At 45.9% G+C, this 57,671-nt stretch carries 46 protein-coding genes, 1 tRNA gene and 1 pseudogene; 25 read left to right on the forward strand and 23 right to left on the reverse strand.

Going from position 1 to position 57,671, the window contains the following annotated elements; translation table 11 throughout:
- Window positions 1-119 precede the first annotated feature (119 nt).
- A complete protein-coding gene (locus JGK14_RS18245; RefSeq protein WP_325315342.1) occupies window positions 120-1,454 on the reverse strand; it encodes a site-specific integrase in 1,335 nt (444 codons plus the stop codon).
- A 163-nt stretch (window positions 1,455-1,617) separates the two neighbouring features.
- On the opposite strand from JGK14_RS18245, the pseudogene JGK14_RS18250 reads away from it, so the two are divergent.
- Window positions 1,618-1,761 (forward strand): annotated as a pseudogene (locus JGK14_RS18250) (heavy metal-binding domain-containing protein); the annotation flags it as partial.
- Between the two features lie 253 nt (window positions 1,762-2,014).
- Window positions 2,015-2,638, forward strand: a complete 624-nt coding sequence (locus JGK14_RS18255; RefSeq protein WP_293185976.1) for a hypothetical protein — start codon at window positions 2,015-2,017, stop codon at window positions 2,636-2,638.
- 330 nt (window positions 2,639-2,968) lie between these two features.
- Here the strand turns inward: JGK14_RS18255 and metH are convergent, their stop codons facing one another.
- Window positions 2,969-6,583: a methionine synthase gene (gene metH / locus JGK14_RS18260; RefSeq protein WP_293213962.1), complete on the reverse strand. Its 3,615-nt coding sequence runs from the start codon at window positions 6,581-6,583 to the stop codon at window positions 2,969-2,971.
- Window positions 6,584-6,673: 90 nt separating this feature from the next.
- Here metH and JGK14_RS18265 point away from each other — a divergent pair, with 90 nt between their 5' ends.
- Complete coding sequence (locus JGK14_RS18265; RefSeq protein ID WP_293193291.1) at window positions 6,674-7,240, forward strand: type II toxin-antitoxin system Phd/YefM family antitoxin; 567 nt, start codon at window positions 6,674-6,676, stop codon at window positions 7,238-7,240.
- Between the two features lie 238 nt (window positions 7,241-7,478).
- The gene (locus JGK14_RS18270) at window positions 7,479-8,150 is read left to right on the forward strand and encodes a Uma2 family endonuclease (RefSeq protein ID WP_293185980.1); all 672 of its coding nucleotides are present in this window, start codon (window positions 7,479-7,481) and stop codon (window positions 8,148-8,150) included.
- 290 nt (window positions 8,151-8,440) lie between these two features.
- On the opposite strand, the gene JGK14_RS18275 is transcribed toward JGK14_RS18270, so the two are convergent.
- From JGK14_RS18275 to ispE, 6 genes are all read right to left on the reverse strand, one after another.
- On the reverse strand, window positions 8,441-9,151 hold the full coding sequence (locus JGK14_RS18275) for a hypothetical protein (protein ID WP_293185981.1): 711 nt from the start codon (window positions 9,149-9,151) through the stop codon (window positions 8,441-8,443).
- Window positions 9,152-9,501: 350 nt separating this feature from the next.
- Window positions 9,502-10,176 (reverse strand): dual OB domain-containing protein, encoded by a 675-nt coding sequence (locus JGK14_RS18280; protein ID WP_293185982.1) that lies wholly within the window; start codon window positions 10,174-10,176, stop codon window positions 9,502-9,504.
- Between the two features lie 70 nt (window positions 10,177-10,246).
- Complete coding sequence (locus JGK14_RS18285) at window positions 10,247-10,699, reverse strand: DUF488 domain-containing protein (RefSeq protein WP_293185983.1); 453 nt, start codon at window positions 10,697-10,699, stop codon at window positions 10,247-10,249.
- Complete coding sequence (locus JGK14_RS18290; protein ID WP_293185985.1) at window positions 10,677-11,303, reverse strand: DUF488 domain-containing protein; 627 nt, start codon at window positions 11,301-11,303, stop codon at window positions 10,677-10,679. The genes JGK14_RS18285 and JGK14_RS18290 overlap by 23 nt, the downstream gene beginning before the upstream one ends.
- A gap of 61 nt (window positions 11,304-11,364) precedes the next feature.
- The gene (locus tag JGK14_RS18295) at window positions 11,365-11,718 is read right to left on the reverse strand and encodes a DUF3082 domain-containing protein (RefSeq protein ID WP_293185987.1); all 354 of its coding nucleotides are present in this window, start codon (window positions 11,716-11,718) and stop codon (window positions 11,365-11,367) included.
- A 205-nt stretch (window positions 11,719-11,923) separates the two neighbouring features.
- Entirely contained in the window at window positions 11,924-12,901 is a 978-nt protein-coding gene (gene ispE, locus JGK14_RS18300) for a 4-(cytidine 5'-diphospho)-2-C-methyl-D-erythritol kinase (protein WP_293147908.1), read from the reverse strand.
- A gap of 93 nt (window positions 12,902-12,994) precedes the next feature.
- Between ispE and JGK14_RS18305 the strand changes: the two genes are divergently transcribed.
- Window positions 12,995-13,174: a hypothetical protein gene (locus tag JGK14_RS18305; protein WP_293185988.1), complete on the forward strand. Its 180-nt coding sequence runs from the start codon at window positions 12,995-12,997 to the stop codon at window positions 13,172-13,174.
- Between the two features lie 172 nt (window positions 13,175-13,346).
- On the opposite strand, the gene rsmA is transcribed toward JGK14_RS18305, so the two are convergent.
- Complete coding sequence (gene rsmA / locus JGK14_RS18310) at window positions 13,347-14,168, reverse strand: 16S rRNA (adenine(1518)-N(6)/adenine(1519)-N(6))-dimethyltransferase RsmA (RefSeq protein WP_293185990.1); 822 nt, start codon at window positions 14,166-14,168, stop codon at window positions 13,347-13,349.
- Window positions 14,169-14,446: 278 nt separating this feature from the next.
- On the opposite strand from rsmA, the gene galK reads away from it, so the two are divergent.
- Entirely contained in the window at window positions 14,447-15,460 is a 1,014-nt protein-coding gene (gene galK, locus JGK14_RS18315; protein WP_325315343.1) for a galactokinase, read from the forward strand.
- On the opposite strand, the gene JGK14_RS18320 is transcribed toward galK, so the two are convergent.
- The 3 genes from JGK14_RS18320 to JGK14_RS18330 form a co-directional block, all read right to left on the reverse strand.
- Window positions 15,450-15,824 carry a signal peptidase I gene (locus tag JGK14_RS18320; protein WP_293277386.1) on the reverse strand — a complete coding sequence of 125 codons (375 nt, stop codon included), beginning with the start codon at window positions 15,822-15,824 and terminating at the stop codon, window positions 15,450-15,452. The genes galK and JGK14_RS18320 overlap by 11 nt on opposite strands.
- 214 nt (window positions 15,825-16,038) lie before the next feature.
- Complete coding sequence (locus JGK14_RS18325) at window positions 16,039-16,209, reverse strand: hypothetical protein (RefSeq protein WP_325315344.1); 171 nt, start codon at window positions 16,207-16,209, stop codon at window positions 16,039-16,041.
- A gap of 558 nt (window positions 16,210-16,767) precedes the next feature.
- Window positions 16,768-17,214 carry a transposase gene (locus JGK14_RS18330; protein WP_293193289.1) on the reverse strand — a complete coding sequence of 149 codons (447 nt, stop codon included), beginning with the start codon at window positions 17,212-17,214 and terminating at the stop codon, window positions 16,768-16,770.
- Between the two features lie 717 nt (window positions 17,215-17,931).
- Here JGK14_RS18330 and JGK14_RS18335 point away from each other — a divergent pair.
- From JGK14_RS18335 to crtO, 3 genes are all read left to right on the forward strand, one after another.
- Window positions 17,932-20,667: a COR domain-containing protein gene (locus JGK14_RS18335; RefSeq protein ID WP_325315345.1), complete on the forward strand. Its 2,736-nt coding sequence runs from the start codon at window positions 17,932-17,934 to the stop codon at window positions 20,665-20,667.
- Window positions 20,668-20,859: 192 nt separating this feature from the next.
- Window positions 20,860-21,639 carry a class I SAM-dependent methyltransferase gene (locus JGK14_RS18340; protein ID WP_293185998.1) on the forward strand — a complete coding sequence of 260 codons (780 nt, stop codon included), beginning with the start codon at window positions 20,860-20,862 and terminating at the stop codon, window positions 21,637-21,639.
- A 370-nt stretch (window positions 21,640-22,009) separates the two neighbouring features.
- Complete coding sequence (gene crtO, locus JGK14_RS18345; protein ID WP_293197345.1) at window positions 22,010-23,701, forward strand: beta-carotene ketolase CrtO; 1,692 nt, start codon at window positions 22,010-22,012, stop codon at window positions 23,699-23,701.
- Between the two features lie 75 nt (window positions 23,702-23,776).
- Here crtO and JGK14_RS18350 read toward each other — a convergent pair whose 3' ends face one another.
- On the reverse strand, window positions 23,777-24,577 hold the full coding sequence (locus JGK14_RS18350; protein ID WP_325315346.1) for a HEAT repeat domain-containing protein: 801 nt from the start codon (window positions 24,575-24,577) through the stop codon (window positions 23,777-23,779).
- A 192-nt stretch (window positions 24,578-24,769) separates the two neighbouring features.
- Entirely contained in the window at window positions 24,770-24,994 is a 225-nt protein-coding gene (locus JGK14_RS18355; protein WP_293197349.1) for a polymorphic toxin type 34 domain-containing protein, read from the reverse strand.
- Window positions 24,995-25,283: 289 nt separating this feature from the next.
- Here JGK14_RS18355 and JGK14_RS18360 point away from each other — a divergent pair, with 289 nt between their 5' ends.
- Both JGK14_RS18360 and JGK14_RS18365 read left to right on the forward strand, forming a co-directional pair.
- A complete protein-coding gene (locus JGK14_RS18360; protein WP_293197351.1) occupies window positions 25,284-26,384 on the forward strand; it encodes a saccharopine dehydrogenase family protein in 1,101 nt (366 codons plus the stop codon).
- A 15-nt stretch (window positions 26,385-26,399) separates the two neighbouring features.
- A complete protein-coding gene (locus JGK14_RS18365) occupies window positions 26,400-27,764 on the forward strand; it encodes an ISL3 family transposase (RefSeq protein ID WP_325315347.1) in 1,365 nt (454 codons plus the stop codon).
- A gap of 153 nt (window positions 27,765-27,917) precedes the next feature.
- Here JGK14_RS18365 and JGK14_RS18370 read toward each other — a convergent pair whose 3' ends face one another.
- A complete protein-coding gene (locus JGK14_RS18370) occupies window positions 27,918-28,190 on the reverse strand; it encodes a hypothetical protein (RefSeq protein ID WP_293186007.1) in 273 nt (90 codons plus the stop codon).
- A gap of 136 nt (window positions 28,191-28,326) precedes the next feature.
- Entirely contained in the window at window positions 28,327-28,527 is a 201-nt protein-coding gene (locus JGK14_RS18375) for a hypothetical protein (protein WP_293236398.1), read from the reverse strand.
- A 502-nt stretch (window positions 28,528-29,029) separates the two neighbouring features.
- Between JGK14_RS18375 and JGK14_RS18380 the strand changes: the two genes are divergently transcribed.
- Window positions 29,030-30,355, forward strand: coding sequence for a hypothetical protein (locus JGK14_RS18380; RefSeq protein ID WP_325315381.1), 1,326 nt, complete (start codon window positions 29,030-29,032; stop codon window positions 30,353-30,355).
- A gap of 347 nt (window positions 30,356-30,702) precedes the next feature.
- On the opposite strand, the gene iscB is transcribed toward JGK14_RS18380, so the two are convergent.
- Both iscB and JGK14_RS18390 read right to left on the reverse strand, forming a co-directional pair.
- Window positions 30,703-31,977 (reverse strand): RNA-guided endonuclease IscB, encoded by a 1,275-nt coding sequence (gene iscB, locus JGK14_RS18385; RefSeq protein WP_325315348.1) that lies wholly within the window; start codon window positions 31,975-31,977, stop codon window positions 30,703-30,705.
- 251 nt (window positions 31,978-32,228) lie between these two features.
- Complete coding sequence (locus tag JGK14_RS18390) at window positions 32,229-32,618, reverse strand: hypothetical protein (protein WP_293214470.1); 390 nt, start codon at window positions 32,616-32,618, stop codon at window positions 32,229-32,231.
- A 71-nt stretch (window positions 32,619-32,689) separates the two neighbouring features.
- Here JGK14_RS18390 and JGK14_RS18395 point away from each other — a divergent pair, with 71 nt between their 5' ends.
- The 7 genes from JGK14_RS18395 to JGK14_RS18425 all read left to right on the forward strand — a co-directional run bounded on the left by JGK14_RS18395 (window position 32,690) and on the right by JGK14_RS18425 (window position 42,397).
- Entirely contained in the window at window positions 32,690-33,583 is an 894-nt protein-coding gene (locus tag JGK14_RS18395) for an ion channel (protein ID WP_293186013.1), read from the forward strand.
- A gap of 151 nt (window positions 33,584-33,734) precedes the next feature.
- Window positions 33,735-34,061 carry a DUF433 domain-containing protein gene (locus tag JGK14_RS18400; protein WP_293186036.1) on the forward strand — a complete coding sequence of 109 codons (327 nt, stop codon included), beginning with the start codon at window positions 33,735-33,737 and terminating at the stop codon, window positions 34,059-34,061.
- Between the two features lie 183 nt (window positions 34,062-34,244).
- On the forward strand, window positions 34,245-34,580 hold the full coding sequence (locus JGK14_RS18405; protein WP_293186015.1) for a DUF433 domain-containing protein: 336 nt from the start codon (window positions 34,245-34,247) through the stop codon (window positions 34,578-34,580).
- 52 nt (window positions 34,581-34,632) lie between these two features.
- Complete coding sequence (locus JGK14_RS18410; RefSeq protein WP_325315349.1) at window positions 34,633-35,808, forward strand: metallophosphoesterase family protein; 1,176 nt, start codon at window positions 34,633-34,635, stop codon at window positions 35,806-35,808.
- A gap of 297 nt (window positions 35,809-36,105) precedes the next feature.
- Window positions 36,106-39,147, forward strand: coding sequence for an SMC family ATPase (locus tag JGK14_RS18415; RefSeq protein WP_325315350.1), 3,042 nt, complete (start codon window positions 36,106-36,108; stop codon window positions 39,145-39,147).
- Window positions 39,148-39,339: 192 nt separating this feature from the next.
- Window positions 39,340-40,509: a pyridoxal phosphate-dependent aminotransferase gene (locus JGK14_RS18420; protein ID WP_293232973.1), complete on the forward strand. Its 1,170-nt coding sequence runs from the start codon at window positions 39,340-39,342 to the stop codon at window positions 40,507-40,509.
- A 16-nt stretch (window positions 40,510-40,525) separates the two neighbouring features.
- Window positions 40,526-42,397, forward strand: a complete 1,872-nt coding sequence (locus JGK14_RS18425) for an aminopeptidase P family protein (protein ID WP_293225050.1) — start codon at window positions 40,526-40,528, stop codon at window positions 42,395-42,397.
- 85 nt (window positions 42,398-42,482) lie between these two features.
- Here the strand turns inward: JGK14_RS18425 and JGK14_RS18430 are convergent, their stop codons facing one another.
- From JGK14_RS18430 to JGK14_RS18445, 4 genes are all read right to left on the reverse strand, one after another.
- Entirely contained in the window at window positions 42,483-43,637 is a 1,155-nt protein-coding gene (locus tag JGK14_RS18430; protein WP_325315351.1) for a hypothetical protein, read from the reverse strand.
- Window positions 43,638-43,643: 6 nt separating this feature from the next.
- Window positions 43,644-44,060 carry a hypothetical protein gene (locus JGK14_RS18435; protein ID WP_293186025.1) on the reverse strand — a complete coding sequence of 139 codons (417 nt, stop codon included), beginning with the start codon at window positions 44,058-44,060 and terminating at the stop codon, window positions 43,644-43,646.
- A gap of 273 nt (window positions 44,061-44,333) precedes the next feature.
- Window positions 44,334-44,406, reverse strand: a tRNA-Thr gene (locus JGK14_RS18440).
- Window positions 44,407-44,772: 366 nt separating this feature from the next.
- Window positions 44,773-46,932 carry a serine/threonine protein kinase gene (locus JGK14_RS18445; protein WP_325315352.1) on the reverse strand — a complete coding sequence of 720 codons (2,160 nt, stop codon included), beginning with the start codon at window positions 46,930-46,932 and terminating at the stop codon, window positions 44,773-44,775.
- Window positions 46,933-47,462: 530 nt separating this feature from the next.
- On the opposite strand from JGK14_RS18445, the gene JGK14_RS18450 reads away from it, so the two are divergent.
- The 5 genes from JGK14_RS18450 (at window position 47,463) to JGK14_RS18470 (ending at window position 56,617) form a co-directional block, all read left to right on the forward strand.
- A complete protein-coding gene (locus JGK14_RS18450) occupies window positions 47,463-48,581 on the forward strand; it encodes a sulfate ABC transporter substrate-binding protein (protein WP_293186031.1) in 1,119 nt (372 codons plus the stop codon).
- A 138-nt stretch (window positions 48,582-48,719) separates the two neighbouring features.
- A complete protein-coding gene (gene cysT, locus JGK14_RS18455; RefSeq protein ID WP_293186033.1) occupies window positions 48,720-49,580 on the forward strand; it encodes a sulfate ABC transporter permease subunit CysT in 861 nt (286 codons plus the stop codon).
- A complete protein-coding gene (gene cysW, locus JGK14_RS18460) occupies window positions 49,570-50,448 on the forward strand; it encodes a sulfate ABC transporter permease subunit CysW (protein ID WP_293186035.1) in 879 nt (292 codons plus the stop codon). The genes cysT and cysW overlap by 11 nt, the downstream gene beginning before the upstream one ends.
- Before the next feature lie 227 nt (window positions 50,449-50,675).
- A complete protein-coding gene (locus JGK14_RS18465; RefSeq protein ID WP_293201058.1) occupies window positions 50,676-50,918 on the forward strand; it encodes an NIL domain-containing protein in 243 nt (80 codons plus the stop codon).
- A 650-nt stretch (window positions 50,919-51,568) separates the two neighbouring features.
- Window positions 51,569-56,617, forward strand: a complete 5,049-nt coding sequence (locus JGK14_RS18470) for an SdrD B-like domain-containing protein (protein ID WP_325315353.1) — start codon at window positions 51,569-51,571, stop codon at window positions 56,615-56,617.
- A 291-nt stretch (window positions 56,618-56,908) separates the two neighbouring features.
- On the opposite strand, the gene JGK14_RS18475 is transcribed toward JGK14_RS18470, so the two are convergent.
- Entirely contained in the window at window positions 56,909-57,289 is a 381-nt protein-coding gene (locus JGK14_RS18475) for a c-type cytochrome (protein ID WP_293213588.1), read from the reverse strand.
- Between the two features lie 182 nt (window positions 57,290-57,471).
- Between JGK14_RS18475 and petG the strand changes: the two genes are divergently transcribed.
- Window positions 57,472-57,591, forward strand: coding sequence for a cytochrome b6-f complex subunit V (gene petG, locus JGK14_RS18480; RefSeq protein ID WP_006632329.1), 120 nt, complete (start codon window positions 57,472-57,474; stop codon window positions 57,589-57,591).
- Window positions 57,592-57,671: the final 80 nt, after the last annotated feature.

The raw sequence follows: 57,671 nt of genomic DNA on the forward strand, positions 1-57,671 counted from the left end.
GTTGTATTAAAGTAGGCTCCTAAAGTAGGGCCTTACTTTGTAAAATGACAGTAGGTACAGGAAAATAGTCAAAAAAATACCCCCTGATTAAAGGGGGTAAGTGACTTACCAGGTAAGGGTTAAACTTCGACAAGATGTATATCTTTATCAAATCCTAGGTAATGCTTAACAATGATTTCAACACTGTTCCCGCAAGCGTGAGCCAATAGCAGAAGAGCCGATGTGTCACTTTTGTTAGCGTGAGCGGTAAGGGTAATGTAAGTGTGTCTAGTGTGATAAGGTGCGAGATATTGGCTGATTTTGCCTTCAGAAACAAGTCGAGTAACTACGCCAGGATAGTGGTATTCGTAGCTTTTGCCATTTACTTCTTTCTTATCTACCTTGCCTAGCCATATTAAAGAGTGACTGCTGTTGCTATGAGTTTGGCCGCCTACCTGTGGGAATACAAGGTCAACTGATGATTGACTTTTTCTAATATTAGATAGAAGGCTAGCTATTTTCGGGGTGATTCTGAACATTCTTATCTCTTTAGTTTTTGTCCGCTTTGTAGATTTAATGCTGGTTGCGTAGCTCTTACTAAAACGGATATAGCCACGGTCAAAGAAAATATCACCCCAACGCAATGCGAAAGCTTCACCGGGTCGGCAACCTGTCAGAAACAAAAATTCAATCAAGGGCGCGGCTTTACGTTCATTTTGCTTGTCTGATTCATAGAATGCCCTGACAATAATGTCACGTTCATTCTTGGTAAAAAAACGTACATCAGTTTCGCATTCTTCCTCTTGCCTACTATCTTGCAACTGCCACCATTCTAGTATTTCACCATCGACACCGATTGCTGATGTGTACTTTTCCTTAGGATTCTCGACAACTTCAAGATGTAAGTTTCGATAAGGGTTTTGAGCATTCTTTATCATGCCCGTTGATTGCCCTCGATCAAAAGCTTCATTTAACGCTCGGATGGTATCGACAATAGCAGCCTTATTGTAAGGTGACAATAATAGTTTTTCAGCAGACAATCTGTTAGCAGGTAGACTGCTGATGTCGTTCCCGGTAGCGGAAAAACTACGGCTTTTTTTGTCCCATTTCAGCCCTTTGATGATATTTGAATAACGTCGCAGATAGCGGTCAGCAAAAGTAGATGGCTCTACTTTTGTTTCTTTCCACTGAAGGTACGCTTCCCACATCTCGCCTACGGTAATCTCGGGTGTTGTAGCCTGTGCACCTGGCATCTGAAGTACATCAGCTAGCTCAGAAGCACGCTTCCAGTCCTCAGGATTGTCCTTGTAGCCGTGTCGCCCTAGTGGTAGATACTTGGGTTTACCTTTTAGCAACTTGCCGTCTAGGGCTTCCCATAGTGGGCTGTGCCGAGAGGGAAACTGTAATCGGAGGCTACCATGATCAACGCCGATTGTGATGTCGCAAGCAGTCTGAACTTTGCTCTGAGCTTTCATTGGTGTTTCTCCTGAAACTATTGGTTTGTCAAGGTTCTATGGTTTCTAGATTGTTTCTAGATTTAGTCTAGGTAGACTCTAACTCTATTCTCCAAGTAGCTCCCTACTTTAGGAGCCTACTTGTGACAAGCATAGCAGATTTCCGCAAGGACAGGGACATACCCTCGCGGAACTGGAAAAACGGGCCCAGCGCCTGGGTGCTAATGCCGTGATCGGGGTGGAAGTTGACACCGGCACGATTAATGTAGACTCTTCGGGGGCTTTGCTGTTGATTACTGCTGTTGGGACTGCTGTCAGATTGCGTTAATAAGCCGCTTTTCCTCTATACATCAGCGAACTTTTTTAACTGGATAAAATAGTTATTGGTTATCAGCCATCAGTCATCAGTCATTAGCTAATAGCTGCTGGCTGAAAGCTGATGACTTTTTAGTTTATTTCTTCAGACATAGATACTGGTTATTTCCCCAGGCAGATATGGTTTCTATCAATCTCAGCCACAATCAATGCTTAGGTGAAAGATTGTTAAAAATAAAACCAACTCTCAAAGGAAAGGAAAAGCTATGGCATACGTAAATAGACCAGTAGACAACGTTGTTACCGAGCAGACTCTAGTTAAGCCGGTCATGGAATATCACGATTTAGTGCGGTGGGGCCCAATTTTTTCAGGTTTGGTAATTGCGATCGGCACACAACTGGTGTTAAGTGCGTTGGGTGCTGCGATCGGGTTGAGCAACATTGCTAATTCAGGAGCTCCGCGCAGTATTGCAGGCAACGTCGGTACTGGAGTAGGAATTTGGTCAATTATCAGTTTATTAATAAGCTTGGGCGTTGGCGGTTGGGTAACTGCTCGCGCTTGCGGCCCGATGAACCGCAGCACCGCGCTTTTGAACGGAGCAATTTTGTGGGCAACTACCTTAACAATTGGCTCTTGGCTGTTAGCAAATGGCGTAGCTGGGACTTTTGGCGTAGTAGCAGCGAATGCCGGAGCAGCGATTAATCAAGCCCAACAAGGCGGCGTAAATCTACCCAACCAAGCGCCTAGCGTTTCTGCTCAGGATGCTCGGAATATTGCTGAAAATGCCGCTAAAGCTGGTTGGTCATTTTTGTTCGGCTCATTATTGGGTTTGGTTGCTTCAATGGCCGGAGCATCTGCCGGCGCCCGCACTCCCCGGAATCACTTGTAAAAGTTTGGTGGGACAATCAAACTTCCGGTTCATGAAAGCACTTTTTCAAGGTGCTTTTTTATTGGGTGAATTTGTGTATTCTTCAGTCCGCGAAGGCGGACTTTGTTTGTGTACTAGCGGTTTCAACCGCCGAGTTTTATTTGTATAATGCGCTTTTTGCTGAGTCTAGATCCCCCTAAATCCCCCTTAAAAAGGGGGACTTTGATATCTTCCGGTTCCCCCCTTTTTAAGGGGGGTGCCAGGGAGATCTGGGCCTAGTCGTCAAACAGTAAATCGATAGTACATTTGACGTTAAGTTGACACTAATGGTACTCCGCGCGCACTAATAAATTAAGCTGTGAAGTATTTAGCGGCTGGGTGATAGGTGATAATTGCAGTGGTTGACTGTTCCGGATAAAGTTGTTCGCTTTCATCCATATACAGGTTTATACGATCGCACTTTAGCAAATCCAATTGCTTGTACTGATCCGCCATATTCGGACAAGCCGGATAGCCGAAACTATAGCGCGAACCGCGATATCGCTGCGCCAGCATATCCCGAATATTATCCGGTTCCTCGCTAGCAAAACCCAATTCCCGGCGAATCCGCGCGTGAGTCCATTCGGCTACTGCTTCCGCCGTCTGTACCGCCAATCCGTGGAAGTAGAGATAATCGGTGTATTGATTGTTAGCAAATAGCTTTTGTGCGTACTCCGTAGCAACTTCTCCCACCGTCGCTACTTGCATCGGAAATACATCGATTTTGCCCGATTCTTTCGGTGCGAAGAAGTCGGCAATGCACAGCCGGCGCGCCGATTTTTGCCGGGGAAATGTCAATGTTGTCACAGGCAAGATGCCTGTGCCACTATTGGCATTCACAGGCAAGATGCCTGTGCCACTATTTTCTGCTGTGGGGTGGGCATCTTGCCCGCCCTTCATAATTTCTGGGTCATACAGATACAAGGAATTTCCTTCAGCTTGACAGGGGAAATACCCGTAAATTGCTTGCGGGTGCAGTAACTTTTCGGTGATGATTTTGTGTTTCCATTCTTCCAAGATTGGATAGACTTTTTCAGCTAAGAAAGCATCGTATTCTTCCCGCGATTGGTCTTTTGGCTTGCGGAATTGCCACTGTCCCGCAACTAATGCTTGCAAATCCAAGTGCCAGAAAAGCTCTTCAAACGGGATTTCTTCGGGCGATAACAGTTTTGTACCCCAGAAAGGAGGATTCGGGCGATCGATATTTGCATCAACTGCTTCGGATCGCCTGGTATCAATAATCACCGGAGTGTCTGCCTTCTTAGCATCCTCAACCGCAGTTTCTGCCGAAGTTTTAGCTGCTTTCACCGCCCCGTTACTATTTTCAGCTTCATCCAAGAATCCTTGCAAATCTTCCCAGTTACCAGCAGATTTTGCTGGCATCAGTTTGTCCATGAAATGCAAGTCAGAAAACGCATCTTTGCCGTAAACAACTTTACCTTTATAAGTATTTTGGCAATCTTCATGTACAAACTTGGGAGTCAAAGCCGCGCCGCCCAAAATTACGGGAACAGTGATTCCTTTCTGGTTGAATACTTCCAGATTTTCCTTCATAAATGCGGTGGATTTTACCAGCAAGCCACTCATGGCAATACAATCGGCTTTGTGCTTTTCGTAGGCTTCGATGATATTATCAACTGGCTGTTTAATTCCCAAGTTAATCACTCGATAGCCGTTGTTTGATAGGATAATATCAACCAAGTTTTTGCCGATGTCGTGAACGTCGCCTTTGACAGTTGCAATGATAAATGTGCCTTTAGCATTGTCCCCGGATTCGGACTTTTCCATGTACGGTTCTAAATAAGCAACTGCCGCTTTCATGGTTTCTGCTGACTGCAATACAAATGGCAATTGCATTTGTCCCGAACCGAACAATTCTCCGACTACTTTCATCCCATCTAACAAGAAGGTATTGATAATTTGCAGGGGCGGATAGGTTTCTAATGCTTTGGCGAGTTGGATGTCGAGGCCGATGCGTTCGCCATCGATGATGTGGCGCTTCAATCGTTCTTCGACGGGGAGGTTTTCGTCTTGGGTACGATCGCGCTTGGTAGTTTTGCCCGCAAACACCGTTGTTAGGTCGCCCAAGGGGTCGTAAATGCAAATATCGCCGTCGAACTCCCGTTCGTCGTAGATCAGTTTGCGGCAGATTTCCTGGTGTTTGGGGTCGATTTTGGCGATCGGCAAAATCTTGTTAGCGCTGATAATCGCCGAATCCATCCCCGCCTGCATCGCTTCGTGCAAAAACATGGAATTGAGAACTTGGCGCGCCGCCGGATTCAAGCCGAAGGAAATGTTAGAAACTCCCAAAATCACGTGACATCCCGGCAATTCTTGGCGGATGCGGCGGATAGATTCGATGGTAGCTTTGCCGTTTTTTCGGTCTTCTTCAATCCCGGTAGAAATCGGCAAAGCCAGGGTGTCAAAAAAGAGTTCTGAGGCGGGAATTCCATAGGCGACGGCGGCGTTATAGGCGCGTTGGGCGATCGCAAATTTTTGGTCAGCAGTGCGCGCCATCCCATCTTCATCAATCGTTCCGATCACAATCCCCGCGCCGTACTTTTTCGCCAACTCCAAAACTTGATAAAAACGCGGTTCTCCGTCTTCATAGTTAGTAGAATTCAGCAAACATTTGCCGCCCGCCACTTTCAAGCCAGCTTCCATCTTTTCCCACTCGGTGGAATCCAGCATTAAAGGCAGAGTTGCATTAGTCACAACCCGGGATACTAATTCTTTCATATCGCGCACGCCGTCGCGCCCGACATAATCGACGTTGACATCGAGAACGTGCGCGCCTTCTCGCACTTGTTCTCTAGCCATTGCTACTAAACCGTCCCAGTCTTCGGCGTTTAGCAAATCGCGGCATTTTTTGGAACCGCTAGCGTTGAGTTTTTCCCCGACAATTAAGAAGGAATTTTCTTGTTCGTAGGGTTGGGCGCTATAAATTGAAGCAGCGGCTGGTTCCCAAGTAATTTCGCGAATTTTGGGTTTAAGAGTTGTGCCAATTTCTGACAGTTCGCGGATGTGATCGTAGCGAGTACCGCAGCAGCCGCCAATGACTTGCACGCCTAAGTCTTCGACGAAGCGCATCAAGGCCATTTTTAATTCAATCGGCGTCAGTTTGTAGTGTGCGTGGCCGCCAATGTTTTCGGGTAAACCAGCGTTTGGTACGCAGGAAACCACGAAGGGCGAATGTTCGGATAGATATTTGACGTGTTCCGCCATGCGATCGGGCCCGGTGGCACAGTTTAATCCTAAAATATCTATGGGATACGGCTGCAAAATAGCTAAAGCGGCGCTGATGTCGGAACCGACTAACATTGTGCCGGTGGCTTCCATTGTGACTGATACCATTAACGGAATCCGCGCACCTTTTTTCTTAAATACTTCTTCAATGGCATTTAATGCTGATTTAATTTGCAGCACGTCTTGACAAGTTTCGACTATAAATAAGTCAACGCCGCCGTCATAAAGTCCTTCGGCTTGTTCGGTAAAAGCGGCGGTTAGCGTGTCAAAATCGATGTGTCCTAAGGTTGGCAATTTGGTACCCGGGCCGATCGATCCTGCGACAAATCTCGGTTTTTCGGGCGTGTCAAATTCTGCTGCGATATTCTTGGCGAGTTCAGCCGCCGTTTTGTTGAGATAATAGGCTTTGTCTGCTAAATCGTACTCCGCGAGCACGATGGAAGCAGCGCCGAAGGTGTCTGTTTCGATGACATCGGCGCCTGCTTCGAGGAATCCTCGGTGCACGATGGCGACGGCTTCCGGCTTGGTGTGCACGAGATATTCGTTACAGCCTTCGTATTCTTTACCGCCGAAGTCTTCTGCGGTGAGGTTTTGGACTTGCAGGTTGGTTCCCATGGCGCCGTCGAAGACGATGACTGGGCGCGAGGGGTGGTGGAGTCGATCGAGAAATTTGCTATTCATCAGCGGTAAAAAGACGTAGGTGCTATATATTTACAATTTTATCTATTGTGCAATATTGTCAACAATTATGCGTATGTTGGGGAACGACTGATGACTGAAGGATTTAATGCTGCTGACGGTAGTTCGATCGCACCTACGATCTTACCGATCGCCCTGGATAATTGTCAAAATTCTGCTGTGGGCGCGGCTGTGGGGGCTAAACTGGCGATCGACTCTGAGGGGTTTTTTCGCTTAACTGTTGAGGAATTTTGCGAAAATGCGATCGAGATCGTGAAACGAGTGATGCAAAAGGGCGATCGTTTTATTTTACAGCAAGCAGGGAAGGATCTAGCTGCGATCGTTCCCGAAGCAGAGTTTCACAAGATAGATTATCTCATGGAAGAACTCAAACCCTCACAATTCTTTCCTGACGAAGAAGCATATTATGAAGATGAGAGAGGAATCCACTGCATTTACCCGGACGAACTTGTAGAAGACTTTGATAATATTTTAGCAGATGTCAAGGAATTCGACGAATTATTTGGCTTATTGCCCACTGAGGAAATGGGAGAAAATATTGATATTTTCATGTCTGTAGCTATTCTCATGTCGATCGATCGTTTTTGGGTACCGGAGTACCTAATCGCCGAGAAATCCCGACTAAAAATGCTATCATAATACTATTAGTAGGGTGTGTCGCCATTGAAATACCTCGCATCAGATCGACAATCTCATAGCGACGCACCTGACTATTAGTAGGGTGTGTCGCCATTGAAATACCTCGCATCAGATCGACAATCTCATAGCGACGCACCGGACAAAATACTAAACAACACTTCTTTCCTAACACGGCTGTTTATAACTGCTATAAGTTTGTTCACCTTCGATCGCAAAACCAATACAGAGGACTCGCAATATGAATCCGCAAACAATAACCCCGTCTCCTCCCGTACAAGAGCAAATTATCCGAGAGTCAAAAGTTGTTTTGAAAGGCGTTAGCTGGCAAACTTTTCAAGCGTTGCTTGCTGATGTTGGAGACGATCGTGCGTGGAGAATTGCCTATGACAATGGAGTATTAGAAATCAGAATGCCCTACCAAGAACATGAAATGCCTACAGGGATGTTAGAAAGTTTTATTGAAGCCCTAGCAGATGAGCTAGAAATTGAGGTAATGAAACTCCGATCTCTGCTGCTTAAACGAGAAGATTTAAGTCGCGCGATCGAACCAGATACCTGTTTCTACATCCAGAATGAAGCTTTAGTAAGAAGCAGAGATATTGACTTGGAAACCGATCCGCCGCCGGATTTGGCTGTCGAGTCGGATTACACCAATTCTTCTCTAAACAAATTCGCAATTTATGCAGCTTTGGGCGTTCCAGAAATTTGGAGATACCGCCGCCAAACTCTAGAAGTTTATCAACTTGTCGATGACAAATACGAGAGTGTTGGTCAAAGTGTAGCTTTTCCATTTTTGCCGATCGCAGAAATACCAGGATTTATCGAACAAAGCAGGGCGATCGGACAAAGATCGGCCGTGCGTCTATTTCGGACAAGAATTAGAGAAATTTTGCAAAATTCCAACCTATAATAAATGTAAAATTCCAACCCATAATAAAATATAATTGGGGTGGATCTGAGTTTGGTAAATATGATTGTAGGGGCGAAGCATGACCGCAGTCAATATGAGATTATAACTAATAACTCATATACGGTCATGCTTCGCCCTCTTGAAAAACCCGATGCACCCTATAATTGGTTCGTAGCCAGGACTTCAGTCCGCATCCAATCCAAGGACTGAAGTCCTCACTACGAACCTTTAAGAAGGACTGAAGTCCTCACTACAAACCTGTGAGTCTTAAAAAATATTAAATTTTTTGATTATTTCTTTCGCATCTTTCTCTGTGAACCTCTTTTAGCCAGGTGCTTAATTTCATTGTCGGCTGGAACATCCACTTGTTCTACAATTTCTAAATCCAAAACTTCAACCTCGCCTCCGCTGATTTCTTCAGCTTTCTCAACATCCTGCAAATCCTGCTGATGTTCGATTAACTCCAATCCAAATCCAGAATCTAAAATCGGCAATTCATCGATTTCTTCACTAATTTCAGATTCTCCAACCCAATCGTCAATTTCCGCCGCTAAATCTTCCTCAATTTCTTGACTAATTTGAGTTTCTCTAATTTCCTTCTCTACTAGCTGCACCGATAACTGCTGGTTTTCCCTTGACAAATGCTCAATCTGAGTCGATTGAATTCTAAGCTGTTCATTCAAAACGCGAATTTCTCGGTTTTGCTGCTGAATCATTTCTTCCCCATCAGCAATAGTTCGATTTCTCTCTAATATGACTTCATTTCTAGTTTCTAATTCCAAAGCGCTCATTGCTGCTTTAATTACATTATAAAAATGCGGCTTAGACACATCAACTTGTTTAGCATTATGGCGACTTTTCCCCAAAAGTCCAATCTTTTCTCCTTGCTTAACAGCCAACACAAAACCTTGATGATTTTTAATTTTTAATTCTTTGACAAAATCAACTTGAACTAAGCTGCAAATATATCTGTGACAGTCATAATAAAATTCTGCTTTCATGAAAAAGCACCCCTTTCTGCTACAGTCCCGCAGAATTATAGCACGAAGAATGTTAAATCTCGAACAAAATCTCTAAACCTATGGTGCGCGCCGATCGCCCTACCATAATTTCAAATGTATGCGATGTCAAGAGTTGTTGCTAAAATTAATCAAAAATCAATAATCGATCGCCATTTCAATCAAAACACCAGCTAATCCAATACTTCGGACAGTTTTTTAACGACTCTGTAAGCGTATCGCGAGTAAGCCCTGGCATTTTTAATGATTTTTTGAAACGAGCGGGCGAGACTTAAAGACATCAACGGTTTGAGATACTAGATTAGATCTAAAACTGTCCTTCGTATTGCTAATCAATAATAAATAATATCTTCCTCCAACTCAATCACACCCGCAATCAACTTCCAACAAGGATCGTCTCCTTCCCAATCATCAGGCCGCCAAGGCATACTTAAACTGATGGTTAGCAAACAAGCTTTTTCCGGGCGATAACCCAAATCCAACCTTCTAGTAAACACCGGATCGGTAATTGTTGCCGTCAATTTTTGATTGTATGCAGTTACAATAGATCCTTCCCATTTATTCCCACTTTCAAATCTTTTGCCGACCATTCTTACGGTAAATTTTACTGCTTTTATTAATTGTAAAGTAATGCGCTCTTCCCTTGGCAAAGACTGCATATAATCTACTGTCACAAATCGCAAATCATTATGCAAAATATATGCCCGATCGCGGAAATATTTCAGTAAATATGCAGAAGAAACCTTCCCGACGTGCTGCCATTTTCCCGGAATAATAGACAGATTTTCACACTCAAAACCAAAATCCGGCCCCGTATTTGCCAAAGGAATGTCTATAACATCTAATAATGCCGGTTCCAGTCTATTTATCTGCCGTATTTCTTTAGGAATCTGGCCGTCTGGTAAGTCGGAAATTGGACGTACCCAGTTACCATTAATTTCATTAATTCCAGCGATGCACCTGTCACCTCGTTTCCAGGAATTAGCAAGGCAAATTATCCGAGTCATTCGATTTTAGATGTTAGATTTTAGATTGATTCCTGTATTTATGGCGTACACTCCCCGCCAGCTATGCAATTCAAAGATGACTAATTTTGACATTTTGCCACTTATCGTTGAGATATTCAGCAACTAAACGGCGGTGACAGTTGTGAGGCTGTGGTTCGCTACAAAGCAGACACCCGCAGTCTAGAATATCCGGCGAAATTTTTTGCTCAATTTGTCGATCGCGAATCAACTGCAAAAACTGCTGTTCATAAACATCCCAATCTCCCTTTTTCTTTTTATAATCATCCAGAATATCTTGAGTCGGCGCTAAATCCAGAATATGCACATACTTAATATTACCAATTGTCCGCAAAAAATACTCTAAATCTTTCCGCTTAGCAAAACCAGCTAACTGGGACACATTATTCAGCCGCGTATCTATCACCCTGCGGACTCCGGCTTTTATCAAAGTATCAAAAAATTGCTCGGCGCTTTTTTGAGTAAAACCAATTGTAAATAAATTAATTGCTTTCTTTGGTGACATAAGCGATTTCCAATCCATAACGATAATAAGCTGTTTCTAAATCAACTATTTCATCTTTAACTTGAGGTTCTAATTCAAACAAGCTTAACTGAATTGGCTGATTATTTTTTTTACCTTTGTTAAACTTGCTCAAAAGTCTTGCTTCTACATCCTGATGCGATTCTAAACTGCCATCGGACAGAATATGATTTATTTGCAAATTAAATTCTTTGAGTTTGTGGCAAACTAAAATAGTGCGGTGACAAGTAATCGGGTCTTTTTCCGCACACATTAAACTGATTTTATAATTGGTGGCGCCTTTGAGCAAGCGTTGAATTCCTGAGGCAAATAGAGGAGTCGCTGCTATGCGATCGTACAAAGCTTTACCGCTAGTATCGTAACAGCTTAAGTCTTCCGGCCTCGCACCCAATTCTTGCCCCAAAAAAACATATTGAATGCCCGCAGCAGACAGAGAAGCTGTAATTTCTGATTTATTAAAATGAGGTAAATAGCGGCTGAAAGGATGCGATCGCACGTCCGCAACCGCTGTAATTCCGTGTTGTTCCAATAACAAAATAAACGCTTCAATACTGTGATTGGAGTGTCCGATCGTAAATACTTCCATTGCTTCGATCTTACTATTAAGTATTCAGCTTGCAGGCTAGATTTTCTGTAGTCTGATAGTTTCAACCAGCAGGTTTCTTCACCAACTTTTGAATCCCAATTTGCAAACCCAGCAGCATTAAGCCGACTGCCGCCAGCCCAAAAACGCCCGTACCTAAAGCCACCATCCCCACGACTAAAGTTCGCACGGCGACACTAATTTTAAGCACAGTAATATTGGTGGAATGCAGCGGCTTGCTAGCAAAATTTAGAGCGATCGACATAGTTAGCGAATACAAACCAAAAGCGAACACACTCGCGATCAGCGAACCAATCACGCACCGCAAAACAGTCGGCTGCTTGGGAGATGCAGGCGTTGCATCCCGCGCCGAACTTAGAGGTTCAGAAGTGGAATTTGGATTAGTTAAATCAGCCATGGCGATTTTAGATTTTAGATTTTAGATTTTAGATTTCTGGTTAATTTACCAAAACTAAAATCGGTGTTTCATGTCATTTTATCAGTTCTGCGATCTTAATAGACTCCGCGCAAAGTTAGATTCATTTTTGCCGTTAGCGCAGCCCTCGGAGAGGATCGCCCCCACTGACATTTAACCGACGATCGCGATCGCACCCGACAGCGAGTTACACCCTCACAATCGGCGGTTTCGTATCATTTCCTTCCGAAAAAATCCGAATCCCAGTATTGCTAAACTTTGCTACCCAAAAATCCAAATCGGGAGAAGCGATCGCACTTTTCACCCGTTCCAGAACCTGCTGAGCCTGCTCTGGAGACTCACACAGCGCAAACACCGTCGGCCCGGAACCGGACATCATCGCGCCCAAAACCCCCGCCGACTCAAAAGCCTCCCGCAATTGCAACACCTGCGGGTACACGGGTAAAGCAACTTTTTCTAAATCGTTGTGCAGCAATTGACCAATTTTCGATCGATCTTTTTGGGCGATCGCCCCCACCATCGGCCCTGAATGTAGCCTTTGGCGGCGACATTCCAAATCTTCTGGTGCACAATAGGAACTACTGAACTGTTTGCGATAAGTTTGATACGACCATGCAGTAGAAATACTGAGATTGCGAAACTTCGCCAGCACCACACAAAAACCTCCCAAATCAGGCAGGGGAGAGAGTTTATCCCCACGACCTGTTGCCAGAGCCGTACCTCCTCCAATGCAAAAAGGCACATCAGAACCCAGAGTTCCCCCCAACTCTTGCAACTCCGATTGAGTGAGTCCCAATTGCCACAGCAAGTCCATCCCGACTAAAACTGCGGCAGCATTTGCAGAACCGCCGGCGAGCCCCGCGGCCACCGGAATCTGCTTGTGAATGGCAATCTCGACTCCGCCGTATTTCGCCAAAGCATCTGGAAATTGCTGCGCCAACAAATCCGCCGCGCGATAAGCCAGATTATTCTTGTCCGGCGGGACTTGGGGGTGATCGCAGCGCACGCGGATCGTGTCCGTTCCGATCGCGCGCAAGTCAATTCGATCGGCCAAATCTATGCTTTGAAGCACCATCGCCAGTTCGTGATATCCGTCGGGGCGATCGCCTATTATCTCCAAATACAGATTGATTTTTGCTGAAGCTAGCAGAGAATATGAACGCATAGGTGATTAAGCCGCGGGTGAAAGAAACCCCTGGTTGAAGAAATTAATTGACACCAGTCAGACTACATTTTCTCACAACTCAAAGGAAATATTATGCAGGAAATGTGGAAAACTTTTTTTAGTTCGGGGTCATTTATTCCCCACGGGCGCTGTTATCGATGGCAGACCAAGTTAGTCTGGCTGCACGTAGCCTCAGATTCAATAATTGCGATCGCCTATTTCTCGCTCCCGATTACACTGCTTTACTTTATTTCCAAACGCGAAAGTCATTAGTCATTATTCATCAGTCATGTTTTGCGAGTAAACAAGAGTTCGCGAACGTTATTAATCATCAGTTATCAGTAAACTTATTGCATAAATCTTTGATTGATAGGCGAACCGCAGATGCAACCGACGATGCAACGCAGATTATTTCCAGATAAGAAAGCTTGGGAGTGCAAGGATTCTAGTCATCGGAAAACAAATTATTGCTCAAATTTACCCATTGCGCCACGCTTAAATCTTCAGCGCGAGATTGAGGATTGATCTGTAACTTTTCTAACAATTGAACGAGTTTATCTAAATCCACAGATCCTTTTAAATTATTACGCAGCATCTTGCGCTTGCTGCCAAATCCTAACTTGACTAAAGTCTCTAAATAACGCGGATTAACTGCTGGCGTTTCTATCACTCGGGGCAGCAGCCGCACCACGGCGGAATCGACTTTTGGCGGCGGATAAAAGTCTCTAGACGGCACATCGCAAATTAACTCGCATTCTGCTAAATACTGCACCCGCACCGACAAAGCGCCAAAAGCTGTCGAACCAGGTTTAGCGTAAAGCCTTTGGGCTACTTCTTTCTGCACCAACAGGACGATCGCATCGAAGGGTTTCGCAACCGGCACAGATATCGTTCCCAGCAGTTTTTGCAGGATGGGGCCGGTGATATTGTAGGGAATGTTGGCAACAACTTTATTGGGATCTTGGAATTTGGGAAAGGCGATTAGTTCAGCCTCTAAATCCATTTCCAGAAAATCGCCTTGTAGCAGTAAAAAGTTGTCGTTTTTGCCTAGTTGCTTGGCGAGTTTTAGGCACAAATCTCGATCGATCTCCACCGCAACAACAGACTCAGCCGCAGCCAGCAAGGGTCGAGTCAGAATCCCAGTGCCCGGCCCGATTTCCAGGACGCGATCGCCCGACAAACTCGCCGCTTTGACAATCTTATCTAAGGCTTTCTCGCTTTTGAGCCAATGTTGAGCAAACTGTTTCCGGGGTCTGGTCGATCGCATTTTTTGAATTCTTCGAGAAATCTTAGCCTGCCATTCTATCACAACCCCATATTTTTTCCCAAGCTAAAGTTATGTTTATTTTTGTAAACAGGGGTTGAATTCAGCAAAAAACTTGGGCATCATAAAATAATTAACGATAAAAAATAAGTTTATTTCTTCCCAATTACCAATTACCAATTACCAATTACCAATTACCAATTACCAATTACCAATTACCAATTACCAATTACCAATTACCAATTACCAATTACCAATCCAGCGCGCCCGGAAGAGTAAATATGCTGGGCGAACACACAGACTACAACGATGGATTTGTACTTCCGACTGCGATTGGGCAGCGCACAACAGTACAAATTGGCTTCAGCAGCGATACCCGACACCATTTTTATTCAGCCGAATATGACGAACTCATAAATTTTTCAGACGACGATACCATACCGCAAAAATTCGTCAGTTATATCTGTGGCTGCATCAGACTTTTAGAAAAAGAAGGGTACAAAATACCACCAATAAATCTCTACATTACCTCCGATGTGCCGATCGGCGCCGGTTTGTCCAGCAGCGCCGCTTTAGAAATAGCCACCCTCAGAGCAATCCGCGCGCTGCTGAACCTCCCCCTAGACGACGTGCGGCTGGCTCAAATCGGACAGCTAACCGAAATCCGGTATGCCGGGGTGAACTGTGGCATCATGGATCAAATGGCGTCGAGTTTAGCAGACACCAACACGATGCTATTTATCGACACCCGCAGCCTCGAATACCGCGCGCTACCTTTTCCCACAGGCACAGAAATTTTAGTCATTGACAGCGGTGAAAGCCACAACCTAGCAGCCGGAAGTGGCTACAACCAGCGGCGTGCTGAGTGCGAAGAATCCGCCCGGATATTGGGAGTTAAAGCCCTTAGGGATATCAGCGATCCCAAAGCAGTGGAAGTATTGCCAGAACCCCTAAAAAGGCGATCGCGCCACGTAGTCACCGAAAACAACCGCGTGCTGCAAGCTGTAAAATCTTTACCAGCCGAACGTTTCGGCGATTTAATGAATGCTTCCCATGCGAGTTTGCGCGACGACTACGAAGTTTCGGTGGTTGCAGTAGATGCCTTGGCGGCAATCTTGCAGTCAATCCCCGGAGTCTTCGGCGCGAGGCTGACGGGCGGAGGTTTTGGCGGTGCTTGTGTTGCACTGGTTAAGAGTGGGAAAGCCGATGTTATTGCATCAGAGGCGATCGATCGTTACCACCGCGCGGGTTATAATGGTCGCGTTTTAGTTCCCGAAGTTCAAGTTAATTCTTAATCGCAGAACTATCTCCCGACACCGAAGGCCACCGCACAGTCACGATAACCGAATCCTCCTCGGCCGACCAATAATGAGGCACTCCCGGCAGCCAGAGAGCATAATCTGCTTCACAACACAGCAAGATTTCTTGCGAAGGAAATTGCAAGCGAAACCGCCCTTTTACCAGAATAGAAAGCGTAGTTGCTGCCGCATTTACCGCCCACTGAGTCCTGCAATCTCCGGCGGAGTGAACGCCCCATTTTACCTCTAACGCAGAAGTCGATCGCGCGTCATCTTCGGGCATTATAAAGTGACCCGCAAACCAACCGCCGCGACTTGCACCTTCAGCACCCGCATTTCCAAAAATCACTTCAGGTGGCATCAGTTAATAATCTAACAAACAAATATTTTAAGTAACACAAACTCAAAGGTTCGTAGTAAGAACTTTAGTCATAAACACAACAGGCACTCTTCTGGGAATCGATCTTTAGGTACGTTGTTGCGCTTCAGCGCTCTTTCATAGATCTAGCATAGCGCCCAAGCGCAACAACGTACCTCATACTTGATGATTTTTAGACGAGCCAACACGATCGCAATTATAACTTGCGGCCCGAAGATTGACCTTCCGTCGTAGCTATTTCCCCAGCTTCCATAAACTGCTTAAAGTGGCGCAAATCGTCAGCAATTTGCTGTTCTGGATCTTCCCCAAATAGTTTAGCAGCGCCCGCACCGATCGCACCGCCCGGAGGGTTGTATTCGATCGCCACTTTTACCTTTGATTCGCATCCGCAGCCGACTGCAAACCCTCCACAACCCCGAGTCCGCGCGCCGCCAAACTGCCGCCCGCAACCGCCAGCAAAGCACCTCTGAGTGAACGCTGCGACAAACCAAACAGCACCAGCGCTCGCCCACCAATTAACGAAGCCCAGCGTTCGGTATCGCTGGTGTTAGCTTGGTTTTGTTTGTCAGAATTTGCGATCGAAGTAGATTCGATTGCTTTAAACCTCGTCAGTCGATTTTAGATTTTAGATTTTAGATTCTTCGACTTCGCGATCGAACCAGTTTTAGATTTTAGATTCACTCCACAGATAAATCTGCGAGGTCTAACTAAGGTCTAAAATCTTGGGATACCCACGACAGCCCTGCGGGGACTTCCGTTTTTGGGCGGGTCAATTAATCGTGAAAAACAGCAGCAAAAGGGGCAACCCAAACAGATCCATCGAAACTGGGAGCATCTCAGTTTTTCATTTATAGCGGTTCTCAGAAAGATGAGGTATGTTGTTGGGCTTGGGCCCTCTTGGTTTAAGGGTTGTGTGGGCTGTCAGTTATACCTCATCTTTTTGAGAAAGGCTATATATAGATAGTGCTGTCCCCGCTCGCGAGTTGTACAATACGCGAGCGGGGACAGCACTATAATAAAAAAAATGCTTTTTACAAAATTGAGATGCTCCCACATGAATCGCCTCAAACCGTCCCTGAAAAAGTGAACCAACTCTTTGATAGCGTTTATTAATAGCCTTAGTATAAGACAGAGTAAATGCCTGCATCAGGTTGGAAAAACGATTGGTGTTCAGGTGAACTAATAAATGATAGTGGTTCGGTATCAAACAATAAGCAAGAATATCGACACCATGAGTAATCAGATGGTTTCTTAATTGGCGTAAAAAATAAATATAGTTTTCTCGTTCAAAAAATATCAACTGACGGTTATTACCTCGGTTATAAACATGGTAGTAATTACCCGCTTGCAAGATAACTTGGCGACGTGGCATATCAGAAGGTAGGTGAGTGGCTAGCCGGAGTCAGAAACTGGGAGGCTCAGAAACCGGGTTTCTACGAAAAATCTGGTGAGGTTGTTTAAATTATCGCAGAAACCCGGTTTCTTGGACTAAGCGCGTGGAACTCAGAAACCGGGTTTATACGAAAAATCTGGTGAAGAGGCGTAAATTCTCACAGAAACCCGGTTTCTTGGGCTCAGCGCGGGAACTCAGAAACCGGGTTTCTCGCGAAAATCTCGTGAAGATACGAAAATTCTCGTAGAAACCCGGTTTCTCGGACTCAGCGCGTGGGACTCAGAAACCGGGTTTCTCGCGAAAATCTCGTGAAGAGGCGTAAATTGTCGTAGAAACCCGGTTTCTTGGACTAGGCGCGTCGAGATTCAGAAACCGGGTTTCTTCAGATCATCTCATGAGGAGGCGTAAATTCTCGTAGAAACCCGGTTTCTCGGACTCAGCGCGTGGGACTCAGAAACCGGGTTTCTGCGTAAAATCTCATGAGGAGGCGTAAATTACCGTAGAAACCCGGTTTCTTGGACTAGGCGCGTCGAGATTCAAAAACCTTACTCAAACCTCACGAATCGCCAAAATATTCGTGTTATTTTGTAGTGAGATTAAGGAATATTCAAAATCAAATCATGTCTCAAGATCGCCCTTTCATCTCAAAAGGCGATGATCGAACTTATATACAAAAATCAAAATAAGGAATTGGCAATGTCAGGAACTGAGGGCGATCGGAAAGCATATCAGCGCATTGGAAAAGCGCGGCGAGAGGGAGCAAAAACACTCAATCTTAGCGATCTGGAACTGACGAAACTGCCAGAGGCGATCGCCTCCCTCACTCAGTTGGAAAAGCTTTACCTTCACAACAACCAACTGACAAAACTGCCAGAGGCAATCGCCTCCCTCACCGAATTACAACAGCTTTACCTCCACAACAACCAACTGACGAAACTGCCAGAGGCGATCGCCTCCCTCACCCAGTTGCGTGGGCTTTACCTTTCCAGTAACCAACTGAGGGAACTACCAGAAGCGATGGTCTTCCTCACCGAGTTGCGACTGCTCTACCTCCACAACAACCCTCTCAATTCTGACCTCGCCGCCGCCTATGAACAAGGCACTAAAGCCCTTTTGCAATACCTACGAGCAAAGGCAGAAGCACAAATCACCCTGAACGAAGCCAAGCTGATTTTAATCGGCGAAGGCGAGGTAGGCAAAAGTTGCCTCCTCGGAGCATTACGAGAAGACGAATGGCTAGAAAGTCGTCCCACCACTCACGGCATTGAAATTAAGCCAGTCATTGTCACCCATCCTGAAACCGACACAGAAATATCCCTCAATGGTTGGGATTTTGGCGGTCAACCGGTTTATCGACCCACACACCAGTTGTTTTTCAGTGCACCAGCCGTGTATCTGGTGGTGTGGAAGCCACGAGAAGGCCCCCAGCAGGGCTTTGTCAAAGAGTGGATTACCCTAATCAAGCATCGCGAACCAGATGCCAAAGTCCTAGTAGTCGCCACCCACGGCGGCCCTGGACAGCGACAACCCGACATTGACAGACAGGAAATTCGCGATCGATTCGGCTGCGATACGGTGCTTGGCTTCTTTCATATCGACAGCAAACCTGACACTCAGAACTCCTGCAACGGCGTGGCAGAATTAAAAAGTGCGATCGCTAATGTCGCCGCCTCTCTTCCCGAAATGGGACGTTCGATTCCCGCCAAATGGCAGCGAGTGCGGGAAATCTTGCAGACAAACGACAAAGCCTATCTGCCCTACGATGAAGTTATTGCCATCTGCGCTAAACACGGAATCGATAAAGAACAAGCAGAACTTTTTCTTCGCATTTCCCATACCTTGGGGCATATCATCCATTACCATTACGATCCAATACTGCGAGATATTGTCATCCTCAAACCCGACTGGTTGGCCAAGGCAATTAGCTTCGTACTTGATGATGAAACGACCCGCCGCCGCAACGGTTTAGTAGACTTTGAGCATCTGGGTGAATTATGGAGGAATCCCCCGTTTCCAGGCGAAAACGGCTACCCGAAAGAACTACATCCCATCTTTCTCAAGCTGATGGAACGCTTCGATTTGTCCTACCGCGTGGTACTCGATCCAACTAAACCCAGTAATACCAGTTTGATTGCTCAACTCGTACCCGATACACGCCCGGAATTGCCCAATTGGGGACAGCAACCGGAAGCCGGAGACAGACAACAAGTGCAAATCTGCCGCATTGTGGACGATCGAGGACAACTTGCAGTCGCAGAAGGATTGTTTTACCAGTTAATTGTGCGCTTGCACAAATACTCACTGGGGCGATGCAATTACGAACAAAGTATCCATTGGCAACGCGGTTTGATGCTTGACGACGACTACAACGGTCGGGCATTGCTGGAATATATTAATACGGATGTCAAAATCACCGTGCGGGCGGCTTATCCAGAACGGTTCTTGTCTTATCTCACGGCAGAGATTAAATGGCTAGTCGAGAATTTCTGGGAAGGATTGCGATGTAATGTGATGGTTCCTTGTATTGCGCCTTGTGGTAAAAATCTGCCTGGAAACGCGCTATTTGAAGTAGAGAAACTAATTGAAAGCAAAAAAGATAATCGTCATGATTATCCATGTTCACTCTGTAATAAATGGCAAAACATCGATTCTTTGCTGAATAACGCACCGATTGCTCAACCCCCATCTCAAGAAATCGGCATTCAGCAGTTCCGAAATATGTTCAAAGACGAGCTAAAAATCATCCGCGAAGATTTAGTGATTTTCGATAGTCGAAATCAAGAACGATATCAGTCATTGTCTCAGGAACAGCGGATCATTCTCAGCAAAGTCGATGAGCAATTTGCGTCACTGATGCAAATGCTCACCGATGAAGCCAAAGATGGCCCGCGCCTGTTCAGTTTCAAGCCCGTAGATCCCAAGTTTTTCGATCGCCCAAAATGGATTAGTACAAAATTGCAAATAACCCTCTGGTGCGAACACTCTCGTCAACCGCTTCCCGCCTTAAATCCTCACGACAAGCAGAAAGGAGTTTATGAATTGGAAGTATCGCGCCAATGGTTTACCATAGCAGCCCCCTATCTCAAAATTTTGACCGGAACCCTGAGTCTAGTCTTACCTGTCGCAGCCTCTGCCACCAAGTTCATGCTAGACGAAGCTACCTACAAAGGCATTGAAGAAGAACTCGATTTAGGACAAAAAAGCATCGAATCTACCTTGAAAGGTAGCGATTTAGCTACTAATTTGTCTGGCGAAAATGACATCCCAGATTGGCAACAGGGCGACTCAGCAATCATGGCGAAAGGCTCGATTTTGCGAGAATTACACGCGCTGCTAAAAGCCAAAGATCCTGGTTTTGGTGGCTTAGTTCGGGTACAGAACAGACGGCGCGAATTCCTGTGGGTTCACGAGCAGTTTGTAGATGAGTATTAATATTGTTCGCCGATCGCCCGTTCCGCGCTACGATCGAACTATGATTCGGCGATTAAAATCGCTTCTACAAAAACGAAGTCCGCCTTCGCGGACTAAGAAAATAAACGGCGCTCTAAACCCGGATTTGGTATGATTACTGATGGCTAATAACTAATGACTGATAACTCATAACTCATACATAACTAATAACTAATGACTGATAACTCCAAACCGCCGTTATACGAGATGAATCCGCTAGGTCGATTTTCCGATCGCGCTACGGATTATGTCAAATACCGCCCGAGTTATCCAGCCGCTGCGATCGATGCGATTTTAGCAGGACTTGGGGAACCTTCACGGTTAACCGCAGCCGATATCGGTGCAGGTACAGGAATTTCTTCCCGTTTGCTAGCAGAAAGAGAGGTTCGAGTATTAGCGATCGAACCCAATGCCGAGATGAGACAAGCGGCCGCACCTCATACTTTGGTAGAGTTTAGAGACGGAACTTCCGAAGCCACTAATTTGCCTGACCGATCGCTCGATTTAGTCGCGTGTTTCCAGTCTTTCCATTGGTTCAATCCTGTTTTAACTTTACCAGAATTTCGGCGAATTCTCAAGCCATCGGGAAGGTTGACTGTAGTTTGGAATTTGCGCGATCGCACGGATGCGCTGACAGAGGGCTACACTCAAATTGTTAAGAGCGCTTCCCAGAGCTATCCTGCCCAAAAGCACGATCGCTCGATCGAACCTTTGCTTGCGAGTGCAGATTTTACTGATGTGCGATCGATCGAATTTGCTAACAGACAAGATTTAGATTTAGCAGGGTTAATCGGGCGGGCACAAAGCTCATCTTATATGCCGAACTCCGGGCCTCCATTGCAGAAACTTATCTCGGATTTAACCGAACTTTATCAAGCTTACTGTGGCGATCGTGGCTTTGTTTCATTGGTTTACAAAACAATAGTTTATCTGGGAAATCCTACGGATTGTTAATTTTTTATATAATACCGATAAATGAAAATTTCTGTGATATGATGCTGGGCAAATTGGCGTGGCGATCGCTCGTTCAGTTGACAGTTGACAGTTGACAGTTGACAGCTACCTCTACCTGGAAGGAAGAGGATTGGAGTAATGAATAGTCTGATTTTAATTTATCCCGATCGGGGTTGCGGCTTTAAACCAATTCTTTCTGGTAAATTCAAGAAGAAATAAAGGCGATCGCACAGCAGCACTAGGTAAGAACTCCATCTTTTGTAAGATGCTCAAACTAATCTCTTAAGATGAATCTATTTCTATTGATAGAGCCCGCAAAGTTGTTAACATTTGTAAAATGAGAAAAACATCCTATCCCAAAGCTTCATCTATGCAAACGTATGACGTGATTATCATAGGAGCAGGTCACAACGGGCTTGTCTGTGCGTCTTATCTCCTCAAAGCCGGATATACCGTTCTTTTGTTAGAAAAACGTTCCGTTCCCGGTGGCGCCGCGACTACCGAAGCTGCGATTCCCGAATTACCAGATTTTAAATTCAACTTGTGCGCGATCGACCACGAATTTATCCATTTAGGGCCAGTTGTAGAAGAGTTAGAACTGGAAAAATACGGATTAGAATATCTTTACTGCGATCCAGTGGCGTTTTGTCCGCATCCAGACGGCAAATATTTCTTGGCGCACGGTTCCGTAGAAAAAACTTGTGCAGAAATTGCCCGCTACAACGAACGCGATGCGAAAAAATATGCCGAATATACAGATTTTTGGCAGCGCGCTTTAAGCGCGATGATTCCGATGTTTAACGCGCCGCCAAAGTCTATAATAGATATTGCCGGTAACTACGATATTGCCAAACTCAAAGACTTATTTTCAGTCATTGGTTCTCCAGACAAAACGCTGGACTTTATTCGCACGATGATTACCAGCGCTGAGGACATTCTCAACGAGTGGTTTGATGAGGAATTTTTGAAAGCACCTTTGGCAAGACTGGCCGCAGAGTTGGGCGCGCCTCCTTCACAAAAAACCATTGCTGTAGGCGCAATTATGATGGCAATGCGCCACAATCCTGGGATGGCGAGGCCGCGCGGAGGAACGGGTGCATTGGTGCAAGCGCTGGTCAATTTAGTGAAAAGCTATGCGGGTGTTATACTTACTGACCAGCACGTCGAGAAAATATTAGTTGATAATGGCCGCGCTGTCGGTGTTAGAGTTGCAGGCGGCACAGAATATCGAGCTACTAAAGGCGTCATTTCTAATATTGATGCGAAGCGTTTGTTTCTGCACTTGATGGATGATAGCGATGTTGACAGTGCCGATCCGAATTTGCGGGAAAGATTGGAGCGCAAAATTGTCAATAACAATGAGACAATTCTGAAAATAGATTTAGCTCTCAATGAAGTACCGAAGTTCGATCGCTGGAACCATAAAGACGAATATTTAATGGGTTCTGTTTTGATTGCTGATTCGGTGAAACACGTGGAAATTGCTCATACTCAGCCTGCGATCGGCAAAATCCCCGATTCCGATCCGTCGATGTATGTCGTGTTTCCGACGGTACGAGACCCGTCAATGGCTCCCCCCGGACACCATACGGCTTGGATTGAATTTTTTGCTCCTTACCAAATCGAAAATGCTGAAGGAACCGGCCAGCACGGTACGGGTTGGACGGACGAGCTGAAAAACAAAGTTGCCGATCGCTGCATTGACAAATTAGCAGAATACGCACCCAATATCAAGAACTCAATTATCGGCCGCCGCGTGGAAAGTCCGGCGGAATTGGGAGAGCGTTTGGGGGCGCTGAAGGGGAATTATTACCACGTTGACATGACGCTGGATCAGATGATATTTTTCCGTCCGTTACCCGAGTTGGCGAATTACAAAACGCCGATCGACGGTTTGTTCCTCACCGGTGCGGGTACGCACCCAGGCGGCTCGATTTCGGGGATGCCGGGACGCAATACTGCTCGCGTGTTCATGCACTCGCAGCAGCCGATCGCGCAAACCTTGAGCGATGCGGCTAATTCTCTGAAATCGACGGCTAAGTCGGTGTTTCGGATTAATTAGAAGTAAGATTTTTAACCGCAGATGAACGCAGATAAACGCAGATGAATTACATCTGCGTTTATTTGTATTAATTTATCAGTGTGCGAGTGCGAGAATTTTTTCGGGTTGATTCCCTGTGAGGGGAAAACGATTTGCGATCGCACTTAACACCCTTTCTAAATCGGGAGCATCTTTCGCCAATGTTGGCTGCTCCTCCCGTTCGGTCAAATCTGTTAAAATATTCAGGATGAGCATTGCTAAATGTTCATCAGCATTATCCAACAAACTCAATAGCTTCTCGATATCTTCTTTCGCGCCCAACCAGTACCTCGCTCCCAGCAATTCAGCTTTTACTGATAAAGGAAGCTCTAATTTTAGATACTCTTCCAGTTTTGGCAATAGCTGCGGCGTACCTAAAAGCCCGATCGAATTAGCAGCATACCCTCTAACTGCTTTATCTTCATCAACATCAAGCAGTGAAAGCTCCAGAGTTTCTATAGCTAATGATTCATCTAAATATCCAAGAGTTTCTGCTGCTGATGCGCGAACCAGTGCTGAAGGATCGTGTCTGAGAATATATTCTATCGGTTCAACCGCAGGACTATAACCAAGTTCTCCCAATGCCTCCACTGTTTCAGACCTAACCAGTTCTTCAGGATCGTTTAGCAAAGGCATTAATGCAAAACCAACTGTCTCTACTTGCTCTGAACCCAGATAACCTAATGCCTCGGCTGCATGGGCTCTAATGGATTCATCGGCGGATTTTAGCAATCTTAATATCTTCGGTACAGCCTCATAAACTTCTGCATCTACAAGCTGTATCAATGCTTCTGTTTGCAGGGCATAATCATCAGAACCGCAATAATCTAGCAGTGTTTCAGTTGTCAGCTTATCCATAATTTTTGCACCTCCCTAAATTTTAGTCCTTTCAGCCTAGGTTATTTTCACACTTAGTCAGTTAGATTAAATGGCATTACGCAAGTATCAAAATGACTAAGTGTGAGTAATTCGACCTCCCCCAAAACTCTCTTAATTTCGTGGTACTACACTAATTGCAGACTAATTTTGGGAGATATTTCTTTGAGCAGCTTACCTTTTGGTCTTCTTCTTTTTGCCGCTGGATCGGCTATGTCTGTCACCAAAGAATTTCTGGGTGCTTTTAATTTTTTCCATTTTTTCTTTATCTTTATCGCGTTTAGCTTGCTGTTTCAATATTTCGAGTGCTTCAGGCATATCTGATGCTCTTTTTTCGGCGATTAGTTGTTTAGCTTGTTCTACAATACCCGTATCAGCTACATTACCTTCAGATGTCATAGTGTTTTATTTTAGGTTTATTATAAGGAATTATCAAAAATATTACGGACTGTTCATATATGATTACATTTTAACTCAGATATCAAACCTTGTCAATAAAGGATTTTCTACTTTGGTGGAGGTTTATTTAACTTGTCTGTAATTAGTTTGATTTATTGGTTTTCACCGCCCTTCTGGGGTTATGGATATTGGTGCGAGATATCAGTTATCATAAAGTCATACTTTATGTGGATGAAAAGACCTGCCAAAAGTTGACATAGTGAAAGATGGCGTTACCCTTTTTTGAGCGATGGCAAACCGAGTTTTGATTGTCGGCGGGCGCGGACGAATTGGCAGCAGCGTTGCCCAAGATATTCTCACCTATACCGACGCAGAAATTACTGTTACCGGACGCGATCCCAATGGCTCTCTTCCAGCAGAGTTGCCGTCGGATCGATCGCGCTATTTAGCTTTAGATTTAGCAGACAGTGCTGCTCTGCGCCAAGCGGTTTCATCCTCTAACCTCGTCGTGCACTGTGCCGGGCCTTTTCACTACCGAGATGCGGGCGTGCTGAAAACTTGCATCGAAGCAGGTGTTAATTATACCGATGTCAGCGACAGTCGCAGTTTTACTCGGAGAGCTTTAGACTGCCGGGAACTTGCTAAAAATGCCGGGGTGACAGCGATTATCAATACGGGCATTTTTCCGGGGGTTTCTAACAGCATGGTGCGCCGAGATGTGGAGCAGTTAGATACCGCAGAACACATTCATTTGAGTTATGTTGTCGGCGGTTCTGGGGGTGCTGGCGTTACCGTCATGCGTACTACTTTTTTGGGTTTGCAAACTCCTTTTGATGTTTTGGTTGATGGCAAACTACAGCAAATCAAACCCTACACCGATCGCGAAACGATAGAATTTCCAGCACCCTACGGCAAAACAGGCGTTTACTGGTTCGATATGCCGGAAGCAATTACTTTGCCCGAAACTTTCCCAGTCAAAACAGTTATTACTAAATTTGGCACTTCTCCCGACCTTTACAATCACCTTACCTGGTTTGTTGCTAAATACTGGCCGGATAGCTGGCTGAAAAATAATTCAGTCATTGAGTTTTTGTCTTATGTCAGCTACGGGATGACTGCTGTTACCAATAATTTTAGCGGTGTGGGCGTGGCTGTGCGATCGCAAGTGAGCGGCATCAAAAACGGTCAACCCGCAAAAGTGCGATCGACAGCGGTACACCCGAATGCTGCCACAGCAACGGGCATCGGTACTGGCAGCATTGCTCAATTGATGTTAGAGGGCAAACTGACAAAACCGGGGGTTTGGTCGGTAGAACAGGCTCTTTCTACTGAGCTGTTTGAAGGAGCTATGCAGAACCGAAACCTCAACATAGAGCAGGTTTTCTTGTAGTTCGATCGGGTATTTATGCAAGTTTTGATGTTTGGTCAAGGGGCTTTTTTTGATGAACCTAAGAAGGACAGGCGAGACGCCTGTTCCACCTATAGCAATCAGATCGGATTGGCACAAGATAAAAACCTTTTTGTCTTGCGAGACTCCTTGTTGAACAAGGATTTCAGGATTTCTGGCTCTCCTGACTTTATGGTGTATAATGTAACAAACAATACATTTACTGTCATGGACTTTTATTTAGACTATCTATTAGACTTGCCTGGAGTCAAGATTGAAAGTTGTACTCAAATTGAGGGAAAAATTTTCTTAGGACTGAGAATTGTAGGAGAAGGTATGGTTTGTCATCACTGTCAAAATTATACCGAACAATTGCATCAGAATCGACCAATCTTAGTAAGAGATTTGCCAGTCTTTGGTCGTCCTGTTTATTTAAAAATCCCACGACGGCAGTTTTACTGTCCTAATTGCCAACGATATCCCACAGAACAAATACATTTTCTGGACAAAAAAAGAAGGCATACTCAACGATATGAGCAAAACATTTATGAGCGCGTTAAACAATCGAATATAGAACAGATTGGGCGAGAAGAGCAACTAAGTTATGACGAAATAAAAGGAATATTCGATCAAGTAATTAAGCAAAAAAAAACAACAACTTGGAAGCCAGCTAAGCGAATCTCTTTGGATGAAATAAGTATGCGGAAAGGTCAAGGAAAGTTTGTGACTGTTGTTAGTGATATTTCTGAAGGTGATTTGATTGAAATGATTGACTCTCACCGCCAGCAAGAAATCATTGAAGTCCTTATGGAGCAACCAGTTGAGGTTCGTGAGCAAGTTGAAGAAGTGAGTGTTGATATGTGGGGAGGATTCCCTAAAGTTATCAAAGAAGTATTTCCAAATGCTCAAATTGTCATTGACCGTTTTCATGTCATGAAAGTGGTAAATCGAGATTTAAATAAATTACGTAGAGCAGCAGGCATTACAGATAGATGTAGTAAATATTTATTATTAAGTAATGGGGAAGCTCTTAATCCTCTTCAGCTTGATAAATTAGAATTGATCTTAAAAAAATCAGAATGTTTGAGGATTGCATATCAGATGAAGGAAGATTTTAGGGAAATATATGAAACTAATTTAACTGTCAAAAAAGGGCAGGAAAAATTAAAAAAATGGCTAAATCATGCACGATTATTTTTTAGAGAATCTGCATCAACAATTGAGAATCATTTTGAAGGTATCTGCAACTACTTTGTTCATCGCACAACCAGTGGAGTGATGGAAGGAATTAATAATAAAATTAAGTTAATTATGCGACAAGGGTATGGCTTTTCTAATTTTGATAATTTTAGAAATCGCGTATTAGCTTGTTTCTTGCATTAGATAAAATTATCACCATAAGTTCTGGAGAGCCGGATTTCTAGGACTAGCAAATCAATTAGGATTGCTATAGAAAGACCCAGAAGAGAAGAGTAAGGGTTTGAAATTGATAGGAAAACCGCTAGATGGGTTTTTTGTAGGAATGGGGATCGCCCCTCAGACAACCTCATAAAAGATGAGTTCCGCTTGTTTAACTAATCTATCTTTTGGTAGAAGTAATGGTAACAAGCAGGAGCTTAGTATGTTGCACATCACGATAAATATCCCTGTTCGCTCGATCGCTCTTTGGTAGCTGCGACAAAGATGGCGCTTCAACCAAGGTTCTTGACGCGCGATCGCCCGATCGGGAAAACAAACACGACAATTTTTGCGACAAAATACGAGGAGACGTTGATATGAAGCGGGTTTTAAAAGCTCTTGGACAAACATTGAGTCAATCGATTTTAGATTTTAGATTTTAGATTTTAGAGGCGACCCCACGGATAAATTCGGGGGAAGAGAGGATTTTCGATTTTCGATTTGGGATTGATAAATCACGTGGCGGGTACTATCAAGAAATTCTTGGTCAAAGCATTTTGCTGGTATTTTTCAGTCTAGGATGCACATAAACTCGATCGTGCGGGAGTTTTGTACCAGCGCTGCTGAATGCAGCGAAGTGTTTGGGTAAGGAACGCACGTGCGGACTTAAGTCCGCAGCCGGATTGCGGACTGAAGTCCGCACTACGAACTGTTTTTTTATGGTAATCGAGCGGACATCATATGACACTATTTTCAAGGCGAGTTTAGCAAAGTTATTGGGGATTTTTAGACCCTCTCTACATCGGGAGGGGTATTTTTCGGCTGCGTTGAAATCGCTTTTTTCAGAAAGCAAGATTTGTGCGCGGTTGGTTGTCCGGCTGGGGGTGCAGCGGCTTGTGCAAGAAAATATATCTGTAGGGGCGAAGCATGACCGCAGTGAATATGAGATATAACTAATAACTTATATGCGGTCATGCTTCGCCCTCTTCAAACAAAAGTGAGATGCACCCTCCGGCTGGGGGTGCAAAAAAACTTATTAACAACGGAGTTTGAGATGGACATTATTTTTTGAATATTAGGCTTAAAATTAAACTAATTCAGGACTCAGGCATCGATCGCATATTTCGGTCATTCTTCGCAATCTGCGCCATTCTATCCCAGCCGGAGCGTAAAGCGTCGGTTGCTTCAAGTCCGATAATTGTTAAGAATCTAAATCCTTTCATTCAAAATCGGTATAACTTGTGGATGCAATGTTGGAAAGAGCTTGGACACTCAAGCAAAATTTAATTGACTTTGTGCTGGATGCTGAGGGAGAGTTGGCGGTAGCTTTAGAAGCTTTTGCCGCAATTCGCTCGACGGGCGAGCGCTACGATATTGCTCAACAAAATCAGGTAATTGACAGTTTTACAGTCGAAGGTAAAGTCGGAAACAAAACGCCGATCGACCTTTTTGTCGAAAGTCAGCCCGATTTAACCGAGGGCGAGATCAGTTTGCTAAAAAGTTGGGGTCAAAAAAGCTTCACCGGCTTGTTTGAAATTACTCAAATTTCCCCTGACAGCTTCGAGGTGACAAACTGGCTGACGGCGAAGCACTACAATGTCAAGCCCAACAGCGCTAATTTCCTCCCAGAAATGTCTCGCTTTAAGTTAGGAGAAATCTTGCGGGCTCGGATTGCGCCTCTCACCGATGAGGCGTGGATACTCTCAGGGCCTCCGATTCCCATGGGGAAATTGGGCAAGCCGAAGTTGGCGGTGGCGATCGGCAGTTTCAAGCAAAATTACAAAAATAACCTGTACAGCGACGCCCCAGAACTGTTAGAGCAAGCTTGGAAGTCGGTAGAACAGTATCACGACGATTTTACCGAATTTTTTGGCGGCGACGAAGTGACGCTATCGGGATATCACCTCAACAAACAGTTGGCCCAATTTCAGGAGGTAATGACTAAAAAACGCTTAGCTGATATCGGCATCGATGGAAGTAAATCTCTCGCGGATATCGTTGAAGATGCCGGAATCGATCCCGAAGAAATCAAAGCAGTCGCGATCGCAGCAGCAGGCGCCGATACTAAAGCAGTTGAGGTGGCGATCGACAGCAATGCGAGTTCAAAAATGGTAACGCCGAAAGTCGAATTGCCCGATCGCTTCAAAAAAGCCGAAAAGGTGACAGCGCTTTCTCATTCCCGCTGGGGACAAACCTTTTTGTCTAACTACAGCCAGTTTACCGAAATGCTCGCAGCCGAGGACTTTTCCACCATTCCCGGTTACGAGAAAATGGTTCGCAGCTATCTAGAAGATCCGGCAATTAATGCCTGGATTTGGCGGCGGTTAGCTAAAGTTAACCCAGCGAAATTATCACAAATCTTGCAAACAGTATTGCAGCGCACAGACTTTCAGATCGAGATCGATTTAGATTCCCTGTTACAAGAATTCAAAAAACCCTTAGAACCCGAACTCCCGGAAATTGCCAGCGTTCCCCTGCACCTGCACAACTTATTTCAGGAAGCTTTAGGCGAAGTTCACAAGTCAAAGTCCAAGCCGCAGGACAAAAAGAAAAGCTCTAAGGGCTTTAAATCGTGATTGTGCGATCGCGATGGGGACGAACTCACCGCATTTGATATGAGAGTCGGTTTTAACCGACTTTAGCTTTGAGGCAGGGGTTTAAACCCCTGCCGGACTCCGGCACAAGTCAAAAGCTCGATCGAGCTTTTATTCCTAATCGGGCTGCGCCGACTCACCAAGCAGTCTCACAATAGAAAATTCAAAACTATTAATTAAGTTTGTAGTGAGGACTTTAGTCCTTCTTCACTCCAACCGGAAGGACTGAAGTCCTGACTACAAACCTGTTCTTTTCACCGAAAGACGAGCGGGAAGCCCCTGACTTCAGGCATGGGGAGGAACGCGGCTGTGGCTTCAGCCACCTTAAACTATCCATAGGAGTAACCATCCTTTTTGTGAATCGGTTGACAATATTTGTGGCTAATGCCCGACACTCTTGCGGCCGTTGTTACGATGTCAAATGAACCGGATGCACGGCAGAGAACACGACCTCTATAAGAGCCGATTTTCTGGCCTGCGGTAACAGTCGCTTTGACGATATCGCCGGTCTGAAAACCTTTGTGAATTTGCGTCCGACAGCGGTGACGAGTTGGAAACCCATACTTATCGGTTCCGCACATTTGCCTGGTTCCATGCCCTTTCGCAACAATCAGTAACGGCTTCGAGGTCAAGACTTCGAGTCCATCGATTCGACCCACACACGCCGCATCTAGCCAATGGGATTTCGACAATTCTAATCGGGTACGATTGAACTTAGTTTGTCCGCCCGTTCCGGTGGTGACAGGTAATCCCGTTTCTTTCAGATAGTTGAACAAAACCCATCGGGTTGAATTCACCGCTGTCGCATCTTTTAGTGGTGATTTTGCCTGCTTCAAAATCCGATTTAGCAGGTCAGGCTGGCTCGATAGAAAGTCCCGAATATCCTGATTTCCCTTGCCTTGATTGCAGCCGTGACAAGCAATCGTGAGGTTGGAAACTCGATCGGAACCCCCCTTTGATTTTGCTTGAATATGCTCAACTTCCAACGGGACGTTTTCGACTGAGCAGTAAGCACAACGACGATTCCACTTTTCGAGCAAATATTCTCTGACTTCGTAGCCTTTTAGTTCTCCCTGTTGATACTGAACGCCTGAGATTTCAGAGTTTTGCATCAGTTGCAAATCGAATCGAACTAGCTCTTGAGCCAGACAAGTGATGGGTGCAAGTCGGATGAATTTTTGCACCCAAGTCATCGTTGTTAAAACGCGATGCTGCAAGCTGGGAGCTAACCAACCATCAGGGCGAGTCCGGTTGAGAAAACGTGCTTGCCGATAGCGAGTTTTGCGATTCCGTCTCCCACGCCGCAGTTGACGACGAGAGAGCAAAGCATTCTGAATTTGCTGCCCTCGGTGCTGCAATTGGGCTCCAAAAATGATTTTGTTGCCTTGCTTAATCGCGATTCCCGTAACCTTGGAGCCAGGATCTAACTTGAGTTCCAAATCTTGCACAGTGGCTTCAGGACGAGCTTCTTTTAAGATGATGCTGAAAGGGAAACGACGCAAAACAGCAGCTTCTCCTGAATTGAGAAGATGACGCGCTGTTCCCGGATGCACTAGGTCAAGGGGTCGCTTGTTCGTGTCGAGAACAAATACAAAATTGGACATTTGAAAGTCTCCATTACTGGGTAATGTTTGCTTCGCCAATGTTTTCTAGGCTTGTGGTGCTGGTTGCACTTCCTTAACCCATTACAGATGTTTAACAACCAGCGATAGAGCTACAAACTAGCAACGCATTTGTAGGTATCGTGACCATAGAAAACGTAGACGTTTGTTGCGTCTGAGGCTGGTCATGTTGTGGCTTGCATCCCGCTCGAAGAGTCGGACAGTCTACAAGCCCCTCCCTTTAGGGATGGGGTTCATGACTCTTCAACTTGTCTGACAGCCATGCGTTGCAGCGGCAGGCTGAGGATGCTAGAAGCAGTCAACAAATAAGAAAGAACAGTAGTCAGCTTCAAACTCAGCAACAACCAGCTATCCTCTGGCAAGTGAAGTTTCAGCCCGAAAACAGATATGCAGTAAACTATCCAGTAAGTAAAGCTCATCTTGATCAGGATTTCTTCGCTCAAAGTACGCGCGGCGAAGCTATCCCCTAGGGAATCGTCAGCCCCGTCAGAGGAGGCATTATCGCTCAGCACGACTAGACCCGCAATAGCAGCGACAAAAGAAACGATCACCAGATTGTCATGCCAGTTAAGCTCAAGCATTTCTAAAACTCCGCTTTTATCGTAATTTTTGGAATTAGACATCAGTCTAAAGGATAAGTTTTCCCGTTCCAAGCAATAGTTACAATTTGACACAGCCACAGTTACAAATCGCAATGAAAATTCACCGCAACCGCCCGCCACAGGCTCGTTTAGTCAATCGCAAAGGACAATTCACCTTGGGTGTTGTCAAATTGGGAGTACCTCGCCTGCATTTTGCCGATCTATATCACAGGCTGCTAACTCTTTCTTGGCCACAATTTTTCATGCTGATTTGTCTGTCGTATGTACTCACAAATTCTTTATTTGCCTTAGCTTACTTAGCGGGAGGAGATTGCATTGCTAATGCACGGCCTGGTTCATTCAAAGATGCTTTTTATTTCAGCGTGCAAACAATGGCGACAATCGGCTACGGTGCCATGTATCCGCGCACCGAGTACGCTAATACTATAGTTGCGATCGAAGCGTTTTTTGGTTTGTGGGGAGTCGCAATGGTGACGGGACTGGCTTTTTCAAGATTTTCTCGAGCAACCGCTAGAGTTATCTTCAGCCGCGTAGCTATAATCGCTCCTTTCAACGGCGTTCCGACTCTGATGTACCGCGCAGGAAATCAGCGCTTCAACCAAATTTTAGAAGCACAGCAGCGAGCTACTTTAATCCGCGACGAAGTAACATCGGAAGGAGAATATATGCGGCGTTTTTACGATTTGCAATTAATGCGGAGTCAATCTCCTATTTTTGCCTTAACTTGGACGGTAATGCACACAATTGATGAGAACAGTCCTTTGTACCAACTTACCGCCAAAGATTTGATCGAGCAGCACGCCGAAATTGTAATTACGCTAACGGGAATTGACGAGACAGTTTCGCAAACTATACACGCGCGACATTCTTTTGTAGCGTCAGAAATTGTGTGGAATATGCGGTTTGTAGATATTATTTCGAGAACTCCGGATGGCGGGCGGGTGGTTGATTATACTCGGTTTCACGATGTGAAGCCTGTGGAATAGAAGTTTTGATTTAGCGCTAGAATTAGGTGTATTGCAACACAAGCCGTAGGGACACGGCACTGCCGTGTCCCTACCTCTGTTAGATTTAGCCAGTCCTAGAAGACCTGTAGGGCAAAACAAGTTAATATTTATGAACTCAATAACTGCGAACATGACACTGAAAGAATTGCAACCGCAACTTTTGGCGTTAACTCCTGAAGAAAAGACTCAAGCTATACTATTTTTAGCCCAAAGTTTAACCAACTTTTGGTCTGGAATTCAAAAGACTCCCGGCGTGTGCGGTGGCGATGCTTGCATCAGACAAACGCGCATTCCTGTTTGGGTGTTGGTGAATGCTCGCCGTTTAGGTATTTCTGAATCTGAACTGTTAGAAGATTATCCGACTCTGCGTGCCACTGACTTGGCAAATGCTTGGGCATATGCTGAGGCATATCCTGACGAGATTGAAACAGCAATTCAAGAAAATGAGGATGATTGAAAAGTGGCACGTTTTTATATTTGTTGAATGAAGTTATGAGTTACATTATTATCTATTCTTGGCTGGCAATGCGTACTATACAATTGGCACTTAAATAGGCTCAATAAATCTGGGTGGCAAGTGCTAGAATAGTTTGACGATCACCAAACATATATTTTTTACCACTTAGTACGAATAACGAACATGACACTAAAAGAATTACAACCGCAACTCCTGGCGCTAAGTCCAGAGGAAAAAACTCAAGCTATACAATTTTTAGCCCAAAGTTTAAGTAACTTTTGGTCGGAAATTCAAAAGACTCCCGGCGTAATGGGCGGCGAAGCTTGTATCAGACAAACGCGGATTCCTGTTTGGCTGTTAATAAGTTATCGCCGTCAAGGTGCTAGCGATGCTCATATTTTAGAAGGTCATCCGGATCTGAGTGCTGCCGATTTGGTAAATGCTTTTGCTTATGCTGAGGCACACATTGAAGAGATCGATCGAGGTATTCTAGAACAAGAAAAAGAAAGCGACACCTAAACGATTGTTAGAAACCCATAAGTATTAAAATAAATAAAAGACTCCTTGTAATATGCGAATAATTCATACTGCTGACTGGCATTTGGGACGACGTTTTCGAGGGATCGATCGCACTTCTGAAATTGCGATCGCCCTGGAGCAGATTTTGAAACAAGCCAAGGAGCTCGATGTTGATGCCGTGTTGGTCGCCGGTGACATTTTTGACGTTCCCAACCCTCCAGCCTATGCTGAGCGCATTGCCTATCAATTTTTCTGCGAACTCCAAGCAGCCGAAATTCCCGCAATTGCGATCGCCGGCAATCACGATTCAGCATCCCGCATCGACAGCATCGCGCAACTGCTATCCCTTGCCGGCGTTCGCGCTTTAGGTAAACCCAGGCGATCGGCAGACGGTGGCAGCATTACTCTGAATACCAAAAATGGTAAACTATGCGTAGGAGCGATGCCTTTTGCTTCCGAACAAAGACTCTTAGATGCCAATTCTCTGTGGCACTCCGGAGACGCCAACCGCCGTCAAGATTACCGCGAAATTGTAGCAGATTTACTGCAAAATTTAACCACAGATTTTCGAGACAATACTGTGAATATGCTGATGGGACACATGAGCATTGACGGTGCTCGCTTGGCTAAATCCGAAGTCGCTTACTACACGCGAGAACAATACCTGCTATCATCGCAAACTCTGCCGCCAGAAGCTCAATATGTCGCCCTCGGACACATCCACATTCACCAGCGGATTGCTAAGAGTTCTCCTGCTTATTATTCCGGTTCTTTGATTCAGTTAGATTTTGGAGAAGCCGAACAGGAAAAAGGATTTTGCTTGATCGAAGTTGAGCCGGGAAGTCAAGCCAAAGTAGAATTTAGACCGGTGGCTTGCCACAAACCGTTAAAAGTGCTTCAATGTGATAATGACAATCTCGATCAAATTTTAGAAGCTCATCAATATCATCCTGGTTTTTTGAAGGTAATTGTCGAATTGGATAGCCCGCAAATCGGATTAGCCGATCGCGTGCGGCAAATCTGTTCTCAAGCGCTGTTAATTGAACCGCGCTATCGGGATGCACCGCTAGAACCAACAGAGAGCACTAATATCGATCCCAACAACTTCGATCCAGCAGCAGAGTTCTGCAACTATTATCAAAACCGCTTGGGAACGACACCACAACCCGCTGTATTGGAGGGATTTGACAATTTGTACAAGAAGTTTAAGGAAACAGTTAATAATTAAGCAATCGAGACTAGATCCCCCCTAACCCCCCTTAAGAAGGGGGGAAAAGAGTGTTCTCAAAGTCCCCCTTTTTAAGGGGGATTTAGGGGGATCGAGACTAAACTAGAAGTGCGCTTTATCAAGGCTTTTTGCTTGAGTCGATACTAGGATATATACTGCGTCCGAAGCTAGGTAGCCTGTCGCTGTTATTGCCAAATCTTGCGATTGCTTTCCTTCAGATCCGCTAACGTTCATCGCAATGACATATTCATCAAAATCCCGAAATCTAAAATCCAAAATCTCAAATCTAAAATCAGTATGCGTCCACTAGAACTTTTGCTCGAAGGATTTACCAGCTTCCGCCGGGAACAGCGCTTAGATTTTTCTCAACTCGATTTGTTTGCAATTACTGGTGCTACTGGTGCGGGCAAATCTTCACTGCTAGATGCCATGACTTACGCGCTTTTTGGTACGACAAATCGCAGTGGCAAACAAGTAGCTGATTTGGTAAGTCAAGGAAGCGAAAATTTAAAGGTGCAGTTGCGTTTTTCTGTGGGTTCGGCACAGTATAGGGTGACGCGGAGGTGGCGTTTTCGTCCGAAATCTCCCGAGAATAAGGTGATTTTGGAATGTTGGCAAGATGGCAATTGGGAAACTTTGGGGACGAGTATTGTTGCTGTTCAAAATACGATTGAACAGATTTTGGGGATGGATTTTGATACTTTTACAAGAGCCATTATTCTGCCTCAAGGCAAGTTTGATGAGTTTATTAAAGGAGATACTTCTAAACGCCGGGAAATTTTGCGGCAGCTAGCGGGATTTGAGATTTTTGAGCAGATGCGGAAGGAAGCAAACGACCTCGCAAAGTTGCTGAAACAAGAACGGGAAATGGTGGAAAGACAGTTGGCTGAGTTGAGCGCTCCGGCGGCGAATGAGGTGGAGCTAAAACGATCGCAACTTTGGATTTTAGAGCAGCAATTACCTCAGTTCGAGCGCGCTGTTATGGAAGCTCAGAAGGCTGTGGATGAAGAAGAACAGCTATTTTTCCAAATCACTCGCTGGCAAGAGTTGCAACAAGAATTAGCGCAATTAAATGCTAGTTCCGCCGAGATTACAATTTTAGCACAGCGTTTAGAAAGAGCGCAAGCTGCGAACCATTTACAGGGAGATTGGGCTTTATTGCGATCGGCTCGCAGTCAGTATGAAACTGCCGAAAGTGCTGCTTTATCAGCGCGGGAGCGGTTAACTAAAGCTCGCTCGGAGCTAGCAACAGAGCAGCAGCAATTTGAAGCAGCCAAAGCCAAATCTGAGGTATTAGCACCACAAATTAAGGCTCGCGAAGATGCTCTGGCTGCTGCAAAAGTATATGAAGAACAGCGCACTCAATTAGAAAAAGAAGTTGCCCTCGCCCAGAAAAATCAACAGGAAAAACTCCGGTTTCTTCAAGTAGCAGATAAAGAACTGCAAGCTGCTAATACTAAAATTCAGGCGGCTGGTTTTCGGGTTACTCAAGTAGCGGCAATGCTCGAAAAATATTCGCCCGGAGGAAAGCGTTTTGAAAAATTGCAGGAAGTTGCACCTTTATTGATGGAACTTCAACTAATTGCCAAACAGGTAAAAACTCAGCGCGAACAGTTGAATAAATCTGTCGCCGAAAAAGCCAGCGCCGAACAGAATTACGTGCAGGTTGCGACTAATTTAGCAGCAGCAGAAATCAGGCTAAAAGAGTGCAGTGCCGAGTTAGAAGCGGTGGAAACTGCTAATGCGGAAGCGGCGCGTTTAGAGAGTGTTGCTGCTGTCAGGATGTCGCTGAATGCTGGCGATACTTGCCCGGTGTGCGGGGGGGTGCATCCTGAGAGCGATTTGCTCCCTGCTTTGCCGATTTCTAAGATTGTCGATGTTGCTGGTTTGCGCCGGAAAGTGGCGGCTGCAAATCAGGTTTTGCAAACTGCTCAAATGGCGGTGGCTGAGGGGAAAAGCGCAGTTTTTGCCTGCGAGCAAAAACAGTCAGAAATTGCTCTAGCATTGGAATTGACAGAGAAGAGAGTTGCTCAGTTGCAGCAGCAAATCACTCAAGTTCTGGAAAATCCGCAGTGGGAAGTCTTGCAGTTGCAGCAGGAGTTGGTTATACTTGCAGATAGCGATCGCCAATACCGCGAAACCGAGCAGCAATTCCAACTCGCATCCTTTGAATATAATAATTACGAACAAAGATTTAATTTTGCAGCGACGACTCAAGCAGCTAAACAGCAAGAATATCAAGATGCGATCGCCGAATCAGACCGTCGGAAGCAGCAGTTGCAAAGTTGTGTGAATGCGCTTTATCAAATTACGGAATATCAACCCTATGCTAATTTAGCAAAAGCTTTAGCAGAAGACAAGCAAGAGTTGGCAAATCTGCTGAAAACTTCCGAAAAATCCTATCAAACCGCTCAAAATACTGCTATTCAAGCAGCCGAGAGAGAGCAACAAGCAGGGGAGGTTTTTGCACGAGCCCAAGCCAGCAAACAGCAGTTAAACCAGGATTGGTTAGCAAAATTAACAGCGGCTGATTTCACAGAAGAGACGTTTTTAGCAGCGGTGGCGCCCGTTAGCGAACAATCGCAGTGGGAAAATGCGATTCGGTGTGTACGCGAGTCAAAAATTCAGTTGGAGACGCGGGCGAAGGATTTGCAGGAGGCGATCGCAGGCAGGACTACCGATGAAGATACTTTAGCACAAGTGCGATCGGCAAAACACGCCGCCCAAGAAAAATTCAAACAAGCCAACAACAACCGCGCCGAACTTTTAGCGTGGATTCAAGTAGCAGCCCAAACCCTCGAACAAGCCGAAAGACTGTCCCAGCAAATTACAAATTTCACAGAACAAGAGCAAACCTATCACACCTTAGCGCAGAATCTGAAATCCAACGAATTTCAATCCTACATCTTAGAACATTTAGAAGCAGAATTAGTCGGCAGCGCCACCTTGATTTTGCAAGAATTAACCGAAAATCGCTACAAGTTAAAAAACCAAGACGGCGAATACTGGGTAGCAGATAATTGGAATGGCGGCGAAGCTAGACGAGTGCGAACCCTTTCCGGTGGCGAAACCTTCGCCACTTCCCTATCAATGGCTTTAGCTTTATCAGAAAAACTATCTCAAGGAGCTCAACTGGGCAGCTTATTTCTGGATGAAGGATTCGGCACTTTAGATGCAGAAACCCTCGAAAGCGTCACTCAAATTTTAGAATCGTTGCGGCAGCGAGAAAGGCTAATTGGAGTGATTACCCATGTTAGAGGATTGGGCGAAAGATTGCCCGCACAAGTTAAAGTATTTAAGTCGCCCCAAGGTTCTAGAATAGAAATAGAAAGAGTTTAAAAGACCGGGCGGTTGGAAACCGCGTCTACACAAGCAAAACCCGCCTCCGCGGGTTGAAGATTTGCCCGTTAAAATTATGTTTTTTTTCTTCAGTTGTTTTCTTCAGTCCGCGGAGGCGGACTTCCCTTGTGTAGACGCGGTTTCAACCGCCGTATACAAACAAAATTAATCCTAAAAACAGACTTAAATTAAATGAAAAATTACCCAACTCGAATGCAATCAGTACAATCGCCAATCATCCCAGTAGTAGGCGAACTAATCCGGCAAAATCCGGGAACGATATCCTTAGGACAAGGCATAGTTTACTACAATCCGCCCCAAGAATCATTTGAAAAAATCCCCGACTTCTTCGCAAATCCCGACAATCATAAATACAAAGCAGTCGAAGGAATCCCAGAATTACAAGATGCCATCGCGGCCAAACTCAAAACAGATAACGGCATAGAAATTAACACCCAAAACTGCATAGTCGTTACCGCCGGCAGCAATATGGGATTTACCAATGCCATTCTCGCCATCACCTCGGCGGGAGACGAAGTTATCATTCAATCACCTTATTATTTCAACCACGAAATGGCTGCTGTCATGGCAAATTGCCGTCCCGTGATAGTAGAAACTGACGCCAACTATCAACTCAATATTGTTGCGATTAAAAAAGCAATCACCGAAAAAACGCGAGCAATTGTCACCATTTCACCTAACAACCCAACAGGCGCGGTTTATTCTGCCGAATCTCTCCGGGAAGTGAACGAGATTTGCCGCCAACACAATATTTATCACATCAGTGATGAAGCCTACGAATATTTTACCTATGACGGCGTGAAACACTGTTCGCCCGCAAGTTTTTCCAACAGCAGCGAACATACAATTTCCCTGTTTAGCCTTTCCAAAGCCTACGGTTTTGCGAGTTGGCGCATCGGGTATATGGTAATTCCACAGCATTTGCTGGTTTCGGTGAGGAAAATTCAAGATACCATCTTAATTTGTCCGCCGGTAATTTCCCAGTATGCAGCCCTGGGAGCCTTGCAAGTTGGTAGAGGTTACTGCGATAATTATGTAAGGGCGATCGCATTTGTGCGCCAACTCGTATTAGACGAACTCAATACCATCCAAAATCTGTGTACAATTTCCCCAGCCGCCGGGGCTTTCTACTTTTTCTTGAAAGTTGACACCGAACTCGATACAATGGAATTAGTAGAGCGATTAATTCGCGAACATCAAGTAGCAGTGCTTCCCGGCACAACCTTCGGTATGGATAGCGGCTGCTATTTGCGCGTTGCTTACGGTGCCCTAGAAATTGCAACAGCAGCCGCAGGAATTAGCAGGCTTGTCAAAGGTTTGAAGACAATTTTAAACCAGTAACATAGGATATTAAAAAATGGTTGCAACTAACTTTAAATCTGAACGCATTCTTGAGAATGCCTCCGTTGAAAAAATTGCTACTTTGCGTGCTTTGATGGCAAACTATGACTTAGATTGCTATTTCATCCCAGCAGTTGACGAACACTTAAATTTATCAGTCCCAGCCGCAAAGCAGCGACGAGCTTGGATTTCCGGTTTTACGGGTTCGGCTGGCGATTTGTTAGTTGGCAAAAATTCGGCTTGGTTGTTTGTGGATTCCCGTTATTACGAACAAGCAGAGTTGCAAGTCGATGCCGGATTGATTCAAATATCGAAACTCGGCTTAGAAGGAAATTTAAGCTTAATTGAAACTTTAGAAAAACTGGCGACTGAATCTGCCCAAAAATTAACTAAAATTAGATTCGGTTTTGATCCGTTTACCGTAGCCACAGAGCAATATCAAAATTGGGTGAAAAAATTTGCAACAGTGGGAATTGAACTCGTACCGATACCGGAGAATTTAGCAGACAAGGTTCGACAAACAGCAGAGACTTTACCCGCGATTGACGAATCTCCTATATTTAGCTTACCAGCATCCCTGACCGGAGAAACCTGCGACGAAAAATTAGTCCGAGTCAGGGAAGCGATGCAGAAAGCCAACATCGACTTGCTCCCAATTACCAACCTCAATCAAATAGCGTGGCTGTTCAATCTGCGAGGCTCGGATATTCCCCACATTCCCATTTTCATATCCTACGCGATTGTCACCGCAGGTGCAGCATTTTTGTTGACAAATCTCGAACGAGTTTCACCGGAAATCGAGCAAGAATTGGCGGCGGCTGTAACTTTGCTTCCCTACTCCGACTATCCGTCAACCTTAGAACTTTGTTTGAATTTGCCGAAACAAGTTCGGGTGCTGTTAGATGCGAAACACAGTACAGCAGGCACTTACCAGTTATTGTTAAACCAGCAAAAAGCTAGTGAAAATAAGATAGAAATAGTTTTCGAGCCAAATCCCGTAGAAGGGATGAAAGCTCGGAAAAATCCTGTGGAAATCGAGCAGATGCAATCTGCTAATTTTAAGGCAAGTCGAGCTAAAACTCTAACTTTAAAGTGGTTGACAGAACAGCTAGAAAATGGTAATGTATTGACGGAGTTTGATGTTAAAGAAAGTATCGAAAGTTTTTATCAGCAAGAAGCTGATTTTCATATTTTAACATTTAGAACGATCGCAGGTGCGGGAGCAAATAGCTCGATCGTACATTACGGCACTCCCAGCCCCGAAATCACGCTAAAACCCGGAGAATTGCTCCTCCTAGACTCAGGCGCACAGTATCTAGCGGGAACAACCGACGACACCAGAACCATGATAGTCGGGGAACCGACAACGCAGCAAATCGAACACTACACCACAGTTTTGATAGCACACATCAACTGTGCCATGCAGCAATTCCCGAAAGGTACAACCGGATCGCAGTTAGATGCGATCGCCCGTGCGGTATTATGGCAACAACAGCTAGACTACGGACATGGCACCGGGCACGGAGTCGGCGCATTTTTAGCCGGTCACGAAGGCCCCAACGGTATCAGCAAATTTGTGCAATATCCCCTCGAACCGGGAATGGTAACGAGTATCGAACCGGGATATTACGAACCGGGATGGGGCGGAATTCGCCTTGAAAATCTCTATGTTGTCAGGGAAATGCCGTCTAAAAACGGTACGGCTTGGTACGGATTTGAACCGCTGACGTATATTCCGTTTGAGCAAAAATTGATAAATGTCGATCGGCTATCAACAACTCAACTACAATGGTTGAACAACTATCACGCTTCAGTAGTTGAGAAACTCTCACCCGTACTCGATACTGCCACAATCACCTGGTTGAAAAAAGCCTGTACTGCGTATTGAAAAAATAGGTACGTTGTTGGGCTTTAGCCCTCTTTCAAGATATAAATAAAGAGGGCTAAAGCCCAACAACGTACCTTGATTTGGATTATAATAAATTCGCCTTAAGCAAACGTCTTTTCAATCCAGAGCGACTGCTATATTTATTATGCAGTTGTTGAACCCGTGTGAAAAATTTAACTGTTTGGTTTTGATAATCCGCTAAATCTTGGAGTTTTAAAAGTAACAGCACTACTTCATCGTAAGAGCTAGAAGTTCCTTTTTGAATAAGAGCGTCTATATCTTCCCAAGCAGCCGTTTCTCGCTTAGCCAAAGCTTCTAAATCTCTGATTCGTGCAGCTTTAGCTTCCTGTCCTCTTCTTTCTTCTTCCTTCTTTTCTTCCTTTTCTGCGCTTGCTAAAAGCTGACGAATTGTTCGTTTACCGGGATTTTCCTCTTGTCTAACTTCTATCATTCCTGATAATTTCTTACTCAATTCAATAGAGAGATTAGATTCTCCTTTGAGTAACCGCATTAAAAAAGTATCGACTTCAGAACGTTCAAGTTTTTTGATAGCTTCTTTGATGCTACTTTCAGGAATTGAAGGTTTAGCAACACTCGCACTGATTGCAGCTTTGAGTAGATGCTCATCCACTTCAAAAATATCGATAAAAGCCTGTAACGATGAAGATAACTTACCGAAATTAGGAGGAACAGGTGGTTCTAGCCCTTCTTCATCATTTTCATCATCTTCATTTTCTTCATCATCATCTTCATCTTCGTCGTCTAATTCATCAAGATAGGTAATCCCTTTCAGCCAAGCCAAATAAAGTAAACGATAATCTCCCTGCAAAATTTCCTGACGCAAACCTATCAAAGAGGATAAACTTCCTTCTCCCTCTATCCACCCATCAAAACCTTCTTCCTCATTAATAGAAATTTCTAAAACAACAAAATCATTAATTTCCGAAACCTCAACTATGTCTTCAATGCAATATTTCCGCATCAGTTCCACATCAATCAAACCTTTGGGGAAACGAAACATTAGTTGTAACGATCCCCAATTAGCTATGTAAAACATAGCATCGAAATATTTGACTAATAATTGTTTTTCGTTGCCCGGTAAATCTCCATGGCTATAAACAAAAATAGCTTTACTAGAGCTTATTCTCGCGCGACTAGAGAGTTGGCTGAGTGCTTCTTGTTCGGATTGAGTCAAACGTCGATCGACGCTTTGAAACTCGTAATATTGATATTCGCTCATTTTGGGTTATTCCAAGTACATCGAAGAGATGGCAAAGGCTTCTTCCGGCGTACCGTAGAAACTGCCATTTGGGAACATACAAGGCTCGTATTTTTCACTGCTATAGGCGTAAAATCCCAGAGTCCAAGCTTCTTCATCACTAAAGTAACGCAGCCGACACAGGTGAAGGGGGGTATTTCGTCTTTGTTCTAAATATTCTTCACGAGATACGCGAAGCTCTTTGAACGGAAAATCTAAGGGGACATCAGGTTCTGTGTAGGCATCAACGTAACAAAATTGACTGCGAAAACGGATGCCTAGGCGAGTGTATTTACCAGCGTAGTTAGCAGCAGCATAATTAAGAATACGCTGTTTCACCCGTTCTTGAACTGCCGGTGGGATTTTAACTCCTCCTGAATGTGGATCTTTTACCCAAGGGGACATTTCGCTGCTCCGGTACAGTGCTGACAAAGTTAGTGTAGAATAACTTGCTAACTTTAGTGGCCAACATTTAATCAAACTTGATAATCAGACGCTCAAGTTTGCGATCGCCCGATTCAATATAACCTTCAATATAACCATAGATATTTCTATTTTTGGAAAAAAGATTACGTTAACAATCAAAATTGCTGAGGCGGGTGACAAGGACTTTGAGACGCTTGCGGGGCAAAAAAAATTAAGGCTAGAAGTTTTATCTAGCCTTAATTTCATTAAATAAGCTGGTGACAAGACTCGAACTTGCGACAGGCTGATTACAAATCAGCTACTCTACCAACTGAGTTACACCAGCAGTGAAAATTAATATAGCAAACTTATCGCCATTAGCGCAACCCCCCCAGCAAACTTTTTTGCAAATTCGCCCAAAACCTCTTCCGGTAAGGGCAGAACCGGAATTATCGTCTCCTGGGCGCACCCCGAGATCAGAAACCGGGTTTCTTCCGATATTTCTCGTCACTCAACCCAAATTTTTCGTAGAAACCCGGTTTCTAGCCCCTGTGGGTAAGTCGCGTGGTGGGGGCGGGTTTATCTAGATTGTTAATGGGAATTATAGATTGTTGGTGAACCTGCCCGTACAGGTATTGTGGTTAATTAGCGGATAGGATCTGAAAACTGCCAATTGTCAACTGTCAACTGCCAACTGCCAACTGCCAACTGCCTAATCGCAACACCAAATCTTAATTGTCTCATCCGCGCTGCCGCTGGCTAGCAAATTGCCCGAAGGTGCGATCGCCACCGAGTATACCGTACCCGAATGTCCCTCAAGAGTGCTCAACAGCTCCCCCGTCTGCAAACTCCAAATATTAATCTTATTATCATCGCAGCCGCTAGCCAAAGTCAAACCGTCCCTACTGATAGCAACCGAATCGCCCCGACTTACATAATTCCGCAAAATATGCACAGCCTCATTCATCCCTAAATTCGCTACACCCTTTCGCTTCGCAGAATTAGAATTTAAGATCCGCAACAAACTGCCCGTGTGCAAATTCCGCAGCTTAATCGTATAATCATTGCTGACGCTAGCCAGAATTTGACCGTCCGGCGCGATCGCCACAGAATTCACCCCAACATTCAAACCCGAAAGAGTCCGCAGCAACTTACCGCTTTCCACATCCCAAACCTTGCTCGTCGCATCCGAACTCCCGCTCGCCAATATCTTACCATCCGGGCTAAAAACCACCGCATTCACATTGTCTGAATGACCCCTCAAAGTCCGCAGCAACTCACCAGTTCGCAAATTCCACAGCTTAATCGTATTATCAGCCCCGCCGCAGCTAGCAATTATCTGCCCCTTCGGGTTGATCGCCACCGAATTCACCTCCATAGAATGTCCTGGAAAAGTACACAATAGATCGCCATTGTACAAATTCCAAAACTTAATTGTTTCGTCCGAACTGCCGCTGACCAACATTTTTCCGTCATAGCTAATAGCAACCGAATTTACGCGATCGGAATGTCCCGTCAAAGTGCCAACTAATTCCCTTGTTTCTAAATTCCAAATCTTAATAGTTTTATCCCAACTGCCACTAGCCAGAATTTCGCCATCAGGACTAATCGCCAGAGAATTCACAAACGATGAATGTCCCGGCAGCGTGTAAGCGCACCGCCATTTCAGATTTTTTAATTTGTGAGCGAACTCCTTCGCCCGCTTTGATTTCGCCTCAGCTTCCTGTCTGCTTTTTAGTGCCTCCTCCTCCAAACGCTTGCGTTCCGCCCTAGCTTTCGCCTCTCGCAGTGCTAACCGCCGCATCTCTCCCTTATAGGTTATTCGCTGCTGCTCCTGAATTTCTTTAAGAGTTTCCATATACGGTAGGGCCCAATCTTGAGAAAACCATTCCTGAGCAAATTCCGCCTCTAAATTAAATAGCTGAGGTTCGTGAGTAAAATCTATTTTTAAATAATACAAATCCGCTAAAAAAGCCGCCAGTAACTTATGAATTGTCACAATGATTTGCCGAATAATCCGCAGGCTCACCTTTTCATCTTTCCCCTCGGCTTCCAACTGGTGATAAACTTCTTCCCAATTCCAAGGCTGCATCGCCACTAGGGAAACATTCTGATTGATGATTCCCCAAAAACCGACATGAAAATTAACTTCATAATCGCTGATGTCGCTGTACAATATAGCGGTTGGCACGGGAGACAAAACAGTCTGCAACCGCTCCACATCAATATCAGAAATAGGGTTTTTGAAATAATCTCCGTAAAACTGAACTGGAGAGGATTCTCCGTGCTGGGGGTAGTGCTGGTTCAAAAAAGTTCTCAACTTAGCCGGCAGCTCGATATTCAGATTGTGGCGAAACGAATCCGGGCAATCTTGGCTAATTTTGGCCGGAGCAACTAACAACAGCAATCGGTGCTGCTGCTGCTGCAAAATCTGTTCAGTTTCCTGCCTGCTCAAATTGGAAAACCAGTTGTCCCTGTCCCAAATAATTTGAATTTCGTTCAGCTTAACTCGAATTGCTTCTGATTGAATCTCCCGCATTAACTCGCGGCCAAGCCGACTAATAGTCCGCTGATCTCTCAATTCTTCCGCCCTAATTCGATTGGCGCGTTCTTCCTTTACCTTTTCTTCTTCTATGCTGGCGATCGCAATTAACTCTTGTTCTCGGGCCTGCTGCCGCTGCAAATACTTCACTTGTGCTTTAGTCCAGCGGGGGTCTTTTTTGATTTGCTGGTTCAAAGCAGAAGAACCAGACGGCTCAATTTCTGCATAGCGTTCGTTGACAGCGCTTGCTCCCAATCTTTCTCCCAATTCGCAGGCTACAGGTTTCAACAGTTCAATTAGGGTATCTGAGACGGGGCGAGGTAATACCATTTTAGATTTTAGATTTTAGATTTTAGATTGTCTGAGATTTCCGATTTTAGATAATCTATTAAATTTTAGATTGTCTTTCTTAAATAACTTATGAGATTTTAGATTGTCAATTGTAGAGGAGTTATTCGATGTATTGGAGATGTCTGACAATCGAATCAATTTCCTAACGAGATTTACTTGGCAGGCTGCGATCGGATTCCCCCCACGACGCGAAAGCCCCTAAAAAACACTATCTAGAGTCGATCGCCCTTTCTCCGAAACTCGCAACTCCAGCCTTTGACCTTTGAGGTCTCGCCCAGGTTTACAGCCTCAGCAGCTTAACTTAACAATGTTTATATTCTTTACATTTTACTGCGAATCCAGGCGTACAGCACCGGGCAACTAGGCTAAGAGACGCCCGATCGACCTTTTTTTTTACCAATTTTTTTTGCTTATTGCCATTTCGCTCGCCCTTGTCTATAATCGTACTTCACCACCATAATTACGGTATCCCGACCTAATAACCGTACTTTAGTAAAGGAACAAATATAATGAGCCCGTGGCAACACCTAACTCAACAATTTCACCGACCACAACAGCTACCAATTAGCCAAAATCGATCGCTGACTGCACTTAAAAGATTTGTGTCGCTATTTGTAGTAGGAATAACTTTAAGTTTGGCAATTGTATCCTGCCAGCAGGGAACCCCAACAAACCCAGCAGCCAACAAAGGCAAAGTAGAATTAACCCTCGTTTCCTTCGCCGTCACCAAAGCAGCCCACGAAGCGATAATTCCCAAATTTGTAGAAAAGTGGCAAAAAGAAAAAGGACAAACCGTCACCTTCAGCCAAAGTTACGGCGGTTCCGGTTCCCAAACCAGAGCAGTAATTGACGGATTAGAAGCAGACATCGTACACCTAGCCCTCGCCCTCGACACCGCCAAAATCGAGAAAGCCGGACTCATCCAACCAGGCTGGGAAAAAGAAGTTCCCAGCGAAGGTATCGTCAGCAAATCCGTAGCAGCAATAGTCACCCGCGAAGGCAATCCCAAAGGCATTAAAACCTGGGAAGATTTAAGCAAAGACGGAGTTAAATTGATCACCGCCGATCCCAAAACCTCAGGCGTTGCTCGCTGGAATTTCCTAGCACTTTGGGGTTCGGTAATTAAAACCGGAGGAGACGACACCAAAGCATTAGAGTTTACCACCAAAGTCTACAAAAATGTTCCGATTCTGACTAAAGATGCCCGCGAAGCTATGGATGCTTTTTTTAAACAAGGCCAAGGCGACGCCTTAATAAATTACGAAAACGAAGTTATTTTAGTAGCTGAGAAAGGCGAAAAACCGAGTTATATTATTCCCGATGTGAATGTGTCGATCGACAATCCGATCGCGATCGTCGATAAAAACGTGGACAAACACGGCACTCGCGAAGTCGCCGAAGCCTTTGTCAAGTATCTGTACACTCCAGAAGCCCAGCGAGAATTTGCCAAAGCAGGATTTCGCCCAGTAGATGAGACAGTCGCCAAAGAAGCAGAATTTGCCCAAAAATATCCCGCCGTCAAAACCCTATTTACAGCTAAAGATTTGGGAGGTTGGGGAGAAATTCAGAAGAAATTCTTTGATGACGGAGCCGCGTTTGACAAAATCCAAGGATCGATTAAACGCTAATTCCCGAATTACCCGCTCGTAGTGAGGACTGAAGTCCTCTTCAAAACGGTTCGTAGTGAGGACTTCAGTCCTCCCCAAAATATTAGCTTTTCAAGGACTTGCATTCCTTACTACAAACGAAGAAATACTCAAACCTAAATGGCAGTATCATCTCCAGCAACCAACCCTCAATCTGCGATCGCCAATATCAAAAGAGCGATCGGCAAAATCACACTACCTTGGGGAATCACCATCGGCTACCTCAGCCTAATGCTATTTCTGCCAGTCACAGCCATGCTGCTAAAAGCCAGCACAGCAAACCCCGGCGAATTTTGGAAAATTGCCACAAGCCCGATCGCCCTTTCCGCCTACGATGTCACCTTCGTCACATCATTAATCGCAGCCCTAATCAACGGAGTCTTCGGCACATTAATAGCCTGGGTATTAGTCCGCTACGACTTTCCCTTAAAACGCATTGTCGATGCAGCAGTCGATTTACCCTTTGCGCTACCAACATCCGTTGCAGGTTTAACCCTCGCCACAGTTTACAGCGATAACGGCTGGATCGGTTCGCTATTTGCACCATTAGGAATCAAGATATCATTCACTCGCTTGGGCGTAGGCGTAGCCATGATCTTTATATCCTTACCCTTCATCGTGCGAACTGTACAGCCAGTTTTACACGAAATGGAAAAAGACATCGAAGAAGCAGCTTGGTGCTTGGGTGCTTCTCAATTTCAAACCTTTTGGCGAGTAGTTTTACCGCCGCTCTTTCCGTCAATTTTAACCGGAGTTGCCCTCGGATTTTCCCGAGCCGTTGGCGAGTACGGTTCGACGGTAATTGTAGCAGCCAACGTACCGTTTAAAGATTTAATTGCACCTGTTTTGATTTTCCAAAGATTGGAACAGTACGACTATGCAGGAGCCACAGTAATCGGCACTGTCATGTTAGGTATTTCCCTAGCAATGCTGTTCACAATTAATATTTTACAAGCCTGGAGGAGACGCTATGACGGCTGAGATCAATTTATCTAAAAATTACACAGTTCCGCCAGCGGGTTCGTCGCGGGGCAAAGAAAAAGCCTGGGTAAAGCCAACTTTAATCGGAATTGCGATCGGCTATCTCGGCCTCGTCTTATTTATCCCAACCCTCAACGTTTTTTACCAAGCATTCAAAAAGGGAGTCGAGCCATTTTTCGCCAACTTAACCTCGGCAGATTTTCTATCAGCAGCACAACTTACCCTGCTGATAGCTCTGATAGTTGTACCTATAAACACAGTATTTGGTTTGTGTGCAGCTTGGGTAATCGGCCGCAATAAATTTCCCGGACGCACCCTATTAATCACCATTTTAGACGTGCCGTTTGCCATCTCTCCCGTAGTCGCAGGTTTAATGATTGTACTGCTTTACGGTCGGCTGGGATGGTTCGGCCCGTGGCTGGAAACTGCTGGAATTAAGATTATATTTGCTTTCCCAGGAATGGTGCTAGCTACTGCTTTTGTCACTCTACCTTTTGTTGCCCGCGAAGTGATTCCTGTTTTAGAAGAAGTGGGAACCGATCAAGAAGAAGCGGCGAAAACTTTGGGAGCAAATGATTGGCAAATCTTCTGGAATGTGACGCTGCCGAATATTCGCTGGGGCTTACTTTACGGTGTGATTTTGACAAATGCTAGAGCAATGGGAGAATTTGGAGCTGTTTCTGTGGTATCGGGAAATATTGCTAAAAAAACCCAAACTTTGCCTTTGTTTGTCGAGGATGCTTACAAGCAGTACGCGACGCAAGCAGCATTTTCCGCTGCGGTAGTTCTCGGTTTTTTAGCTGTTGTTACTCTCGTGGTTAAGGAGATTTTGGAACGGAAAACTAGCATTAAGGAAGTTGACAGTTGACAGTTGACAGTTGACAGTTGACAATTGACAGTTGACAGTTGACAGTTGACAGTTGACAGTTGACAGTTGATACCGCAGTTTCGATCGCCCTAAATCCCGCTTCTTAAGGGAGACTTTGAGAATACTCCTGCCCCCCTCTTGTTAAGGAGGGTTAGGGTGGATCGAAGGGCTAATCGTCAAGCAGTAGTACGTTATCCCTGAAAAGAAACAGACATTAGGAGGCCACAATGTTAAACCAGAACAATAGCGAACCTGAATTTGAGTCGATCGACAATTTCCACCAAACTCAACAATCAGACATACCGCACACTGAGTCAGGAGACAGCAGACCAACTCAAACCCGCATTCGCATTCGCATTCCCAAAGAATACCATCAGGAACCTGTTATCTCTAACCTGATTTCGGAACACGGTTTAAAGGTGAATTTTAATGCAGCTTTGTTGGGTGGCAAAACTTCCGATGACCAATAATTTTTTGATGGTACCCGCCACGTGATTTATCCGTGGAATCAATCCCAAATCGAAAATCTAAAATCCTCTCTTCCCCCGAATTTATCCGTCAAGTCAACAAATTGAAAGTGCTCTGATTTATCTGAATGATTTAGATGTGGAAATCTGGAGCAATTCCAATCATCCCGATGAAGAAACTTGGTAATTGGCGATCGATCCAGGCTGTACAGGCTCGCGCAGCCGTGTTGGTTATTAGTCAAAAGCTAAAAACGAATAACTTTGGCATCAATACCCTAAAAAATAACATCAGATTGTAACTAATGGCGAGCGATCGCCATTAGTTATTTTTTGCTTGACATTTATGACAATACGTTGTACTCGTTCGAGTCTAATGACATTAAAAACTGAGTACAAGCTTGACTCAAATATTTTTGTAAAAGCCGGAACAACAGCCCCCTTGAAAACTTCTACACAATCAAACTAACTTCAGTATATCCTATAGGGAGCACAAAAAAAACGTTTTGTCAATCTTCCAGGTAGGTGAAAGTTAGGGGCGATCGTCTTCGAGAGCTTCGCCAACGACAAAATCTACCCTAAAATTAAGATATCTCGCTGCTGCGTTTGGTTTGTGCTATGAATTTAATGTGTGTGTGTACCAGAGGAATTTAATCATGGAACTCTATAAAGAACGGAAACACCAGATAGTTTTTGCGGATTCACAAGTTAAAGATTGCGAAAGTTTAACAAAAACCGCGAATTCCGATACAGAAGTTATTATTCTCAAGGCCGATCGCGACGGCATCGCGCAAATCGCCGAAACACTTAAACAGCGGCAAAACATTGCAGCAGTTCATATTCTGTCTCACGGCGCAGCAGCCAGCCTGCAACTGGGAACCACAGAACTCAATCTCAGCAACATTGAAACCTACCGCAATTATTTAGAAAAATGGTTTGCTTTGCCAGCAGCCGAAGCAAACTCGAAGTCTTCAACTACTTTTGCTAAACCCGAAATTCTGCTTTACGGTTGCAACGTCGCCGCCACAGAAGCCGGTGTCGCCTTCGTCGAAAGGCTGAGCCAGCTCACGGGGGCAAATATTGCCGCATCCGATAACTTGACCGGCAGTGCAGCCTTGGGCGGAGACTGGGAACTGGAAGTAACTACGGGGAAAATAGAAACACCTTTAGCATTTTCCCAAGAGGCGAGGGAAGCTTATAGCGGCGTGTTAGGAACTTTTAGCGTCACCAACTTTAACGAACTGCGCGATGCCATCTTGACAGCTAATGCTGTCAACGATCCAGATACGATTACCCTCACCGGCAACATCACCCTAGCAGCCGGACAGGTTCTGCCCAGGATTTCCAACCCCATCACTTTTACGGGTGGGGGTTTTGGTTTAAATTTCGGTAATAACCGGGGCTTTTTGATCGACAGTGGCGCTACACCAGTCACATTTTTTAACCTGACAATTGCAGGCGGTCGCTCTGTAGGCGCTGCCGGTACAGGCGGTGGCGGCGGTGCAGCCGGCATGGGCGGTGCACTATTTATTAACAGCGGGGCTGTCACAATTAACAATGTCACCTTTAGTGGCAACAGCGCTGTGGGCGGCGCGGGCAGCGCGGCTCCCGTTGCTCCAGCAGTAGCAGGCGCGGGCGGTAACACCGATTTTGCAGCTCTGTTTCCCTTTGTCACCGCAGGTGGGCCGGGTCTAACTGGTCTTCCTGGCTTGGCAAGCATCGGCGCTGCTGGCGGCCCCGGCGGTACGGGTGGCAATGGTGGACCTGGTAGTGGCGGATTACAAGGTACTGGTCTTAACGGCGGCCCCGGTGGTGCTGGCGGCCCCGGTGGTGCTGGTACCGGCGGTACTAACGGCGGAGTTGGTGGTATCGGTGGCCCAGGTGGCATTGGCGGCCTGGGTGGCGGTGGCGGTGGCGGTGGTGCTGGTGGCGCTGGTGGCGTCGCGGGCACTGGCGCGGCAGGTTTACCGGGCGCTGGCGGTGTTGGTGGTGCTGGTGGCTTCGGTGGCGGTGGCGGTGGTGGCGGTGTTGGTGGCAACGGCGGCGCTGGCGGCTTCGGTGGCGGCGGCGGACGCGGTACTGTAGGCGGAGCCAGCACTGCTGTAGGAGCTTTCACCCCGGGCGGCGCAGGAAGCGCAGCCGGCGGTGGTGGCGGTGCTGGTTTGGGCGGTGCAATTTTTGTGAATGCTGGCAGTTTGACCCTGAACAACAGCACTTTCTTCAGCAACACAGCCACGGGCGGCGCTGCTGGCGGTGCTGCCGCTACACCCGGCCAGGGCGCAGGAGCCGCGATTTTTGTTAACAGCGGCGCTACTGCAACTCTGACTAACAACACGATTACTGCTAACAGTGCTGCTGCGACTGCTCCTGCTCTTGCTGTGGGCGGGGGTATTGCTACTAACGGCGGTGCTGTGAATGTCAGAAACACTATTGTTGCTGGCAATACTGGTGGCGCGAGTCCTGATGTGTTCGGAACCTCTTTCGCCGCCACCAGTATCAAGAATTTGATCGGGAACATTGCTGGTAGCAATTTACCTGCTACCCAGCAATTGGCGGCGACTGTTCCTCTAGCTAATGTACTCGCACCTACCGCAGCACTGAACCAGGCTACAGGCGTTCCCTTCACTTATGCTTTGGCTGATAGCACTGCGACAGTGATTAATCCGGCGATCGATGGCGGAGATGTGGCGGCTGGGGCGGCTGCTGGCGCGACTGACGAGCGGGGTACTGGCTTTCCTCGGACGATCGGCGCTGCTGTTGATATCGGTGCCTACGAGTACGGCCCGATCGTCACAGGCGTCAAATACAACGACCTTAACGGTGACGGCGTTCGGCAGGCGGCTGAACCCGGTCTCCCAGGTTGGGTAATTTCTGTAGGCACGAAGAGCGCTACCACCGCAGCCGACGGCTCTTACACCCTCCGCGACGTAAAAACAAATACTGCGATTACAGAAGCCCCGCCCGCTGGAACGCCTCCCACTGCTTGGGTGCAGACTGTCGGCCCGACTCCGCCCTCTACAGGTATTGTGAATGTCACCGGCGCCAACTTCGGTAATTTCCAAAAAACTACGATCGCGGGCAAAACCTTCAGCGACCTCGCAGGCAACGGTTTCACTCCCGACGACACCGTATTAGCTGGCGTCGTAGTCAATCTCTACAAAGACACCAACGGCGACGGCATATTCCAAGCCGCCACAGATACAGTTGTCGGCACTCCGCAAACGACTACGGCAACAGGAGATTACAGCTTCGCGGACATCGGCCCGGGCAAGTACCTGATACAAGCCACTCCCCCAGCCAACTCCAGCATCTCTTTCCCCGCTGGCGCAATTCCGGCTATTCCGGTTACTACCCAAAGCGGTCTTGCCGTCACCGGGCAGAACTTTGGCATCTTCAAAAACATCACTATCACAGGTCAGAAGTTCAACGACCTCAACGGGAATGGGGTCAAAGAGGGGGCCGAACCAGGATTAGAAGGCTGGAAAATCTTACTAGAACCACAGACCTTTATCGGCACAGCAGTACCGCGATCGACTACCACTGATGCCTCTGGGAATTACACCTTTACTGACGTTGGCGCTGGTACATTCCTCCTGCGGGAAGAGCAAAAGACTGGTTGGCAGCAAACTTTCCCTGTTCCCCCAGCGGCCACGAGGCTTACTACCGCAAGTGGCGTTAACATTGCCAACACCACCACCCTTCCTACCAACTTCGGGAACTTCCAGGTTGGCAAGATCAGCGGGATCAAATTTAACGATCGCAACAAAAATGGTGTCCAAGATGCTGGCGAACCAGCGCTAGCAGGCTGGAGAATCTACCTAGATGCCAACAACAACGGCACGCTAGAGCCAACCGAAACCGCTACTGTTACCGATATCACCGGTAAGTACCAGTTCAACGACTTGCCATTCGCCACCTACAACGTCCGGGAATTAGTAGAACCAGGCTGGACGCAAATCGCCCCCGCAGCCAGCGCCACCGCGCCTACCCTTCCAGGTGCGTATACTATCCCTCTCACCAGCGGTCAAGACTCCCAAAACAACAACTTCGGCAACTTCTTCGAGGCGAGCACGATCAGCGGTCAAAAATTCAATGACCTCAACAACAACGGCGTTAAGGATGCCACAGAACCGGGTCTACAAAACTGGCAAATCTTCGTAGACACGAACAAAGATGGAGTCTTCCAACAGGGCGAATTGACTACCATCACGGATAAGGATGGCAACTACACTATCAACGACGTACCCGCAGGTACTTTCCAGGTAAGGGAAGTCCAGCAAACCGGCTGGACGCTGACAACTGCGCTCCCCGCCGACGTTGTTATAGCTAAGGCCGGAGAAAAACCCACCGGCATTAACTTCGGCAACTTCCTGCCCCAACCGGGCCAGATCCGCGGTCTGAAGTTCCAAGACAACAACAGAAATGGCGTTCAGGATGCCGGAGAACCGGGTTTACCCAATGTCCAAATTCAGTTAACCAAAGTCGTAGCTCCCGCGCCAGGAGCTCCTGTTGCTGTTCCGGTTACTACTACCACAGACAACAGCGGCAACTACCTGTTCGCGAACCTAGCGCCGGCAACCTACCGCGTTCGGGAAATCGCGCCAGTTGGTTTCACTCAAAGCAGCCCCAACCCCGCCGACATCGTGCTGGCTTCGGGCGCTATTGTCAGCGGCATCAACTTCGGGAATTCGGTTATAACAACACCGACACCTTCACCAACGCCGACACCGACGCCAGAACCACCTGGCAGGACATCGCCGACACCGACGCCTGCGCCGACGCCAACACCACCGACACCAGAGACGCCGACACCGCCGACACCGCCAACACCACCGACACCAGAGACGCCGACGCCGACACCGACGCCGACGCCGACACCAGAACCGACGCCGACACCGACGCCGACACCTTTAGTGACAGATTTGGTTTGTCCCGATTCTTTCCCCAGGGTTACCCCTCCGAATCTGCCCCCCAGTCCTTCGCGCAACGGTGTCATCAACGGCACTAACGGCAACGATACCCTCGTGGGCAGTGCCAATGCTGACTCTATCTTCGGGTTAGGCGGCGCTGATTTGATCTTCGGCCAAGAGGGCGGCGATTACATCAATGGCAATACCGGCAACGATACTATCTATGGTGGCAAAGATAGCAATACTATCTTCGGTGGTAAAGGCTTTGACCTGATCTTTGGCGATCGAGCTAACGATACTCTTTACGGCAATCGGGGCAACGACTCAGTAAGCGGCGACGACGGCGATGACGTATTGTACGGCGGCAAAGGCGACGACGTGCTATTGGGAGAAGCCGGCGACGACGTGCTATTGGGCGATCAAGGTAATGACACTCTCTGCGGTGGCGACGGTAACAATACCTTACTGGGCGGCAGCGGCGATGATATACTCTTTGGTGGCACCGGCGATGACTTGCTGTTTGGCGGCATTGGCAATGATACTCTGATCGCTAACGGCAACCGACAAGACTTTGTATTGGCAGCGATTCAGGGAATTGACACGATTATCAACTTTAGACCAGAATCTGATTCGATCCAGTTGGTGGGAGGCTTGGACTTCAATCAACTGTTGTTAACCGAAACTAACGGCTCAACTGCGATCGCGATCGCCAGCACCAACCAGACTTTGGCTATATTGGCGGGCGTTGTCCCCAACCGGTTAGCGGCAAGCAGTTTTAACGTGCTGGTGGTTTAATCTGTAGTCCTTAGTAGGCATTGGTTTCAACTTAACGTCAAACGTAGTGCCTGTCTGGCGATCGGGGCCAGATCCCCCCTAGCCCCCCTTCTTAAGGGGGGGACAGGATTTTTCTCAAAGTCCCCCTTCTTAAGGGGGATTTAGGGGGATCGACGCTCAGGGTAAACGAGAGATACAAAGGTTTTCGGGGTTAAGTTGACACTAATGCTATGTAGGATGCGTACTTCGCGCACCCTACTATTACCCGGACAATCAGGATGAGGGGAACGAAATTCCGTTCCCCTTTTTTGCTTAAATTTGTTGGAGATATTTCAGCAAGTCGGCCATTTCTTGCGGGCTCGGCTGAAACTGTGGCATTGGTGGGGTTCGCCCGCTGGTGACTTGGCGGATCAGCTCGAATTCGGATTTGCGCTCTGAAACTCGGTGCAAGTTGGGCCCAACTTGAGTCTCTCCGACGGATATGTGACACCCCGCACAGTTCATTTGAAAGATGGCGGAACCCTGAAACTGGTCGCCAGCAAGGGACAGCACGCTTTTGACGTAGGGATCGGCAACTTGAAACTGACGAATTGTCATCGTCGCCAACACGATCGCAAGCAACAGCGCGATCGCAAATATGAGCAGTCGCTCGATCGGGTTTTTAATTTCATTCGTGGCAATTTGGTGATTCAAAGGAGTGCAATTTTAAAATAGTATCTACAAGAAAATTTATTTCTCATCACATAGCTTAATCGTTTCCAGCGGGGATATCAAGATCACAGACCCCCAGAACTCCCAAGAATGGGAAAATTCATCTGTCTCAGTGCTGGTAATATTAAAAATAGATTGTTAAATCTTAACGTTAAGGAGCTCTCATGGTAGAACCGCTGCTTTCAGGTATTGTTCTGGGTTTAATCTTTGTTACTCTGGCTGGGCTGTTTTTTGCTGCTTACCAGCAATACAAGCGGGGCGATCAGTTGGGTATCAACAAGTAAAAGGGCCTAAGTCCCTCGGTGAAGCGGAGGGAGGAGATGGAGGAGAGGGGGAGAGGGGGAGAGGGGGAGATTGGAAAAAT

This window comes from Microcoleus sp. PH2017_28_MFU_U_A (assembly GCF_020738035.1).
In the GTDB taxonomy this organism is placed as follows: domain Bacteria; phylum Cyanobacteriota; class Cyanobacteriia; order Cyanobacteriales; family Microcoleaceae; genus Microcoleus.

Excerpts from the sequence above, each read along its gene's own strand:
- JGK14_RS18430 (WP_325315351.1), bottom strand. The coding sequence starts at position 43,637 with ATGAGCGAATATCAATATTACGAGTTTCAAAGCGTCGATCGACGTTTG.
- cysW (WP_293186035.1), top strand. The coding sequence starts at position 49,570 with ATGACGGCTGAGATCAATTTATCTAAAAATTACACAGTTCCGCCAGCG.
- metH (WP_293213962.1), bottom strand. The coding sequence starts at position 6,583 with ATGAATAGCAAATTTCTCGATCGACTCCACCACCCCTCGCGCCCAGTC.
- ispE (WP_293147908.1), bottom strand. The coding sequence starts at position 12,901 with ATGCGTTCATATTCTCTGCTAGCTTCAGCAAAAATCAATCTGTATTTG.
- JGK14_RS18360 (WP_293197351.1), top strand. The coding sequence starts at position 25,284 with ATGGCAAACCGAGTTTTGATTGTCGGCGGGCGCGGACGAATTGGCAGC.
- petG (WP_006632329.1), top strand. The coding sequence starts at position 57,472 with ATGGTAGAACCGCTGCTTTCAGGTATTGTTCTGGGTTTAATCTTTGTT.
- JGK14_RS18465 (WP_293201058.1), top strand. The coding sequence starts at position 50,676 with ATGTTAAACCAGAACAATAGCGAACCTGAATTTGAGTCGATCGACAAT.
- JGK14_RS18450 (WP_293186031.1), top strand. The coding sequence starts at position 47,463 with ATGAGCCCGTGGCAACACCTAACTCAACAATTTCACCGACCACAACAG.
- JGK14_RS18245 (WP_325315342.1), bottom strand. The coding sequence starts at position 1,454 with ATGAAAGCTCAGAGCAAAGTTCAGACTGCTTGCGACATCACAATCGGC.
- cysT (WP_293186033.1), top strand. The coding sequence starts at position 48,720 with ATGGCAGTATCATCTCCAGCAACCAACCCTCAATCTGCGATCGCCAAT.
- crtO (WP_293197345.1), top strand. The coding sequence starts at position 22,010 with ATGCAAACGTATGACGTGATTATCATAGGAGCAGGTCACAACGGGCTT.
- JGK14_RS18405 (WP_293186015.1), top strand. The coding sequence starts at position 34,245 with ATGACACTAAAAGAATTACAACCGCAACTCCTGGCGCTAAGTCCAGAG.
- rsmA (WP_293185990.1), bottom strand. The coding sequence starts at position 14,168 with ATGCGATCGACCAGACCCCGGAAACAGTTTGCTCAACATTGGCTCAAA.
- JGK14_RS18350 (WP_325315346.1), bottom strand. The coding sequence starts at position 24,577 with ATGGATAAGCTGACAACTGAAACACTGCTAGATTATTGCGGTTCTGAT.
- JGK14_RS18340 (WP_293185998.1), top strand. The coding sequence starts at position 20,860 with ATGACTGATAACTCCAAACCGCCGTTATACGAGATGAATCCGCTAGGT.
- JGK14_RS18280 (WP_293185982.1), bottom strand. The coding sequence starts at position 10,176 with ATGACTCGGATAATTTGCCTTGCTAATTCCTGGAAACGAGGTGACAGG.
- JGK14_RS18285 (WP_293185983.1), bottom strand. The coding sequence starts at position 10,699 with ATGTCACCAAAGAAAGCAATTAATTTATTTACAATTGGTTTTACTCAA.
- JGK14_RS18330 (WP_293193289.1), bottom strand. The coding sequence starts at position 17,214 with ATGCCACGTCGCCAAGTTATCTTGCAAGCGGGTAATTACTACCATGTT.
- JGK14_RS18390 (WP_293214470.1), bottom strand. The coding sequence starts at position 32,618 with ATGTCTAATTCCAAAAATTACGATAAAAGCGGAGTTTTAGAAATGCTT.
- iscB (WP_325315348.1), bottom strand. The coding sequence starts at position 31,977 with ATGTCCAATTTTGTATTTGTTCTCGACACGAACAAGCGACCCCTTGAC.
- JGK14_RS18400 (WP_293186036.1), top strand. The coding sequence starts at position 33,735 with ATGACACTGAAAGAATTGCAACCGCAACTTTTGGCGTTAACTCCTGAA.
- galK (WP_325315343.1), top strand. The coding sequence starts at position 14,447 with ATGCTGGGCGAACACACAGACTACAACGATGGATTTGTACTTCCGACT.
- JGK14_RS18435 (WP_293186025.1), bottom strand. The coding sequence starts at position 44,060 with ATGTCCCCTTGGGTAAAAGATCCACATTCAGGAGGAGTTAAAATCCCA.
- JGK14_RS18305 (WP_293185988.1), top strand. The coding sequence starts at position 12,995 with ATGCAGGAAATGTGGAAAACTTTTTTTAGTTCGGGGTCATTTATTCCC.
- JGK14_RS18295 (WP_293185987.1), bottom strand. The coding sequence starts at position 11,718 with ATGGCTGATTTAACTAATCCAAATTCCACTTCTGAACCTCTAAGTTCG.
- JGK14_RS18355 (WP_293197349.1), bottom strand. The coding sequence starts at position 24,994 with ATGACATCTGAAGGTAATGTAGCTGATACGGGTATTGTAGAACAAGCT.
- JGK14_RS18445 (WP_325315352.1), bottom strand. The coding sequence starts at position 46,932 with ATGGTATTACCTCGCCCCGTCTCAGATACCCTAATTGAACTGTTGAAA.
- JGK14_RS18270 (WP_293185980.1), top strand. The coding sequence starts at position 7,479 with ATGAATCCGCAAACAATAACCCCGTCTCCTCCCGTACAAGAGCAAATT.
- JGK14_RS18320 (WP_293277386.1), bottom strand. The coding sequence starts at position 15,824 with ATGCCACCTGAAGTGATTTTTGGAAATGCGGGTGCTGAAGGTGCAAGT.
- JGK14_RS18275 (WP_293185981.1), bottom strand. The coding sequence starts at position 9,151 with ATGAAAGCAGAATTTTATTATGACTGTCACAGATATATTTGCAGCTTA.
- JGK14_RS18365 (WP_325315347.1), top strand. The coding sequence starts at position 26,400 with ATGCAAGTTTTGATGTTTGGTCAAGGGGCTTTTTTTGATGAACCTAAG.
- JGK14_RS18410 (WP_325315349.1), top strand. The coding sequence starts at position 34,633 with ATGCGAATAATTCATACTGCTGACTGGCATTTGGGACGACGTTTTCGA.
- JGK14_RS18420 (WP_293232973.1), top strand. The coding sequence starts at position 39,340 with ATGAAAAATTACCCAACTCGAATGCAATCAGTACAATCGCCAATCATC.
- JGK14_RS18265 (WP_293193291.1), top strand. The coding sequence starts at position 6,674 with ATGACTGAAGGATTTAATGCTGCTGACGGTAGTTCGATCGCACCTACG.
- JGK14_RS18290 (WP_293185985.1), bottom strand. The coding sequence starts at position 11,303 with ATGGAAGTATTTACGATCGGACACTCCAATCACAGTATTGAAGCGTTT.
- JGK14_RS18470 (WP_325315353.1), top strand. The coding sequence starts at position 51,569 with ATGGAACTCTATAAAGAACGGAAACACCAGATAGTTTTTGCGGATTCA.
- JGK14_RS18380 (WP_325315381.1), top strand. The coding sequence starts at position 29,030 with ATGTTGGAAAGAGCTTGGACACTCAAGCAAAATTTAATTGACTTTGTG.
- JGK14_RS18370 (WP_293186007.1), bottom strand. The coding sequence starts at position 28,190 with ATGTTTGTCCAAGAGCTTTTAAAACCCGCTTCATATCAACGTCTCCTC.
- JGK14_RS18335 (WP_325315345.1), top strand. The coding sequence starts at position 17,932 with ATGTCAGGAACTGAGGGCGATCGGAAAGCATATCAGCGCATTGGAAAA.
- JGK14_RS18415 (WP_325315350.1), top strand. The coding sequence starts at position 36,106 with ATGCGTCCACTAGAACTTTTGCTCGAAGGATTTACCAGCTTCCGCCGG.
- JGK14_RS18255 (WP_293185976.1), top strand. The coding sequence starts at position 2,015 with ATGGCATACGTAAATAGACCAGTAGACAACGTTGTTACCGAGCAGACT.
- JGK14_RS18395 (WP_293186013.1), top strand. The coding sequence starts at position 32,690 with ATGAAAATTCACCGCAACCGCCCGCCACAGGCTCGTTTAGTCAATCGC.
- JGK14_RS18425 (WP_293225050.1), top strand. The coding sequence starts at position 40,526 with ATGGTTGCAACTAACTTTAAATCTGAACGCATTCTTGAGAATGCCTCC.